At 71.9% G+C, this 44,190-nt stretch carries 35 protein-coding genes (1 of these 35 running past the window's edge); 21 read left to right on the top strand and 14 right to left on the bottom strand.

Features of this window, described 5'->3' with window-relative positions; all coding sequences use genetic code 11:
* Window positions 1-134: 134 nt before the first annotated feature.
* The 4 genes from ACIP94_RS25465 to ACIP94_RS25450 form a co-directional block, all read right to left on the bottom strand.
* Window positions 135-551 carry a PTS-dependent dihydroxyacetone kinase phosphotransferase subunit DhaM gene (locus ACIP94_RS25465; protein WP_402429963.1) on the bottom strand — a complete coding sequence of 139 codons (417 nt, stop codon included), beginning with the start codon at window positions 549-551 and terminating at the stop codon, window positions 135-137.
* Window positions 544-1,143 (bottom strand): dihydroxyacetone kinase subunit DhaL, encoded by a 600-nt coding sequence (gene dhaL / locus ACIP94_RS25460; protein WP_402429960.1) that lies wholly within the window; start codon window positions 1,141-1,143, stop codon window positions 544-546. The genes ACIP94_RS25465 and dhaL overlap by 8 nt, the downstream gene beginning before the upstream one ends.
* Before the next feature lie 67 nt (window positions 1,144-1,210).
* Window positions 1,211-2,203, bottom strand: coding sequence for a dihydroxyacetone kinase subunit DhaK (dhaK, locus tag ACIP94_RS25455; protein WP_402429957.1), 993 nt, complete (start codon window positions 2,201-2,203; stop codon window positions 1,211-1,213).
* 1,326 nt (window positions 2,204-3,529) lie between these two features.
* Complete coding sequence (locus ACIP94_RS25450; protein WP_402429954.1) at window positions 3,530-4,015, bottom strand: hypothetical protein; 486 nt, start codon at window positions 4,013-4,015, stop codon at window positions 3,530-3,532.
* A gap of 796 nt (window positions 4,016-4,811) precedes the next feature.
* On the opposite strand from ACIP94_RS25450, the gene ACIP94_RS25445 reads away from it, so the two are divergent.
* Complete coding sequence (locus ACIP94_RS25445) at window positions 4,812-6,167, top strand: NAD(P)/FAD-dependent oxidoreductase (RefSeq protein ID WP_402429951.1); 1,356 nt, start codon at window positions 4,812-4,814, stop codon at window positions 6,165-6,167.
* A gap of 126 nt (window positions 6,168-6,293) precedes the next feature.
* Here the strand turns inward: ACIP94_RS25445 and ACIP94_RS25440 are convergent, their stop codons facing one another.
* Complete coding sequence (locus ACIP94_RS25440; RefSeq protein WP_402429948.1) at window positions 6,294-6,635, bottom strand: DUF6479 family protein; 342 nt, start codon at window positions 6,633-6,635, stop codon at window positions 6,294-6,296.
* Window positions 6,636-6,732: 97 nt separating this feature from the next.
* Between ACIP94_RS25440 and ACIP94_RS25435 the strand changes: the two genes are divergently transcribed.
* The 7 genes from ACIP94_RS25435 (at window position 6,733) to ACIP94_RS25405 (ending at window position 15,627) form a co-directional block, all read left to right on the top strand.
* Complete coding sequence (locus ACIP94_RS25435; RefSeq protein WP_402430262.1) at window positions 6,733-7,098, top strand: ferredoxin; 366 nt, start codon at window positions 6,733-6,735, stop codon at window positions 7,096-7,098.
* Between the two features lie 309 nt (window positions 7,099-7,407).
* Window positions 7,408-8,595 carry an acyl-CoA dehydrogenase family protein gene (locus tag ACIP94_RS25430; protein WP_402429945.1) on the top strand — a complete coding sequence of 396 codons (1,188 nt, stop codon included), beginning with the start codon at window positions 7,408-7,410 and terminating at the stop codon, window positions 8,593-8,595.
* Window positions 8,596-8,711: 116 nt separating this feature from the next.
* A complete protein-coding gene (locus tag ACIP94_RS25425) occupies window positions 8,712-9,608 on the top strand; it encodes an oxygenase MpaB family protein (RefSeq protein WP_402429942.1) in 897 nt (298 codons plus the stop codon).
* A gap of 88 nt (window positions 9,609-9,696) precedes the next feature.
* Window positions 9,697-11,262, top strand: a complete 1,566-nt coding sequence (locus tag ACIP94_RS25420) for a phytoene desaturase family protein (protein WP_402429939.1) — start codon at window positions 9,697-9,699, stop codon at window positions 11,260-11,262.
* 54 nt (window positions 11,263-11,316) lie between these two features.
* A complete protein-coding gene (locus tag ACIP94_RS25415) occupies window positions 11,317-12,426 on the top strand; it encodes a nitronate monooxygenase (RefSeq protein WP_402429936.1) in 1,110 nt (369 codons plus the stop codon).
* Entirely contained in the window at window positions 12,423-13,973 is a 1,551-nt protein-coding gene (locus ACIP94_RS25410) for an acyl-CoA synthetase (RefSeq protein WP_402429933.1), read from the top strand. The genes ACIP94_RS25415 and ACIP94_RS25410 overlap by 4 nt, the downstream gene beginning before the upstream one ends.
* Window positions 13,974-14,127: 154 nt before the next feature.
* Window positions 14,128-15,627 (top strand): acyl-CoA synthetase, encoded by a 1,500-nt coding sequence (locus ACIP94_RS25405; protein ID WP_402429930.1) that lies wholly within the window; start codon window positions 14,128-14,130, stop codon window positions 15,625-15,627.
* A gap of 39 nt (window positions 15,628-15,666) precedes the next feature.
* Here ACIP94_RS25405 and paaK read toward each other — a convergent pair whose 3' ends face one another.
* A complete protein-coding gene (paaK, locus tag ACIP94_RS25400) occupies window positions 15,667-16,962 on the bottom strand; it encodes a phenylacetate--CoA ligase PaaK (RefSeq protein WP_402429927.1) in 1,296 nt (431 codons plus the stop codon).
* 194 nt (window positions 16,963-17,156) lie between these two features.
* On the opposite strand from paaK, the gene ACIP94_RS25395 reads away from it, so the two are divergent.
* Entirely contained in the window at window positions 17,157-17,990 is an 834-nt protein-coding gene (locus ACIP94_RS25395) for an alpha/beta fold hydrolase (protein WP_402429924.1), read from the top strand.
* A gap of 150 nt (window positions 17,991-18,140) precedes the next feature.
* On the opposite strand, the gene ACIP94_RS25390 is transcribed toward ACIP94_RS25395, so the two are convergent.
* Entirely contained in the window at window positions 18,141-19,757 is a 1,617-nt protein-coding gene (locus ACIP94_RS25390) for an acyl-CoA synthetase (protein ID WP_402429921.1), read from the bottom strand.
* 186 nt (window positions 19,758-19,943) lie between these two features.
* On the opposite strand from ACIP94_RS25390, the gene ACIP94_RS25385 reads away from it, so the two are divergent.
* The 7 genes from ACIP94_RS25385 to ACIP94_RS25355 all read left to right on the top strand — a co-directional run bounded on the left by ACIP94_RS25385 (window position 19,944) and on the right by ACIP94_RS25355 (window position 26,083).
* The gene (locus ACIP94_RS25385) at window positions 19,944-20,744 is read left to right on the top strand and encodes a crotonase/enoyl-CoA hydratase family protein (protein ID WP_402429918.1); all 801 of its coding nucleotides are present in this window, start codon (window positions 19,944-19,946) and stop codon (window positions 20,742-20,744) included.
* Between the two features lie 42 nt (window positions 20,745-20,786).
* Entirely contained in the window at window positions 20,787-21,728 is a 942-nt protein-coding gene (locus tag ACIP94_RS25380) for a Zn-ribbon domain-containing OB-fold protein (RefSeq protein ID WP_402429915.1), read from the top strand.
* A complete protein-coding gene (locus ACIP94_RS25375; RefSeq protein ID WP_402429912.1) occupies window positions 21,725-22,795 on the top strand; it encodes a thiolase domain-containing protein in 1,071 nt (356 codons plus the stop codon). Before ACIP94_RS25380 ends, ACIP94_RS25375 begins: the two co-directional genes overlap by 4 nt.
* A complete protein-coding gene (locus ACIP94_RS25370) occupies window positions 22,792-23,958 on the top strand; it encodes a thiolase domain-containing protein (RefSeq protein WP_402429909.1) in 1,167 nt (388 codons plus the stop codon). Before ACIP94_RS25375 ends, ACIP94_RS25370 begins: the two co-directional genes overlap by 4 nt.
* An 81-nt stretch (window positions 23,959-24,039) precedes the next feature.
* Complete coding sequence (locus ACIP94_RS25365; RefSeq protein WP_402429906.1) at window positions 24,040-24,282, top strand: DUF397 domain-containing protein; 243 nt, start codon at window positions 24,040-24,042, stop codon at window positions 24,280-24,282.
* Window positions 24,283-24,414: 132 nt separating this feature from the next.
* Window positions 24,415-25,332: a universal stress protein gene (locus ACIP94_RS25360; RefSeq protein ID WP_402429903.1), complete on the top strand. Its 918-nt coding sequence runs from the start codon at window positions 24,415-24,417 to the stop codon at window positions 25,330-25,332.
* A gap of 253 nt (window positions 25,333-25,585) precedes the next feature.
* Complete coding sequence (locus ACIP94_RS25355; protein ID WP_402429899.1) at window positions 25,586-26,083, top strand: hypothetical protein; 498 nt, start codon at window positions 25,586-25,588, stop codon at window positions 26,081-26,083.
* 70 nt (window positions 26,084-26,153) lie between these two features.
* Here ACIP94_RS25355 and ACIP94_RS25350 read toward each other — a convergent pair whose 3' ends face one another.
* Both ACIP94_RS25350 and ACIP94_RS25345 read right to left on the bottom strand, forming a co-directional pair.
* Complete coding sequence (locus ACIP94_RS25350) at window positions 26,154-28,127, bottom strand: N-acetylmuramoyl-L-alanine amidase (RefSeq protein ID WP_402429896.1); 1,974 nt, start codon at window positions 28,125-28,127, stop codon at window positions 26,154-26,156.
* Between the two features lie 288 nt (window positions 28,128-28,415).
* Window positions 28,416-29,555 (bottom strand): aminoglycoside phosphotransferase family protein, encoded by a 1,140-nt coding sequence (locus tag ACIP94_RS25345; RefSeq protein ID WP_402429893.1) that lies wholly within the window; start codon window positions 29,553-29,555, stop codon window positions 28,416-28,418.
* Window positions 29,556-29,788: 233 nt separating this feature from the next.
* Here ACIP94_RS25345 and ACIP94_RS25340 point away from each other — a divergent pair, with 233 nt between their 5' ends.
* On the top strand, window positions 29,789-31,288 hold the full coding sequence (locus tag ACIP94_RS25340; RefSeq protein WP_402429890.1) for a hypothetical protein: 1,500 nt from the start codon (window positions 29,789-29,791) through the stop codon (window positions 31,286-31,288).
* Window positions 31,289-31,397: 109 nt separating this feature from the next.
* On the opposite strand, the gene ACIP94_RS25335 is transcribed toward ACIP94_RS25340, so the two are convergent.
* From ACIP94_RS25335 to ACIP94_RS25325, 3 genes are all read right to left on the bottom strand, one after another.
* Window positions 31,398-32,828: a PP2C family protein-serine/threonine phosphatase gene (locus tag ACIP94_RS25335; protein WP_402429887.1), complete on the bottom strand. Its 1,431-nt coding sequence runs from the start codon at window positions 32,826-32,828 to the stop codon at window positions 31,398-31,400.
* Window positions 32,829-33,117: 289 nt separating this feature from the next.
* Complete coding sequence (locus tag ACIP94_RS25330) at window positions 33,118-34,152, bottom strand: Gfo/Idh/MocA family protein (protein WP_402429884.1); 1,035 nt, start codon at window positions 34,150-34,152, stop codon at window positions 33,118-33,120.
* A gap of 75 nt (window positions 34,153-34,227) precedes the next feature.
* The gene (locus ACIP94_RS25325) at window positions 34,228-35,322 is read right to left on the bottom strand and encodes a chemotaxis protein (protein ID WP_402429881.1); all 1,095 of its coding nucleotides are present in this window, start codon (window positions 35,320-35,322) and stop codon (window positions 34,228-34,230) included.
* Window positions 35,323-35,753: 431 nt separating this feature from the next.
* Between ACIP94_RS25325 and asnB the strand changes: the two genes are divergently transcribed.
* The 3 genes from asnB (at window position 35,754) to ACIP94_RS25310 (ending at window position 39,585) form a co-directional block, all read left to right on the top strand.
* On the top strand, window positions 35,754-37,595 hold the full coding sequence (asnB, locus tag ACIP94_RS25320) for an asparagine synthase (glutamine-hydrolyzing) (RefSeq protein WP_402429879.1): 1,842 nt from the start codon (window positions 35,754-35,756) through the stop codon (window positions 37,593-37,595).
* A 153-nt stretch (window positions 37,596-37,748) separates the two neighbouring features.
* Window positions 37,749-38,384, top strand: a complete 636-nt coding sequence (locus ACIP94_RS25315; protein ID WP_402429876.1) for a chaplin — start codon at window positions 37,749-37,751, stop codon at window positions 38,382-38,384.
* A gap of 346 nt (window positions 38,385-38,730) precedes the next feature.
* Window positions 38,731-39,585 carry a GNAT family N-acetyltransferase gene (locus ACIP94_RS25310; protein ID WP_402429873.1) on the top strand — a complete coding sequence of 285 codons (855 nt, stop codon included), beginning with the start codon at window positions 38,731-38,733 and terminating at the stop codon, window positions 39,583-39,585.
* Window positions 39,586-39,983: 398 nt separating this feature from the next.
* On the opposite strand, the gene ACIP94_RS25305 is transcribed toward ACIP94_RS25310, so the two are convergent.
* On the bottom strand, window positions 39,984-40,247 hold the full coding sequence (locus ACIP94_RS25305) for a GlsB/YeaQ/YmgE family stress response membrane protein (RefSeq protein WP_402429870.1): 264 nt from the start codon (window positions 40,245-40,247) through the stop codon (window positions 39,984-39,986).
* 318 nt (window positions 40,248-40,565) lie between these two features.
* Between ACIP94_RS25305 and ACIP94_RS25300 the strand changes: the two genes are divergently transcribed.
* On the top strand, window positions 40,566-42,032 hold the full coding sequence (locus ACIP94_RS25300; RefSeq protein ID WP_402429867.1) for a hydrolase: 1,467 nt from the start codon (window positions 40,566-40,568) through the stop codon (window positions 42,030-42,032).
* 48 nt (window positions 42,033-42,080) lie between these two features.
* Here ACIP94_RS25300 and ACIP94_RS25295 read toward each other — a convergent pair whose 3' ends face one another.
* Window positions 42,081-44,190, bottom strand: the 3' portion of a protein-coding gene (locus ACIP94_RS25295; RefSeq protein WP_402430259.1) for a glycosyl hydrolase 2 galactose-binding domain-containing protein. Its footprint extends 557 nt past the window's final position; only the last 2,110 of its 2,667 coding nucleotides appear in the window; its start codon lies beyond the right edge, outside the window; the stop codon is at window positions 42,081-42,083.

Raw genomic sequence — 44,190 nt, 5'->3', positions numbered from 1 at the left:
GTGCCGAACCGCGGCCCGCACCGCCCCCCCGGCGGCCTGCGGCCGCCCGCGGCCGGCCCGCGGGGCTCGGGCGGGGGGCGGCGGCGGCCCCCCCCCCGCCCCCCCCCCCCCCCCCCCCCCCCACGGCCGTCGTGTCACTCCTTCCGGTACCCGTACGCCTCCGTGGCCGCCGCCTCCACCGCCGCCAGGTCCGCGCCCGCCGAGGCCGTGACGACCGCGGCGACCGCGCCCTCGACAAAGGGGGCGTCCACCAGCCGGGTATTCTCGGGGAGTTCGTCGCCCTCGGCCAGCAGCGCCTTCACGGTGAGCACGGCACTGCCGAGGTCCGCGAGCACGGCGACCCCGGCCCCCCGGTCCACGGCGGCGGCCGCCGCGGAGACCAGTTCGGAACTGGTGCCGAGCCCCCCGTCGACCGTGCCGCCCGCCGGGGCGACGGGCACCGCGGTGGCGCCGCCCGCCAGCCCCTTGGCCAGGTCCGCGACGGACTCGGCGACGGCGGCACTGTGCGAGACGAGCACGACGCCGACCAGCTTGTCCGAGGTGTCACTCACCGGCGGCCTCCACGAGCGCGGCGATCAGCAGGGCCGAGGAGGTGGCACCCGGGTCCTGGTGCCCGATGCTGCGCGCGCCCAGATAGCTCGCCCGGCCCTTGCGGGCCTGCAACGGCGTCGTCGCGACGGCGCCCTCCTCGGCGGCCGCTCCCGCCGCCTCGAACGAGGTGCCCAGCGCGTCCACCGCGGGGACCAGGGCGTCGATCATGGTCTTGTCGCCGGGCGCGGCGCCGCCCAGTGCCATCACCCCGTCCACGCCCGCCCGCAGCGCCTGTGCCAGCTGCTCCTCGGTGACCTCCTCAACGTCCCCGAGCGCCTTGCCGGCGCGGCGCAGCAGGGTGCCGTACAGCGGACCCGAGGCGCCGCCCACCGTCGAGATCAGCTGCTTGCCGGCGAGCTGGAGCACCGCGCCCGGTGTGGCCGGCTCCTCCTTGTCCAGGGCGGCGGCGACCGCGCGGAAGCCGCGTTGCAGATTGGTGCCGTGGTCGGCGTCGCCGATCGGCGAGTCGAGCGCGGTCAGTCGCTCCGCCTCACGGTCGACGGAAGCGGCGGTCGCCGTCATCCAACGGCGGAAGAAGTCGGCGTCGAGCACAGGATCTCCTTGCGTGATACGGACGTTGACCTCACTCACGGTCCCGGGGCAGCCGTGTGCCCGAGGCTCACCTGCCCCAGCGCAGGCCCGGCGTGCTGACCGGCGCGTCCCACAGTCGCAGCAACTCCTCGCTGATCTGGCACAGGGTGACCGACGCGCCGGCCATGTCGAGCGAGGTGACGTAGTTGCCGACGAGGGTGCGGGCGACGGCGACGTCGCGCTCGGCCAGCGCCCGCTGCACCTCGGCGTTGTAGCCGTACAGCTCCAGCAGCGGGGTGGCGCCCATCCCGTTGACCAGGACCAGAACGGGATTGCGCGGCCGCATGTCCTCGACGATGGCGTTCACGGAGAAGTCGGCGATCTCGCGCGCGGTCATCATGGCGCGCCGCTCACGCCCCGGCTCGCCATGGATGCCGATGCCCAACTCCAGCTCGCCCGGCGGGAGGTCGAAGGTCGGGGTGCCCTTCGCGGGCGTGGTGCAGGCGCTGAGGGCGACACCGAAGCTGCGCGCGTTCTCGTTGACCTGCCGGGCGATGGACGCCACGCGCTCCAGCGGCTGCCCCTCGTCCGCCGCCGCCCCCGCGATCTTCTCCACGAACAGGGTGGCACCGGTGCCGCGCCGGCCCGCCGTGTAGAGGCTGTCGGTCACGGCGACGTCATCGTTGACCAGCACTTTCGCGATCTGGATGCCCTCGTCCTCGGCCAGTTCGGCGGCCATGTCGAAGTTGAGCACGTCACCGGTGTAGTTCTTGACGATGAACAGCACGCCGGCGCCGCTGTCGACGGCCGCCGCGGCGCGCACCATCTGATCGGGCACCGGGGAGGTGAACACCTCGCCGGGACACGCGGCCGAGAGCATGCCCGGGCCCACAAAACCGCCGTGCAGCGGCTCGTGCCCCGAGCCGCCACCGGAGACCAGCGCGACCTTCCCCGCGACCGGGGCGTCCCGCCGTACGATCACCCGGTTCTCCACGTCGACGGTCAGTTCGGGATGCGCGGCCGCCATGCCCCGCAGCGCGTCCGAGACCACCGTCTCCGGGACGTTGATCAGCATCTTCATGGGAGCCTCCTGACGTGCCTGGCAGTCTTCGGTCTCGGTGGCCGTGAGCGGTGCGCGGTGAGCCACTGTCGGCAGTATCCGTGTTCGAGGGGCACTGGTCACGTGCGTGGACGTTCTCGGGCGTGTACGGGGGTGGCGCACCCCGACACGACCTGGAACGGCCTGTGGTGGCTGACGCCCGCCCGACCGAGGAGGGACCCCGACCGGGGCCGTCGTACGGCGTACCGACGCCGGGGCGCAAAGGGCGACGCGTGGGTTCCGGTCGCCGTGGCCGGGACGTCACACCCCGGCTCAGCCGGATCAGCGCCGCCCCATGGTCGCGGCCGACGTCGGCCCGGCCGTCCCCTGTCAGGAGGAGGACTCCATGCAGGTTTCCCCCCGCTCGACGTCTGCTCCGCCGCCGGCCGCCGCTTCGGCGGCGGCCGGCCCGGGAACTGTCGAAGAGATCGCTGCACGGGTCGCCGGGCTGTACGGCCCGGACGCGGTGCGGACGGCGCCGTGTCCGCCCTGGACGGACCCGCCGCCCGGTCGCGCCGGGCCGGCTGATCGCGCTCAACGCCGTGCCGCCGGCCAAGGCGTTGGCCGACGCGGGCAGGGACGTCGCCGTGGGGCCCCACGAGCAGCACGTGGGCGACCGGCAGGCGGTCCTGGCCGGGCCGGCTCATCACCCGGGCGTCACGCCCCGTCCGACACGCCCCCGTCCGACACACCCCCGTCCGACACACCCCAGTCGATTCTCCCGGCAGCGCACACAGAGTGCCGGATCCGACGTTCGTCACCACCACCGGCGGCGGCAAGGACGAACCGCTCGCCGAAGTCGACCCTGCCGCGGCGGACCTGGTGCGTGGGAACGTGGCCGCCACGGCGGCCGGCGCCCGGACGTTCCTGGACGAGCAGGTCGCGGCAACCGCGGCCGAGCGGCCGGCCGGTGACGGCCGGGAGGGGGTGTGCAAGTCCGCCGTCCGTCGCCGGACGCCCGCACGGACTCAGGTATCCGAAGGGCCTGTTCCGTGGGCGGCCCGCCAACACAGCGCACTGGGTGAACCGGTCGGCGCTCCCGCCCCCATACCGGGGTGCGGCAGCCCCGGAGTCACAGACTCCGGGACTCTGTCGGTTCCGGGCCGCGCCGCCGCCTGGCGTGGCCGGGGCCGAGGGCATGGCACTGTCGGCGCAGTGTCATGCGCGCACATGCGGTGACGCCGGCGGTCTCGTCGTGAGACCCGGGCACAGGCTCGTGGGCCGCACAGAGGCAGATCCCTGGAACTCATGAGACTGTCCGGGCACATGCGCCCACACGAGACATGAGGTGTGCGGTGTAGCCGGGGACTAGAAGTAGATGATGTCCCAGTGGCTGCTTTCGTCGCAGTAAAGGTCGCCTGACGGGGACTTCCACAGCGGGAAGCCATCGCCACGGAGGCCGACGTACTGGAAGGTGTTCTTGATGTAGCCGTTGAGAGCCGGGCTGGGCCGGAGGTCGATCTTGTAGCCGTTGGCGTGGGTGTACTTCTCGCCTTCCCCGTGGCCGACCTCGGTGCCGCCCATGACGACGAGGCTCGTGACGCCGCTGGCCTTCTTGAGGTTGATCACCCCGTCCACCGTGCTGCTGAGGATCCCCTCGTAGGAGACGCAGCTCGGGTTGTTCTTGTCGGTACAGCCCCCGGGGGATGTGGCCGTGATGCCGTTGGGGATCAGTCGCACCTCCGCCTCGGCCTGGGTCAACGGCATGCCGGAAGCCGAAGCAACCCCGGCGGTGAACAGCAGAGCGGCCCCGATCCCGGTGACAGTGACTGTCAGCTGGGGCAGTACGCGCATGGTGCCTCCTGAAGGTTGGGGGTCTGACGCCTACCGTGCGTCACGTACAACGACCGTTCTCCGCACTGGTCCGCCGCGGCTGGAGCACTCGGAGACGCAGCCGCAGACCCCCGCAGTCGGCGCACTTCATGCGGTCGCACGCCGGGCACGGGGCGTCTTGCGGGGGCGGAGTGGGAAAACACTCGCGGCGGCTCAAGCCGGCACAGTGCCCGCAGGTCGTCTTCACCTCCCCAGACTCATCCCGCCGGTCGGGTTCGCGACGCCGCGACACGCCCCGGTCACTCCGCCGCAGCGCCCCGGCTCCCAGTCGGGTGAATCGGCGCACCGCGCGGGCCGGTGAAGACAAGGCAGTGACGAGGAGGACCAAGTCCGGCGCCGGCATGTTCCCGGCCGCCGCTGCGAGCGGTGATGGATTCCCCGCCTCGGTTTCAACCTCGTCTCGGCCGCAACAAAGCAACGGGGGCCGCGTACGGGGGCGGGCCGGACGCGCGTACGAGGGCAGGCGGCCGTCGGCGCGCTGCCCCGGCCCCCGCCCCCGGTGCCGATGGCATCCGACCGGGGCCCCACCGGGCGGACCTCGCGATCCCGACGCGTACGGCCCGATCGCCGCGGCCACCGCCGGCCCCCGCACGGACGACCTGCCGCCGCAGAGCAGCCTCCGCGGAGCGCGGCGCACCGAGGACGACCTCGTCCACCCCGGGCCCCGGGACCCGCGGGCATCGACGGCGCGGTGGCGGTACGGGCCCGGGTTACCTAGCGTGGCAGGCGTCGATGTCTCCGCCTGGAGGGACCTGTGATGACCGTGCCCCGGATCCTGATCGTCGGTGGCGGATTCGCCGGGATGGAGACCGCACGCAAACTGGAGCGCATCCTCAAGCCCACCGAGGCCGCGCTCAAGCTTGTCACGCCGTACGACCACCAGCTCTATCTGCCGCTGCTTCCGCATGTCGCCGCCGGCATCCTCACCCCGCAGTCGGTCGCGGTCAGCCTGCGCCGGCTGCTGCGCCGTACCGTCATCGTCCCCGGCGGCGCCGTCGGCATCGATCCGGCAGCCAAGGCCGTCGTGGTGCGGAAGATCAACGGCGAGACGACCGTCGAGCACTACGACTATCTGGTGCTGGCACCGGGCAGCGTGACGCGGCAGTTCAACATCCCCGGAGTCGAACAGCACGCGGTGGGCATGAAGACGCTCGCCGAGGCGGCCTGGGTTCGTGACCATGTCATCTCCCAGCTCGACCTCGCCGCCGCGAGCTCCGACCCGGCGGAGCGCGAGACCCGGCTGCGGTTCGTGGTCGTCGGCGGCGGCTACGCCGGCACCGAGACCGCCGCCTACCTGCACCACCTCACCACCGCCGCCGTCAGGCGCTACCGGGGCCTCGATCCGGCGCTCATCAAATGGCACCTCATCGACATCGCGCCCAAGCTCATGCCGGAACTCGGCGACCGGCTGGGCCGACGGGCCCTCGCCATCCTCAGGCGGCGCGGCCTCGACATCTCCCTCGGGGTCTCGGTCGCGAAGGTCACGCGGGACACCGTCACCTTCACCGACGGCCGCACACTGCCGTGCCACACCCTGATCTGGACCGCGGGGGTGGCGCCCAGCCCGCTGATCGCCACCCTGGACACCGAGACCAACCGCGGCCGGCTGGTCGTCCGCCCCGACCTGACCGTGCCGGGCCTCGACGGTGTCTTCGCTCTGGGGGACGCCGCCGCGGTGCCCGACCTGTACAAGGGGGCCGACGCGCTCTGCCCGCCGACCGCCCAGCACGCCATGCGCCAGGGCTGGATGGCCGCGAAGAACGTGGCGGCGACGCTGCACGGCGCACCACGCGCCGCCTACCGTCATCGGGACATGGGCCTCGTCGTCGACCTCGGCGGCCTCCAGGCCGTCTCCAAGCCGCTCGGCGTGGAGCTCACCGGGCCGCCCGCGGAGTTCGTCGCACGCGGCTACCATCTCGCGGCCCTGCGCACGATTCCGGCCCGTATGCGCACCTTGACCAACTGGACGCTCAACGCGCTGACGGGCTACGACTTCGTCCGCACCGGCTTCCAGGCCGGCCGCCCCGCCACGCTCGCGGACTTCGAGCGGACCGATGCCTACCTCACGCCGGACCTGATCACCTCCCACACGGCGCCCAAGTCGTCCGGCTGAGCGCCGGGCCCAAGCCGTCCGGCCGAACCTGGGGTGCGACCGCCGTCCGGCCGAACCTGAACCTGGGGTGCGACCGCCGTCCCGGCGGACGGTAGCCCGAGGGCGGTCGTCCGGCCCGCCGCTGCCTCAGGCGTCGCTGCCGCCCCGGTCCCAGCGGGGACGCCCGGTCGACGCGCTCGTCCGTGACCCGAGATTGCCGTGCGCCTTCAGCTCGTGCGGCGTGAGACGGCGCCGGCCCCTGGGCACCTCGTCGGGTTCACGGTTCTCCATGACCACGCCCACCGCACCCGCTTCGGGCAGCCCCGGCTGCTCCTCCGGGCGTGGCGGGGCGGGCTCGCGGCGCCGGACGCGTGCGCCCAGCCAGAAGGCGCCGAGCAGGAGCGCCACCACGACCAGACCCACGAGAAAGGGCCCGAGGCCGATCTGCAGGCCATGGGCCACGGCGATGTCCATCGACACGGTACTCATGGCGCGTGGGTACCCCTGGTCCCCGCGGTGAACCCACTCGGCGTACGGACACGGGAGTTTGACGGGGCCGCCACCGGCTACCCGCTCCGCCGTGACGATGACATCCCAACAGGAGGTCTACCGCTTCCTGGAGGATCGCTTCGCCTGCGCGCTGGCCTGCACCGAGTGCGCGCGGGTGTGCGCTCTACGCGCGAGCCTCGCGGAGACGGAAGGCCCCGAGGACCAGGAGTCCCTGCGGCGGAGGGGAATCACGTGCGCGGAGGTCTGCGACGCGACCTGCCGGATGCTGTCCGACCAGGCAGCCCAGGACGAGGCCCGCCTCCGCAGCGAGGTGGAGCGGTGCCGGGCCGTCTGCCTCGAGGGCGCGCACGTCTTCGACGCCGACCCCCGCGGCGAGGAGGCCGCCCGGGCGTGCCGGGCGTGCGCCCTGGCCTGCTCCGCCTTCCTGGCGACACTCGGCTGACGGACCGGCTGGACCTACCGGACCCGCTGGAACCACCGGATCTACCGGACCCGCTGGATCTACCGGACCCGCTGGACCTACCGGATCTACCGGACCCGCTGGAACTACCGGACCCGCTGGGACTACCGGACCTACCGGATCCACTGGAGCTACCGGAGGACTACCGGACCGTTGGGCGGACCGCTGGGCCGGCCGGACGAGACAGACCCGTCCTCCAGTCGCGAGCCGGTGCACCGGCATTCCCAATTTCTGGAACACGTTCTACGGTGTGCGCCGTCAGAACCCGGCCTTGGGGAGCCAGGAGGCGCCGTGCACCTCGACTACACGCCCGAGCAGCAGCGCTTGCGCACGGAACTACGCGGCTACTTCGCCGAACTCGTCCCGCACAACGCCTACGCCCGCCACGGCGACCCGGCGGCCCAGAAGCGGTTCTACCGTGACACCATCCGCCGCCTGGGCCGCGACGGCTGGCTCGGCGTCGGCTGGCCGAAGGAGTACGGCGGGCGCGGGCTGGGCGCCATGGAGCAGTTCATCTTCTTCGACGAGGCGGCGCAGGCAGGCGTACCGCTTCCGCTGATGGCGCTCAACACGGTCGGCCCCACCCTCATGCGGTTCGGCACGGAGGAACAGAAGGCCCGCTTCCTGCCGGCGATCCTCTCCGGCGAGATCGACTTCGCGATCGGCTACAGCGAACCGGACGCGGGCACCGACCTGGCGTCCCTCAGGACGCGCGCGGTACGGGAGGACGGGAACGGGGGAGAGTACGTCGTCAACGGCCAGAAGATCTGGACCACCAACGGCGACACGGCGGACTGGGTGTGGCTCGCCGTGCGCACCGACCCCGACGCTCCGCCGCACAAGGGCATCACCATGCTGCTCGTGCCGACCACCGACCCCGGCTACTCCTGCACCCTCATCCGCACCCTCGCCTCCCACGACACCACCGCGAGCCACTACGAGAACGTCCGCGTCCCCGTCTCCCATCGTGTCGGCGAGGAGAACCAGGGCTGGCGGCTCATCACCAACCAGCTCAACCACGAGCGAGTCACCCTCGCCGCGCACGGCACCATGGCGATCCGCGCCCTGCACGACGTACAGCGCTGGGCCATGGAGACCAAGCTCGCCGACGGGCGGCGGGTCGTCGACCTGCCCTGGGTCCGGCGACTGCTCGCCCGGACCCACACCAGACTGGACGCGATGAAGCTGCTCAACTGGCGGATGGTGAGCGCCGTCGAGGACGGCACGCTCACCCCGCAGGACGCCTCCGCCGTCAAGGTCTACGGCTCCGAGGCCCGCCGCGACGCCTATGCCTGGCTCATGGAGATCGTCGCCGCCGCGGGCGCGCTGAAGGAGGGATCGGCGGGCGCCGTGCTCCACGGCGAACTGGAACGCGGCTACCGCTCGGCCGTGATCTTCACCTTCGGCGGCGGCAACAACGAGATCCAGCGCGAGATCATCTCCTGGATCGGCTTGGGGATGCCGCGCGTGCGCCGCTAGCCCGGCCGGGTTCGCGCCCGATCCGGGGAAGCGTGTCTCGGCCGATGCCGGCGACCTTCGCGAGGCGCGAGAATAGCGGGGGAGCGGCAGGTTCGCAGGGGGTCGCGGAGGTGCTGGTGGGGTTGCGGGCCCGGATCGCGGACGAGCTCAAGGCGACCGTGCACGGCGGGGACCTCAAACTGGAGCGGTACGAGGGACCGGCGGGTGACCCCGGGCTGCTCGGGATCACCCCGGGCGATCCCGCCTGGCGGGTGCACGGGCATCCGACCGGCATGCTGACCGGCGGGTTCGCGGCGCTGATGCTCCAGTCACTGCACCCTCTGGCCATGGCCGGGGTCCACCAGCACTCGGACTTCCGGTCCGACCCGGTCGGCCGGCTCATCGGCACCGCCCGGTTCGTCACCACGACGACCTTCGGGTCCGCGGCGGCGGCGCACGAGGCGATCGCTGTCGTCCGCCGGATCCACACCCGGGTGCGCGGCACCGCCCCGGACGGCCGGCCCTACCGCGCGGACGACCCCGAACTGCTGACCTGGGTGCACACCGCGGAGGTGCGCAGCTTCCTGGAGGGCTACCAGACGTACGCGCCGGGGGCGTCCCGGCTCACGCCCGCCGAATGCGACGCGTACTACCGCCAGGTCGCCCCGGTCGCCGAGGCGCTGGGCGCCGAGAAAGTGCCCGGCAGCGTGCGGGAGGTCGAGCGCTATCTCACCCGGATCCGCCCGCACCTCCGCGCCACCCCGGCCGCGCTGGACTCCGTGCGGTTTCTGCGCGGCTTCGGCCGCACCGGACAAGAGCGGCTGGTCGTGCGGGTGCTGATGAATGCCTCGGTCGGGCTCCTTCCCGACTGGGCGCGGGCCGAACTCGGCATGCGTCGTCCGGCGGCGGTGCGCTTGCGCTGGGACCGGCCGTCGGCCACCGTGGTCGGCCGCACGCTCGAGTGGGCGCGCGGTCCGTCCGAGATCCTCGCCGCCGCGCAGCGCCGTACGGCCTCGCCGCCGGTGGACGACTGACCAGGCGGCGGATGCCTCGTCGTACCGGCGGTCAGGGAGCGGCGGCCCGGCTCTGGCCGGGCCGGATCACGGCGTGCTACGAAGAGACATGCCTGTACACGAGGGACACGAGGAATACGACGCAGTGATCGTCGGCGGGGGGCACAACGGGCTGGTCGCCGCCGCCTATCTCGCCCGGGCCGGACGTTCCGTGCTGGTGCTCGAGCGGCTGGACCACACCGGGGGCGCCGCCGTGTCCACCCGGCCGTTCGCCGGGGTCGACGCGCGGCTGTCGCGCTACTCGTACCTGGTCAGCCTGTTGCCGCGGAAGATCGTCCGGGAGCTGGAGCTGGACTTCCGGGTGCGCGGGCGCACCGTGTCCTCGTACACCCCCGTCGAGCGCGGCGGGCGCCCCACCGGCCTGCTCGTCGGCGGCGGCGAGGGGCGCACCCGGGAGGCCTTCGCCCGGCTCACCGGATCCGACCGCGAGTACGAGGCCTGGCAGCGCTTCTACGGGATGACCGGGCAGGTCGCCGAGCGGGTGTTCCCGACGCTCACCGAGCCGCTGCCCACCCGGGACGAACTGCGCCGCCGCGTCGACGACGAGGAGGCGTGGCGGGTGCTGTTCGAGGAGCCCATCGGCGCCGCCGTCGAGAGGTACTTCGCCGACGACCTCGTTCGCGGGGTCGTGCTGACCGACGCGCTCATCGGCACCTTCGCCGACGCCCACGACCCCTCGCTGCGGCAGAACCGCTGCTTCGTCTATCACGTGATCGGCGGTGGTACGGGCGCCTGGGACGTCCCCGTCGGCGGCATGGGCGCGCTGACCGACGCGCTGGCGACGGCCGCGCGGGCCGCCGGCGCGGTGATCGCCACCGGGCACGAGGTGGTCGGCATCGAGAGCGACGGGCGCACCGCGGAGGTCGCGTTCCGCACCGAGGACGGCGACGGTACGGTCATCGCCCGGCATGTCCTCGTGAACGCATCGCCGCAGGAGCTGGCCCGGCTCACCGGCGACACCCCGCCCGCCCCGGCCGAGGGCGCCCAGCTCAAGGTGAACATGCTGCTCGAACGGCTGCCCGCGCTGCGCGACCCCGGGGCCGATCCGCGCGAGGCCTTCTCGGGGACCTTCCACATCGCGGAGGGATACGAGCAACTGGCCACCGCGCACGCCCAGGCGGCCGCGGGCACGTTGCCCACCGCACCGCCCTCCGAGATCTACTGCCACTCGCTCACCGACCCGACCATCCTCGGCCCCGACCTCGTCGAGCGGGGCTACCAGACCCTCACCCTCTTCGGCCTGCACACCCCCGCGCGGCTCTTCGAGCGCGACAACGACGGTGTGCGGGAGGAGCTGCTGAAGTCCACGCTGGCCCAACTGGACGCCCATCTCGCCGAGCCCCTGGAGGACTGTCTGGCCCGGGACGAGGACGGGCGCCCCTGCATCGAGGCGAAGACCCCGCTTGACCTGGAACGGGATCTGCGCCTGCCCGGCGGCAACATCTTCCACCGCGAGCTGGCCTGGCCGTACGCCCAGGAGGGCACCGGACGCTGGGGCGTCGAGACCCGCCATGCCAACGTCCTGCTGTGCGGCGCGGGCGCGGTGCGCGGCGGCGGGGTGAGCGGGGTGCCGGGGCACAACGCGGCGATGGCGGTTCTCGAAGAGGAGATCTGACGGAGTATCAGAAACAGTCTTCCCTCCTCCCGGTGGCTGCGGCATCCTGCGCCCATGCAGACGGAGCTGAGCAAGCAACTGGGAGTCGAGCACGCCCTCTTCGGCTTCACACCGTTCCCCGCCGTCGCCGCGGCCATCAGCAGGGCGGGCGGTTTCGGGGTGCTCGGCGCGGTCCGCTACACCGCCCCCGGCGAACTCGAGCGTGACCTCGACTGGATCGATGCGCATGTGGACGGCAGGCCCTATGGCCTCGACGTCGTCATGCCCGCGAAGAAGGTCGAAGGCGTCACGGAGGCCGATGTCGAGGCGATGATCCCGCAAGGGCACCGCCAGTTCGTCGAGAACACCCTCGCCGCGTACGGGGTCCCCGAACTCGGCGAGGGCGAGGCGTCCGGGTGGCGGATCACCGGCTGGATGGAGCAGGTGGCCCGCACCCAGCTCGAAGTCGCCTTCGACTACCCGATCAAGCTGCTCGCCAACGCCCTCGGCTCCCCGCCCGCCGACGTCGTCGCCCGCGCCCACGGCGAGGGCGTGCTGGTCGCCGCCCTCGCCGGCAGCGCCCGGCACGCCCGCAAGCACCGGGACGCGGGCATCGACATCGTCGTCGCCCAGGGATATGAGGCGGGCGGCCACACCGGGGAGATCGCCACCATGGTGCTCACTCCCGAAGTCGTCGAGGCCGTCCACCCGTTGCCGGTGCTGGCAGCCGGCGGCATCGGCAGTGGAGAGCAGGCGGCCGCCGCGCTCGCCCTCGGCGCGCAGGGGGTCTGGCTGGGCTCGGTCTGGCTGACGGCCACGGAGGCCGAACTCCCCTCGCCCGTCCTCGTTCGAAAGCTGCTCGCCGCCGGATCCGGCGACACGGTCCGCTCACGAGCGCTGACCGGCAAGCCGGCCCGGCAGCTGCGTACCGCGTGGACCGACGTCTGGGACGCCCCGGAGGGGCCCGGCGCCCTGCCCATGCCGTTGCAGGGGCTGCTCGTCGCCGAGGCGGTCACCCGTATCCAGAAGTACGAGGTGGAGCCCCTGCTCGGCGCACCGGTCGGCCAGATCGTGGGCCGGATGACCAGCGAACGCAGTGTCCAGGCCGTCGTCGACGACCTGACCCGCGGATTCGAGCGGGCCGTCGACCGTATCAACCGGATCGCCGGAAGGAGCCAGCAGTGAGCCGGCCCGCCAACGGTTTCTGGGCCCAGGCGGCGGCGGACCCCGGGCGCATGGTCCTCGTCGCCCCCGACGGGGAGGAGTGGACCGCCGGGCGGCTGCTCGCCGCGGCACACCGGCTGGTGCACGGACTGCGCGCCGCGGGACTCGAACGCGGTGACTCCTTCGCCGTGGTGCTGCCCAATGGCGTCGAGTTCCTCACCGCCTATCTGGCCGCCACCGAGGCCGGCCTGTATCTGGTGCCCGTCAACCACCACCTCGTCGGGCCCGAGATCGCCTGGATCGTCGCCGACTCCGGCGCCAAGGTGCTGATCGCGCACCAACGGTTCGCCGACGCGGCCCGGAGCGCCGCCGACCAGGCGGAGCTGCCGGCCGGCCGCCGGTACGCGGTCGGCGAGGCGGAGGGCTTCCGGCCGTATGGCCGACTCCTCGCCGGACAGCCCGAGTCGGCGCCGGAGGGGCGCACCCTCGGCTGGGTCATGAACTACACCTCGGGCACCACGGGCCGCCCGCGTGGCATCCGCCGTCCGCTGCCCGGAAAACCCCCCGAGGAGGCCTACCTCGGCGGCTTCCTCGGCATCTTCGGCATCAGGCCCTACGACGACAACGTCCATCTCGTCTGCTCGCCGCTCTACCACACGGCCGTGCTCCAGTTCGCGGGCGCGTCCCTGCACCTCGGGCACCGGCTGGTCCTGATGGACGGATGGGCACCGGAGGAGATGCTCCGCCTCATCGACGCCCATGCGTGCACCCACACGCATATGGTGCCCACCCAGTTCCATCGCCTCCTCGCCCTCCCCGAGGCGGTGAGGGCGCGCTACGACGTCTCCTCCATGCGGCATGCGATCCACGGCGCCGCGCCCTGCCCCGACCATGTGAAGCGGGCGATGATCGAGTGGTGGGGCGACTGTGTCGAGGAGTACTACGCGGCGAGCGAGGGGGGCGGCGCCTTCGCGACCGCCGAGGACTGGCTCAAGAAGCCCGGCACGGTCGGCAAGGCCTGGCCCATCAGCGAGCTGGCGATCTTCGACGACGACGGCAACCGGCTGCCGCCCGGTGAACTCGGCACCGTCTACATGAGGATGAGCACCGGCGCGTTCTCGTACCACAAGGACGAGGCCAAGACGAGGAAGAACCGCATCGGTGACTTCTTCACGGTCGGCGACCTCGGCTGTCTCGACGAGGACGGCTATCTCTTCCTGCGCGACCGCAAGATCGACCTGATCATCTCCGGCGGCGTCAACATCTATCCGGCCGAGATCGAGGCCGCCCTGCTGGGGCACGCCGCCGTGGCCGACGCCGCCGCCTTCGGGATCCCGCACGACGACTGGGGCGAGGAGGTGAAGGCGGTCGTCGAACCGGTTCCCGGCCATGAGCCCGGCCCCGCCCTCGCCGCGGAGATCCTCGCTCACTGCGCCCGGCAACTCGCCGGCTACAAGCGCCCCAGGAGCGTCGACTTCATCGAGTCGATGCCCCGCGACCCCAATGGCAAGCTGTACAAGCGCCGGCTGCGCGCCCCCTACTGGGAGGGCCGCACCCGCCCGCTGTGAGCCGGGCTCAGGCCCCGGGGGCCGCGACGATGCGCCACTGACCGACCTGCCGGTAGTCCGAGTCGCCGCCCCCTGAAGCCGCGACGGGCTTGACCTGCCTCGCGTGGCGCCACGAGGATCGCGGCAGGAGCAAGGGCGGACGAAGGGGCGGTTCATGACGGCGGGACGAAGCGTCACGGTCGACGGCACACTGCGGCGCAGCGCCCGGCGCACCCCGGAGCGGGTCGCGATCCACTACGGCGACCGGTCGTGGACCTACGCGGAACTCGACGACGCCGTGTCCCGGGCCGCCCGCGTCCTGCGCGAGAGCGGACTCGCCCCCGGTGACCGCGTCGGCGCCTACGGCCACAACTCCGACGCCTATCTGATCGGCTTCCTGGCCTGCGCCCGCGCCGGGCTGGTGCATGTGCCGGTCAACCAGAACCTGACCGGCGACGACCTCACGTACCTCGTCGAGCAGTCGGGCTGCGCACTCGTCCTCGCCGATCCGGTCCTCGCCGGGAACCTTCCCGAGGGCGTACGCGTACGGCCGCTGCGGGACGCGGACGACTCCCTGCTCGCTCGTCTCGCGGTGACCGAGCCGTACGACGGCGAGGAACCGTGCGGCGAGGATCTGGTGCAACTGCTCTACACATCCGGCACGACCGCGCTGCCCAAGGGCGCGATGATGACGCACCGGGCGCTGGTGCACGAGTACCTCAGCGCGATCACCGCACTCGATCTGAGCGCGGGCGACCGGCCCGTGCACGCGCTGCCGCTGTATCACTCGGCGCAGATGCACGTCTTCCTGCTGCCGTATCTCGCCGTCGGCGCGACGAACATCATCCTGGACGCGCCCGACGGTGACCGGCTCTTCGACCTCATCGAGACGGACCGCGCGGACAGCCTGTTCGCCCCGCCCACCGTGTGGATCGGTCTCGCGGGCCGCCCGGACTTCGCCACGCGTGATCTGAGCGGGCTGCGCAAGGCGTACTACGGCGCCTCGATCATGCCCGTCCCCGTCCTGGAGCGTCTGAGGGAGCGGCTGCCGAAGCTCGCGTTCTACAACTGCTTCGGGCAGAGCGAGATCGGCCCGCTGGCCATGGTCCTCGGGCCCCAGGAGCACAAGGGGCGCATGGACTCCTGCGGGCGCCCGGTGCTGTTCGTGGAGGCGAAGCTGGTCGACGAGTGCGGCAAGGACGTGCCCGACGGGGAGCGGGGCGAGATCGTCTACCGGTCACCGCAGTTGTGCGAGGGGTACTGGGACAAGCCCCAGGAGAGCGCCGAGGCCTTCCGTGACGGCTGGTTCCACTCCGGCGATCTCGCCGTGCGTGACACGCACGGCTATTTCACGATCGTCGACCGGGTCAAGGATGTCATCAACTCCGGTGGCGTGCTGGTCGCCTCGCGGCAGGTCGAGGACGCGCTGTACACCCATGAGCGGGTCGCCGAGGTCGCGGTGATCGGCCTGCCCCACGAGCGGTGGATCGAGGCGGTCACCGCGGTCGTCGTGGCCCGGGGAGAGGTGACCGAGAGCGAGCTTCTCGCGCACGCGCGCGAGAAGCTCGCCCACTTCAAGGCTCCCAAGCGGGTGCTGTTCGTGGACGAGCTTCCCCGCAATGCGAGCGGGAAGATCCTCAAGCGGGCGCTGCGGGACCGCTTCGCCGAGGCCTGAGAGGGTCAGCGCGGCCGCGTCGCCGAGGCCTGAGAGGGGTCAGCGCGGCCGCAGATCCACGATCCGCCGGATCTTGCCCACCGAGCGCTCCAGCGACTCCGGCTCGACGATCTCCACGCCGACCGAGAGGCCGATCCCGTCCTTCACGGCAGCGGCGATGGTGAGCGCCGCCGCGTCGCGCTGTTCGGGAGTGGCGCCGGCCCGGGCCTCGGCCCGCACCGTCAGCGCGTCGAGCCGCCCCTCGCGGCTGAGCCGGAGCTGGAAGTGCGGTGCCACCCCGGGGGTGCGCAGCACGATCTCCTCGATCTGGGTGGGGAAGAGGTTGACGCCCCGCAGGATCACCATGTCGTCGCTGCGGCCGGTGATCTTCTCGATCCGCCGGAAGACCCGGGCCGTGCCGGGCAGCAGGCGGGTGAGGTCCCGGGTCCGGTAGCGGATGACGGGCATGGCCTCCTTGGTGAGGGAGGTGAACACCAGCTCGCCCTCCTGGCCGTCGGGCAGCACCTCACCCGTGAGGGGGTCGACGATCTCGGGGTAGAAGTGGTCCTCCCACACATGCAGGCCGTCCTTGGTCTCGACGCACTCCTGCGCCACGCCCGGACCGATCACCTCCGACAGCCCGTAGATGTCGACGGCGTCGATCGCGAACCGCTCCTCGATCTCGCGCCGCATCTCCTCGGTCCACGGCTCGGCGCCGAAGATCCCGACGCGCAGGGAGGTGGTGCGCGGGTCGACGCCCTGGCGCTCGAACTCGTCGAGGAGGGTCAGCATGTACGACGGGGTGACCATGATGACGCCCGGCTTCAGGTCCTGGATCAGCCGCACCTGGCGTGCGGTCATGCCGCCGGAGGCGGGGATCACCGTACAGCCGAGGCGTTCGGCGCCGTAGTGGGCGCCGAGGCCGCCGGTGAACAGGCCGTAGCCGTAGGCCACGTGCACCGTGTCGCCGGGGCGGCCGCCCGCCGCGCGGATCGACCGGGCCACCATGTCCGCCCACAGCGACAGGTCGCCTTCGGTGTACCCGACGACGGTGGGGCGCCCGGTGGTGCCGCTGGAGGCGTGGAGGCGCCGGATCCGCTCGCGGGGCACGGCGAACATCCCGTACGGGTAGTGATCCCGCAGATCGGCCTTCACGGTGAACGGGAACCGGGCGAGATCGGCGAGCGTCCGGCAGTCGTCCGGGTGGACCCCCGCCTTGTCGAAGGCGTCCCGGTAGAAGGGCACGTGCGCGTACGCGTGCCGCAGCGAGGCCCGCAACCGCTCCAGTTGCAGCTCCCGCAGCGCCTCGGGATCGAGCCGTTCCCCCGCGTCCAGCAGGTCGTGCGCGTTCGCCATGAGGGCGTCTCCCTCGTCAATCACATCATTCCGGGCGACCGATCATTCGGTCGGATCTTGTGGGGATCAGTAATCCAGGTCGTCCGCTCGAAGGCAAGAGGCTGGTTTCAACTTTCCGGCGCCCGTCCCGGCCCCGGCGGCCGGGTCCGGATACCGCGTTGCCCCCCGGCCCACCCTGCCGTGAAGATCGGGACATGCCAAGCTTCGACGCATACGACGGGACCCGACTCACCTACCACCCGCGGGGAGAGGGCGAGCCGCTCGTCGTGCTGCCCGGTGGACCCATGCGGGCGTCCGCCTATGTCGGGGACCTCGGCGGACTCACCGCGCGGCGCCGGCTGGTGCCGCTCGATCTGCGAGGGACCGGGGACTCCGCGCCGGCGGATCCCGCAACCTACCGGTGCGACCGGCTCGTCGACGATGTGGAGGCGCTCCGCGCGCATCTCGGGCTGGAGCGCATGGACCTGCTCGGGCACTCGGCGGGCGGGAGCCTCGCCCTGCTCTACGCGGCCCGGTATCCCGAGCGCGTCTCCAGGCTGGCCCTGATCACCGCGATCCCGTGGGCCCTGGGGATGCGCGCCACCCCCGAGGAGCGGCTCGAGGCGGCCCGGCTGCGCAAGGACGAGCCCTGGTTCGCGGACGCCTTCCCGGCGTTCGAGGCCTGGCTGAGGGGAGAGGGCGCATACGACCCCGCCTTCGTGCCGTTCTTCTACGGGCGCTGGGACGCGGTGGCCCAGGCCCACGCGGCGGCCGACGAGGAGCAGACCAACGAGGCCGCGGCCGACGTCTATCACTCCGAGGGCGCCTACGACCCGCCCGCGACCCGCGCGGCGCTCGCCGGCCTGACCGCGCCGGTCCTCGTCTACGCGGGCGAGCTCGACGGCGGCCCTGTTCCCGAACTGGCCGGCCGTGTGGCGCACGTCGTCCCGGAAGCCGAGGTCTTCGTCCAGCCGTCCGCGGGCCACTACCCCTGGCTGGACGACCCGGAGCGGTTCAGCGCACGCGTCGGCGACTTCTTCGCCGGGTGACCGGTACGGGTTCCTCGGGGGCGCCTGGCTTGCGTTCCCCGGGGCCTCCCGGGATTCGTGTCGGCCTCCCGTGCGCGGCAGCCTGATGTCCTCCTACGTGTCGCGGAGCAACCTCGCCCGGGGCCCTGTGCGCCACGCCGTGCGGGTCGCTCAGCGGGCGCCCGACGCCACCTCCTTCGCCCAGCGGTAGTCCGCCTTTCCGCTGGGCGAACGGCGGACGGCTTCGGTGATCACCAACTGGCGGGGGACCTTGTAGCCCGCCAGACGCGACCGGCAGTGGGCCTGGATGTCCTCCAGGGACGGCCGGGGCGCGCCCTCGCACAGTTGCACCACCGCCGCCACACGGTTGCCCCAGATCGCGTCCGGCACCCCCGCGACCAGGGCGTCGTACACGTCGGGATGCGCCTTGAGGGCCTGTTCGACCTCCTCCGGGTACACCTTCTCCCCGCCGGTGTTGATGCACTGCGAGCCGCGGCCGAGGACCGTGACGACGCCCTCCTCGTCGACCGTCGCCATGTCACCGAGCAGCACCCACCGCTCGCCGTCCTTGCGGAAGAACGTCTCCGCGGTCTTCGCCGGGTCGTTGTAGTAGCCGAGGGGCACATGTCCCCGCTGGGCGATGCGGCCCGGCTGCCCGGCCGCGACCGGCTCGTGGGTGACCGGATCCACCACACGCGTACGGGAGTTGACCCGGATCCGAAAGCCCCGCTCGGGTCCCGAGTCACCGGTCGCGGTGCCGTTGAAGCCCGACTCCGAGGAGCCGAAGTTGTTCAGCAGGAGCGCGTTCGGCACGAGTTCCCGGAACCGCGCGCGCACGGTGTCCGACATGATCGCCCCGGACGACGACACGCTGAACAGGGACGAGCAGTCCGTCCCCTTCATGGGGCCGCTCAGCGCGTCGATCAGCGGCCGCAGCATCGCGTCCCCCACCAGCGACATGCTGCTGACCTTCTCCTTCTCCACGGTCCGCAGGACCTCCGCCGGGACGAACCTACGGTGCAGCACCACCCGCTGGCCGAAGTTGAATCCGATGAACGCCGTGAGCGTGGAGGTGCCGTGCATCAGCGGGGCAGCCGGAAAGAAGGTGATGCCCTCCCCGCCGGCCGCGACCCGCTCGGCCAGCTCCGCCGGTGACCGCACCGGCTCCCCGGTCGGAGCGCCGCCACCGAGCCCGGAGAAGAACAGGTCCTCCTGCCGCCACATCACCCCCTTCGGCATCCCCGTCGTGCCGCCGGTGTAGATGATGAACTGGTCGTCTCCCGAACGGGCCGGGAACCCGCGCTCCGGTGATCCGGCGGCCTCGGCGCCGGTGAAGTCCAGGGCGGGCAGTGGGGCGGCGCCCGGCGCCGGAACCCCCACCCGCAGCACCCGCCGCACCCCGGGGACCTGGGGCAGCGCCGCCGCCACCCGGTCGGTGAACTCCGCGTCGAGGACCAGGGCCACCAGGTCGGCGTCCCGGTAGAGATAGACCAGCTCCTCTTCCACATAACGGTAGTTGACATTGACCGGCACGATGCGCGCCTTCAGGCAGCCCAGAACCGTCTGCAGATACTCCACCCCGTTGTACAGATGCAGCCCGAGGTGCTCCCCTGCCCGTATCCCGGCATCGAGCAGATGGTGTCCGATGCGGTTGGCCGCCGCGTCCAGGTCCGCGTAGGTGAGGCGGCGCTCCGCTCCCGTGCCCGGGTGGTCGACGTAGACGAGCGCCTCACGGTGCGGGACCACGTCGACGACCGACTCGAACAGGTCGGCAAGGTTGTACTCCACCGCTCCTCCTGTCCCCGGTGACGCCCGGCGAGGTGGGCCGGGTCCGTCGGTTCGCCGGTCATCAGAGCAAAGGCGGGCGCATGTGTGAAGGCCCATGGCCAAGAAATCTGACTGGGTGTCAGAAAACCCTTGTCCTGACCGCACGCCTCCTGCAACCTGTTCTCGTTCCGGAGACGGGAGGAAGCGATGAGCGGGACGGAACACCTCACCGTGCAGCGCGAAGGTGCCACACTCGTGCTCACGCTCAACAGGCCGGAGGCCAAGAACGCGCTCTCGTTGCCGATGCTCGTGGGGCTCTACGACGGCTGGATCGAGGCCGACCAGGACGACCGGGTCCGCTCGATCGTGCTCACGGGTGCCGACGGCTGCTTCTGCGCCGGAATGGACCTCAAGGCCATGGCCGGCCGGGGGATGGAGGGGCAGCGCTACCGGCACCGGCTCACCGCCGACCCGGATCTGCACTGGAAGGCGATGCTGCGTCACCACCGCCCCCGCAAACCGGTCGTCGCCGCCGTCGAGGGGCCCTGCGTCGCGGGCGGCACCGAGATCCTCCAGGGGACCGACATCCGGGTGGCCGGCGAGTCCGCGACCTTCGGGCTCTTCGAGGTCAGACGCGGGCTGTTCCCCATCGGCGGCTCCACGGTCCGCCTGCCCCGCCAGATCCCCCGCACCCACGCGCTGGAGATGCTGCTCACCGGACGTCCGTACACGGCATCCGAGGCGGCCGCCATCGGGCTGGTCGGCCATGTCGTGCCCGACGGCGGCGCCCTCGAGAGGGCTCTGGAGATCGCCGAACGCATCAACGCCTGCGGACCCCTCGCCGTAGAGGCCGTCAAGGCGTCCGTCTACGAGACCGCCGAGATGACGGAGAGCGACGGTCTCGCCGCCGAACTCAAGCGCGGATGGCCTCTCTTCGACACCGAGGACGCCAAGGAGGGCGCCCGCGCCTTCGCGGAGAAACGCCCGCCCGTCTACAAGCGCGCCTGACCGGCCGCGGACCCCAGCGGCAGACCGAAGGAGACACCCCGGATGCCCCCCGTCCTCAAAGCCCCCCTCGTCGTCGAGTTCCCCTTCACCCGCTCCCTCGGCCCGGTGCAGAGCGCCTTCCTCACCGGCCTGCGGGAACGCGTCGTGCTCGGAGTGAGGACCGGCGACGGCCGCACCCTGGTACCGCCGGTCGAGTACGACCCCGTGACCGCCGCGGAACTCCGTGACCTCGTCGAGGTCGCCCCGACCGGAACGGTCACCACCTGGGCCTGGAACCACGCGCCACGCCGCGGCCAGCCCCTCGACACCCCCTTCGCCTGGGTGCTGGTCCGGCTCGACGGGGCCGACACCGCCCTCCTGCACACGCTGGACGCCCCCGGGCCCGACGCCGTGCGCACCGGAATGCGGGTCCGTGTCCGCTGGGCCGCCGAACGCCACGGCGCCATCACGGACATCGCCTGCTTCGAGCCGTACGACGGTGATCCCGCAGAACCGGCCGGTCACCGGGGCGCGTTCGAGAACCCCGTGACCGGCATCGTCGCCCCCGCCCGCCTCGACTACACCTACTCGCCCGGCCGCGCCCAGTCCGCCTACATCGACGCCCTGTCCGGGCGGCGCACCGTCGGCGAGCGCTGCCCCTCCTGCCGCAAGGTGTACGTCCCGCCGAGGGGGGCCTGTCCCACCTGCGGGGTCGCCACCTCCGAACAGGTAGAAGTCGGGCCCCGCGGCACCGTCACCACCTTCTGCATCGTCAACATCAAGGCGAAGAACCTCGACATCGACGTTCCCTATGTCTACGCCCACATCGCGCTCGACGGCGCCGACCTCGCACTGCACGGACGGATCGCCGGCATCCCCTACGACCAGGTGCGCATGGGCCTGCGCGTCGAGCCCGTATGGACCGAAGGGGCCCGCTACCCCGACCACTACCGGCCGACCGGCGAACCCGACGCGGACTACGACACCTACAAGGAGCTGCTGTGACACGCGAGGCCACCCCCGCAGCGCGGGAGATCGCCGTGGTCGCCTTCGCGCAGACCGGCCACCGGCGCAACAGCGACGAGCTCTCCGAGGTGGAGATGCTCATGCCGGTCCTGCACGCCGTCCTCGACCGGACCGGTCTGAAGACCACCGGCATCGACTTCACCTGCTCGGGCTCCAGCGACTATCTCGCGGGCCGCGCCTTCTCCTTCACGCTCGCCCTGGACGCAGTGGGCGCCTGGCCGCCGATCTCCGAGTCACATGTCGAGATGGACGGCGCATGGGCGCTGTACGAGGCCTGGACCAAGCTGCTCACGGGCGATGCGGACACCGCGCTGGTCTACGCGTACGGCAAGTCGTCACCCGGATCCGTACGCGATGTCCTCACCCGCCAGCTCGACCCCTACTACCTCGCACCACTGTGGCCTGACTCGGTGGCGCTCGCCGCCCTGCAGGCCCAGGCGCTCATCGACGCGGGCGAGACCGACGAGACCGCGCTCGCCGGGATCGCGGCCCGCGACCGCGCGGCCGCCACCGCCAACCCGCACGCCCAGTTGAGGGGGGCGGTTCCGCACGGGGACTATGTCGTACGGCCCCTGCGCACCGGAGACTGCCCCCCGATCGGCGACGGCGCCGCCGCCGTGATCCTCGCCGCAGGCGAACGGGCCCGCGAGCTGTGCGCACGGCCCGCCTGGATCCGGGGCATCGACCACCGAGTCGAGGCCCATGCGCCCGGGGCGCGGGATCTGACCGACGCGCCGTCCGCACGGCTCACCGCCGAGCGGGCCGGGGCCTTCGAACGGCCGGTGGACACCGCCGAGTTGCACGCGCCGTTCACCGCGCAGCAGGTGATCCTGCGCAAGGCGCTGCGGCTCGGGCCTGACGTCAGGGTCAACCCCTCGGGGGGAGCCCTCGCCGCCAACCCGATCATGGCCGCCGGACTGATCCGCATCGGCGAGGCCGCCGCCCGCATCCACCGTGGCGACTCCGACCGCGCACTCGCCCACGCCACATCCGGGCCCTGCCTGCAACAGAACCTGGTCGCCGTCCTCGAAGGAGACCCGCGATGAGCAAGGAGCCCGTGGCCGTCACCGGCATAGGCCAGACCCGGCATGTCGCGGCACGCCGGGACGTCTCGATCGCCGGGCTCGTCCGGGAGGCGGCCCGGCGGGCCCTGGACGACGCCGAGTTGGCCTGGACCGACATCGACGCCGTGGTCATCGGGAAGGCTCCCGACTTCTTCGAGGGCGTCATGATGCCGGAGCTGTATCTCGCCGACGCCCTCGGCGCGGTCGGCAAGCCCATCCTCCGTGTGCACACGGCCGGCTCGGTCGGCGGCTCCACCGCGCTCGTCGCGGCGAACCTCGTCGCGGCCCGTGTGCATGGCACCGTGCTGACCCTCGCCTACGAGAAGCAGTCCGAGTCCAACGCCATGTGGGGCCTGTCCCTGCCGATCCCCTTCCAACAGCCGCTGCTGGCCGGCGCCGGCGGCTTCTTCGCGCCCCATGTGCGCGCGTACATGCGGCGCAGCGGTGCCCCCGACACCATCGGCTCCCTGGTCGCCTACAAGGACCGGCGCAACGCGCTGAAGAACCCCTACGCGCACCTCCACGAGCACGACATCACCCTGGAGAAGGTGCAGTCCTCACCCATGCTGTGGGACCCGATCCGCTACTCGGAGACCTGCCCGTCCTCCGACGGCGCCTGCGCCATGGTGCTCACCGACCGTGCGGGAGCGGCCCGTTCGACCCGGCCCCCTGCCTGGATGCTCGGCGGCGCCATGCGCAGCGAGCCGACCCTCTTCGCGGGCAAGGACTTCGTCTCACCACAGGCCGGCAAGGACTGCGCCGCCGACGTCTACCGGCAGGCGGGCATCGCCGACCCCCGCCGGGACATCGACGCGGTGGAGATGTACGTGCCGTTCTCCTGGTACGAGCCGATGTGGCTGGAGAACCTCGGTTTCGCCGAGGAGGGCGAGGGCTGGAAGCTCACCGAGTCGGGAGTCACCGACCTCGACGGGGACCTGCCCGTCAACATGTCCGGCGGGGTCCTCTCCTCGAATCCCATCGGCGCCTCCGGCATGATCCGCTTCGCCGAGGCGGCCCTCCAGGTGCGGCGCCAGGCCGGAGAACACCAGGTGGAGGGGGCGCGCCGGGTGCTCGGGCACGCCTACGGCGGTGGGTCGCAGTTCTTCTCCATGTGGCTGGTCGGCCACCGGCCGCCCACCTCCTGAGGGCATCCGTCCACACGCCCTGTCGGCGGGGCAACACGATCGCTAGGCTGGCCGCGGACGACGAATCGGGAGGAGCAGGACGTGGCCGAGAGCACCATCCAGCAGCAGCCGCTCGCGGGCTGGGACAAGCCGGAGCTGGACCTGACCAACGCCGACTGGCACTCCAGCAGCCGTGGGCTCGGAGATGTCCAGATCGCCTTCGTCGAGGGCTTCATCGCGATGCGCAACAGTGGCCGTCCCGAGAGCCCTTCCCTGATCTTCACCCCGGCGGAGTGGGGTGCGTTCGTGTCGGGGGCGCGGGAGGGAGAGTTCGACCTCACCTGAGTGCCGCCACCGAGGGCAGCTCCCGCCCGGTCCTGAATTTACGGACACGCGGCCGTGGCGACCGTCCCGGGGCCGCCGCCTGCGCCAGTCTGGCCCGGAACGATCACCGCTGTGTGCCGGAGGCGAGATCCCATGAGCACCCTGCCGGTCGTCGCGGCCGTCGACGGGTCGGACGACAGCCTTCGCGCCCTGGAGTGGGCGCTGACCGCGGCCCGGCTGCGCGAGGCGCCGCTGCGCGTGGTTCATGTACGGCAGTACGCGCCCTGGGGGCAGCCCGATGTGCTGGTGGCGGGCCCCCCTGAGCCGGCCCGGGACCCCGTGCTCGACCAGGCGCGGAGCCTCGTCGAGAGCCGAGCCGAGCGGACGGTCGTGGAGTACACGGCACCGGAGGGCCTTCCGGCCGCGGTCCTGCCCGAGCTCGGCTCCGACGCCCAGTTGATGGTGCTCGGCTCGCGCGGCCGCGGAGGCTTCGGCAGCCTGCTGCTCGGCTCCAACAGCCTGGCCGCGGCCCGCGACGCTCCCTGTCCGGTGGTCGTCGTACCGCGCCCGGGACGCGAGGTGCACGAGAGCACGCCCGCCGCACCGGGGCCACGGGTCGTCGTAGGCCTGCACATCGACAGTCCCGCCGAGGCCACCCTCGCCTTCGCCTTCGCCGAGGCTGACCGCCGGAGCGCGCGGCTCCAGGTGATCGCCGTCTACCCGTGGCCTCCGGTGCAGCTCTGGCCGGCACCCGGTGAACTCATGCCCCCGGCCGTCGACGAGAACGCCGTCGAGGACGAGATCCGCACCCACGCCGCGAGTCTTCTCGCCCTCCACCGCGAACGGCACCCGGACGTCCATGTCGATCTGTCCACCCCGCCCGGGGACGCGGCGGGACATCTCGTCGCGGCCTCCAGGGACGCGGAACTCGTCGCCGTGGGCCGCCACCGCCGCCGCCTGCCGGCGCCCGCCCGCATGATCGGCTCGGTGACCCAGGCGGTCCTGCTGCACGCGGCGAGCCCGGTCGCGGTGATCCCGCCGGCGGCGGACGCCGCCCACACCGGTGGCTGAGCGCACGACCCGCCCCATGCGCGTCGAGCCCTTGTCGGCAATACCAAGCCCACGTCGGCAAAAACGAAGAACTTGCGAGAATGGCGTGCGCTCGGCGGGATTCTCGGACCATCACCCCGTACATGACGACGGAGCCCGGGATTTTCCGAACGCCGGCCGACCCCTCACCCGACCGTCACCGCGCGAGGTCACCGGCTCTCCCGCGCGACGTACCCAGGGCCCGGCTCTTCGCACCGGCACGTACCATGGCGGCATGTCCTTCCTCCGCCGCCGCAGCGCCACCCCCGCCGGGCCCGACTTCGACGTACTGGCCATGGATCCGGGGGACTGGCCGGGCAACCTCGGTGCCGGCCTGCTGCCCGCCCCCGACGGCAGCTGCCAGGGCGTCTTCCTGCGGTACGACCTGTTCGGCGGCCGTGGCACCGCGATGATCATCGGCAATCTGCCGGAGGGCTCCCCGGCCCGCGACGTCGCCGAGGGCGAGATCCCCTTCGAGGTCGCCCAGCTCCTGATCGCGCTGGGGAACGACGAGGAGGTCACCGTCGTCGGGACCGAGGACCTCCCGGTGATGCAGGGCGACAACCTCCTCATCGTGCGCCGCCTCAAGCTCTCCGAGAGCCGGATCTCCTGTGTCCAGTTCGACCGCAGCGACCATGTCCTGGTGACCATCGCGGCCTGGGACCGCCCGATCACCGACGACCTGTACGCGCTGCTGAAGCCGCTTCCCGCGGAGCTGTTCCAGCAAGGCTGAGCGACGCGCGAAGGGCCGGATCCGCGGGTGGCGGACCCGGCCCTTCGGCGTTCGACGGCCGTGCGAGCGGCTATGCGCTCGACCGCTCCACCTGGACGTCCGCCGCCCGGACGAACTCCACCCGGTGGCCGAACTGGATCTCGTAGTACAGGTCCTTGCCGACCACGACCCGGTGGGAGTCCGGGGTGAAGGTGACCGCGTAGTAGTACTCGCCCGGCACCCGGTCGCCGATCACATAGCGTTGGCCCGCCGGCAGGCGATAGGGCAGCGGTGACACCGACTGCACGGGCACCCCGTCCGGGTACGCCTCCTTCTCCGGGTACGCCCGGCCGTACACCGGGATGTCCGTGAGGCCGGCCCTGGGCGTCACCACGAGACCGGAGGCGTTCACCGCGGTCCGTCGGCCCTTCGGGTTGTGGAACCAGGCCTTCTGGCCCAGGTACCAGATCGCCGTCCAGTCCCCGTCACGGTCGGCGACCGCGTACCGCTGGCCGGTGGAGGCCCGTGAGGCCACGTCGTTCACATCGATCGTCGAGTCGTTCCCCTTGGGATACAGCCCGATGTCCTTGATCAGCGGCGAGTTCTCGTCCGGTGCGCTGTACAGGCGCACTTCGCTGGAACCGTGCGCCGCGCACGGCGCGCCCGGGGTGGTGCAGCCCGTGTAGACGGGCTGGTTCGCGGAGTAGTCCGGCAGGATCGTCACCAGACCGCCCCGGGGCCCCGCCGTGGTGTGGAACGGCCTGCCGAGCAGCTCGAAGTAGTGCCGCCAGTCCCAGTAGGGGCCGGGGTCCGTGTGCATCCCCGGGATCGTCGAGGTCGTCGGGCCCGGAACGTTGTCGTGCCCGAGGATGTGCTGCCGGTCCAGCGGGATGTCGTACTTCTCGGCGAGATACCGCACCAGCCGGGCCGACGCCCGGTACATCGCCTCCGTGTACCAGGCGTCCGGGGCGGCGAGGAAGCCCTCGTGCTCGATGCCGATCGCCGTGGCGTTGACGTACCAGTTGCCCGCGTGCCAGGCCACGTCCTCCGCCTTCACATGCTGGGCGATCAACCCGTCCGTGGACCGCACGGTGTAGTTCCAGGACACATAGGTGGGGTCCTGGATCAGGTTCAGCACACCATCCCACTGGCCTTCGGTGTCATGGATGACGATGTACCTGATGCTCTGGGACGCCGGCCGGTCACCCAGGTCGTGGTTGCCGTAGTCGTTGTCGCCGAACTGCTCGTACGGCGCCGGGATCCACTCGCAGGACACGTGCTTCGGGCACTCGGTCCCGTCGGTGTCGGCCGTGTGCAGCCCGGTCCGGGCCAGTTGCCCGGTGTCGGGTACCAGGCCCGGCCGCGCGGCGAGCGTGACGCTCTGGCCCGTGTCCGTCGTGCGCCGTTCACCCGTGCGCAGCACGGAGAAGACGTCGTCCGCGTACGCCGCCGCAGTGGCCTGGTCGTCCGCGGACGAGAACTCGGCGATCGCGCCGTACCAGTCCGCCGGGTCGTCGCTCAGCGGCTCGCCCAACCGCTTCTGCGCCGCGGCCAGCAGCGCGGCACCGCCCGCGATGTTCGCGGCCGGGTCGGTGCGCAGCCGGGCCGCCGGGATGCCGGTGAGCGCGGCCGCCCTGGGGAGGGTCTTGAGCCGGGCCGGCAGCTCGGCGTTCCCGGGCACCTTCGTCGTCGGCAGCAGCGCGGCGCGGGCCTGGTCGCCCCGGGCGTCCTCCGTGCCCTCGCTGTGGTGTCCGGCCTGGGCGATGGCGCTGCGGGCGTCGGTGAGGTGCATCGGGCCGTAGCCGCCCGAGACGCTGGGCGCGCCGCCGTGTGTGTCCCAGCGGGACTGCAGATACGAGACGCCGAGCAGCACGCTCTGCGGTACGTGGTAGGTGTCGGCCGCGACGGCGAACGCGCCCTGCAGTCCGGTCGGGGCGCCGGGTGCGGGGGCCGGGGCGGCGCCCAGCAGCGGCAGCAGCAGCGCCGCCGAGGCGACGGCGCCCGCCGTTCGCAGGGCGCGTCTGTGCCAGGCGGGACAGTGGCGGTCGGTGGCGGAACCTCGCAATGCAGCCTCCTGGGACGGTCGGGCGCTCTGGGGCGTGCGGGGGCCGAGCGTGCGTCAGTGGTACCGGCTCTCCGACGATCCGTCAATCACGCTCGGGCGACGACGATTTCCCATGTCAGCGGCGGTGGCGAGAGGTTTCCTCGGGGCGGTGACGCGGCCTGCGGGGCGTCAGTGGAGTGGACCAATGGCCCAACCGGTGCGGACCTCGGAGGAGGCCGGGCGGTCCGGCAACGACGACGGTCCGCGATACGGCGCTGTCGCGCGCGTATCGCGGACCGTCATCCCCCTTCAGCGAGTGCCGACCGCCGCGCGTACGGCCCGTCGGGCCAACTGGCAGTCGTCGTGCAGCCGCCGCAGCAGCAGCCGCTGCTCCTCGCCGGACGGCGCGGCAGCCGGGGGGGCCACTCCCGGTGCCGCCGGGGCCGTGTCGTGCATCGAACGCTGCACGGCCGTCTCGTAGGTACGGATCTCCCGGGTCAGGACCAGCATCAGGTTCACCAGGAAGGCGTCACGCGAGGCCGGGCCCGCCGCCTGCGCGATCTGGCTGATCTGGCGCCGGGCCACGGGCGCGTCACCGAGGACCGCCCACAGCGTCGCCAGGTCGTACCCGGGCAGGTACCAGCCCGCGTGCTCCCAGTCCACCAGCACGGGGCCCGCCGGTGAGAGCAGCATGTTCGACAGCAGCGCGTCGCCGTGACAGAACTGGCCCATGCCCTGCCGGCCCGCCGCGTGGGCGATGTCGTGCAGCAGCTTCTGGAGGTCGCCCATGTCCCGGTCCGTGAGCAGCCCCAGCTCATGGAAGCGTGCGATGCGCTCCGGGTAGTCCAGCGGCGCGTCGAACGTGCCGGCCGGAGGACGCCATGCGTTCAGCCGGCAGATCGCGCCGAGCGCGGTGCGGATGTCCGCGCGCGGCGGCGCCTCCACGGGATGCCGTTGCAGCGCCGCCACCCGGCCCGGCATCCGCTCGATCACCAGGGTGCAGTTGTCCGGGTCCGCTGCGATCAGCCGGGGCACTCGTACCGGCGGCCGGTGCCGGACGAACGACCGGTATGACGCTATCTCGTGCCGGATGCGCTCGGACCAGATGGGTGAGTGGTCCAGTAAGCACTTGGCGACCGCCGTACTGCGCCCGGTCGTGCCGACGAGGAGCACGGACCGCCCGCTTCGGCGCAGCACCTGGACCGGAGTGAACTCCGGGCAGATGCGGTGCACCGAAGCGATCGCCGTGCGCAGCTGCGCCCCCTGCGGGCCGGACAAGTCGATTCTGCCGCTGAGCGGCTGGGCGCCGACGCCCGGAACGCGGCGCGAACGGCCGGCACCGAGCACCGGGGCCGCCGGCCGCGCGGGTTCGAGATAGGGGCCGCCGCTGCCCGGACGGGGGCGCAGCGACCGGGGCGGGGCGGACACGGAGGACGATGCTGCGTACATGGGTGATACAGATCCCTTCGTGTGCCTGCGAATTCCGCGCCACCCGGCTCGGCCGTCGTGGATGCACCCTGGGGAATGCCCGTGCGGCGACCGGGTCGGGGTGGCGCGTTCCTACCTGACACCCGTCGCCCGGTGGCACACCATCTGGCGCACCCTGGCGAACCCTGGCGAATAGTCCACAAGCAACTGACGGCGGGCTACTGTCAACTCAGCCGAGAACCTGGGGGCTTGACGTGAGCGGACAACCCAACACCCGCCTCTCGGACCTGTTCGGCCTGGCCGGCTGGTCCAAGGGCGAACTCGCGAGGATGGTCAACCGACAGGCGGCGGCCATGGGCCACCCCCAGCTGGCGACCGACACCTCACGGGTGCGGCGTTGGATCGACATGGGAGAGATCCCGCGCGATCCGGTTCCGCGGGTGCTGGCGGCGCTGTTCACCGAGCGACTCGGCCGTGTCGTGACCATCGAGGACCTCGGTCTGGTCCGGCACGGGCGCGTGGGGAGACGGCGTGACGACGGGCATGCGCAGCACCCCGACGGAGTTCCGTGGGCGCCCGAGCGGACTGCCGCGGTCCTCACCGAATTCACGGGAATGGACCTCATGCTCAACCGACGCGGCTTGGTGGGCGCGGGCGCCGCGCTCGCCGCAGGATCCGCACTCAGCAGTGCCATGCACGACTGGCTGCACACCGATCCGGCCCTCGCGGCCGACGCTCCCCGCTACGACGATCCCCTGCACGCCGACCCCGCTGGGTTCGACCGCTACGAGGCCGCCCCCATCGGATCCCAGGAGATCGAGGAGCTGGAGCGCTCGGTCGAGGTGTTCCGGGCCTGGGACGCGGCCCGCGGTGGCGGGCTGCAGCGCAAGGCTGTCGTGGGACAGCTCAACGAGGTGGGCGGCATGCTCGCCTACCACCACCCCGACCATCTGCAACGGCGCCTGTGGGGCGTCGCCGCCAACCTCGCTGTCCTCGCGGGCTGGATGTCACACGACATCGGCCTGGAGCCCACGGCGCAGAAGTACTTCGTCATCGCCGCTCACGCGGCCCGTGAGGGCGGCGACCGGCCGCGCGCCGGGGAGGCGCTCTCGCGCGCCGCCCGCCAGATGGTGCACCTCGGCCGGCCCGACGACGCGCTGGACCTGATGCAGCTCGCCAAGTCCGGCTCCGGCGACGAGGTGCTGCCGCGCACCCAGGCCATGCTCTGCACCATCGAGGCCTGGGCACAGGCGTCCATGGGCAAGGGGCAGGCCATGCGGCGCACCCTCGGCGAGGCGGAGGACCTGTTCGTCTCGGACAAGGGGGACGTGCCCCCGCCGAGCTGGATGCAGATGTTCGACGAGGCGGATCTGCACGGGATGCAGGCCCTGGCCTACCGCACCCTCGCCGAACACGAACCGGGCGCGGCCCTGATCGCCCAGCGGCACGCCAAAGAGGCGCTGGAGCTGCGGGGGGCGGGCCGGGAGCGGTCGAAGATCTTCGACCATATCTCGCTCGCGTCGGCCTGCTTCATCGCCGACGACCCGGAACAGGCCGATCGCTACGCACGCCTGGCCCTGACGTCGATGGGGGCGAACTCCTCCTTGCGTACCTGGGACCGGCTGCGCGAGATGTACCGGCTCACGGCGCAGTACGGCAGCTACCCGAAGATCCAGGACCTGCGTGAGGAGATCGAACGGGCGCTTCCGAAGGGGCTGTCCAGGCCCAGGGGCGGCTACAGCGCATCGGTGTGAGGCGGCCGGTGCCGGCTCTGATCACCCGCACGCCTCGGCTGCCGTCGTACGTCGGCACCCTGACAGGGGAGCCCGTTGGCCAGGGGCCCGCTGGTGACGAACTCCTGCGTCAGGACACGACCCTGGCGACCAGCAGGCAGGCGTCGTCCGCGCGTTCGCTCTCGCCGAGTTCCTCCACGACCGTCCGTACGCAGTCCTGGGCGGTACGGGCTCCACCGAGGCGCGGGGCCAGGTCGAGCAGCCTCCGCACGGCAACCGGGCCGCTGTGCCGCGGGACCAGTCCGTCGGTGTGCAGGAGCAGCAGGTCGCCTTTCCGCAGGGTCACTTCGGCCTGCCCGTAGGCGGCTGACGCGGTCGCCCCGAGCAGCACGCCGTCCGGTGCCGCGAGCACGCGCCCCGTCCCGTCGCGGTACAGCAGCGGGGCGGGGTGTCCTGCCTGTGCCCAGCTCAGGGTGCGGGTGGTGGGACGGTAGCGGCAGCAGACCGCGCTGCCCAGGGCCGGCTGGACGGAGGCGTCGAGCAACTGGTTGAGCCAGCCCATCAGCGGGCCGGGCTCGGCGCCCGCGACGGCCATCCCGCGCAGGGCACCGATCAGTGTCGCCATGCCGGAGGCCACGGTCACCCCGTGTCCGGTGAGGCCGCCGATGCCGAGCAGGGTGTCCCCGTCGGGCAGTTCCAGCGCGTCGTACCATTCGCCGCCGATCAAGCCGCTCGCGGGGGACGGCAGATGGCGGGCGGCCAGGTCGAGTGTGCCGGGTCCCTGACGCGGGAGCCGCAGGGGGCCGCGCCAGGGCGGCAGCACGGCCTCCTGCAACTCGACCGCGAGCCGGTGCTCGGTGTGCGCGTGCTGCCGGTGGCGCTCCAGCGAGTCACGGGTCTCGTGCACGGTACGCCGACTGCGGCGCAGCGCGCTGACGTCCCGCAGCACGGCCCACATCGAGGCGGTGCTGCCGTCGGCGTCGAGCACGGGCTCGCCCATCATGTGCACGGTGCGGGCCTCGCCGTCGGGGCGTACGATCCGGAACTCCCCGTCGATGGGCTTGCCGTCGATCAGGCAGTCCGTGACCATCGCCGTCAGCCGCGGCCGGTCCTCGTCGCACACCAGCGAGGGCAGTTCGTCGAGGGTCAGCGCGGGGGCCGTGGGGTCGCGGCCGAGGATTCCGTAGAGCTCGCGGGACCAACTCGCCTCGTCGGTCAGAAGGTTCCACTCCGCGCTGCCGACCCGGCTCAGCAGCGAGCCCTCCGGGTCGGCGGTCGGGGCCGTCGGACCGGTGTCCGTGGCGCGGTGCTCGCCGGGCACGGCCGGGGGGCCGTCCCGCAGTTGCCCCAAGTGGTCGTCGACGTCCTTGAGCTGGTGCAGCGCGAGGTCGCACAGTGCGCGCTGCCACCGGCCCTCGGGATCCGAACCGTCCTCGGGCGCTTCCCGCCGTACGGCGTCGACCTCTCCGCGCAGCTGCCGTGTCCGCGAGATGAGCGCGTCCACCGTGCCGTGCCGGGAGGGCCGGGCGGCGGGGCGGTCCGCGGAGAGATGGGGTGGCATGACGCGCTCCGATGCGGGACGGTTCGACCAAGGACTACGGAAGGACCGTTACGACTGTTGCACAGCCCGCGACGCCCTGTAAGGGATTTGGCAAGACACGATACGGTGGTGCTTCTGGCATATGCCAGCGGCCCGGTGGAGCGCCCGGGCGGGCGGGCCTGCTCCGCCTCCTCGACCGGCCAAGTCACCAGTGATGTAAGGGACTTGAGGGGGCGCAGGGGCGGGCGTGCCGTCGTTCACGTGTACGTTCGAGGGGCATATGTGCGAGCGCTGCGGGCGGTGCCTGCGACTACTGCGGGCGGGTGCCGCCCTCCTCGTACAGCCCCGGCCGCGGGGCGAGGTCCACGGCCTGCCGCACACCGTCCCGCAGCGCCCGGACCCCCGCCTCGGCGACCGCCGACGACGCGTAGCCGTCCCACACGGAGGGCCCCAGGACGCGTCCCCGCCGGGTGGCGTCGACCCAGGCCTGCACCTCCCGGTCGTAGGCGTCCGCGAACCGCACGAGGTAGTCCCGCGCGACCTCCTCGTGCGCCGTCCCCCCACGCGTCACGACCATCGTGTGTCCGTCGCCGATCCGGGCGGTGCCGTCCTCGCAGACCGCCTCGCAGCGCACCTGGTATCCGAAGCCGCAGTTGACGAAGACCTCCACATCGACGAGGGCGCCGCCCGAGGTCTCGAACACGACGAACTGGGGGTCGAGCAGGTCCTCCGGGGCGTTCCCGGACGGCCGCGGACGCAGCACCGACACCGCGGTCAGCTCCTGGCCCAGCAGCCAGCGGGCCGCGTCGATCTCGTGCGAGACGGAACTGTTGATCAGCATGGGCGTGGTGAAGTGCGGGGGTGAGGACACGTTGCGGTGCGTGCAGTGCAGCATCAGGGTCCGGCCCAGCCGCCGGCTGTCCAGCAGGGACTTCAGGCGCGCATACTCGGCGTCGTACCGCCGCATGAACCCCACCTGCGCGAGCCGTCGCCCGAGCCGGGCCTCCGCATCCACCACGCGCAGCGCCCCGGCCGCGTCCGGCACCAGCGGTTTCTCGCACAGCACCGGCAGCTCGCGCGCGAAGGCCGCGAGCAGCGCCTCCTCGTGCGCCGCTCCGGGCGAGGCGATCAGCACGGCCTCCACACCGGGCGCGTCGAGCGCCGCCTCCGGCTCGGAGTGCACCCGTACGCCGTCGATGCCGCCCGTGGCATCCTTGGCGCGGTCCGTGTCGGGATCCGCCACGGACACCACCCTGGCCCCGCTCACGACATGGCCCAGCCGGCGTATGTGGTCGGCACCCATGTGTCCCGCACCCAGTACCGCCACGCCCAGCAGGTCGCCCATGTGCCGTCCTCCCCTCCCGTGGATCATCCCCGGGCAGGGTAGACCTCGGCAGGGTGGATCCCGGAAGGGACGGCCTCAGTAGCGCAGTACCCCCGCGATGCCCTGTGCGTCACCGAGGGCGCCGTCGGGCACGAAGCGGACCTCGGCGCCCGTGTCCAGGCAGCGCTCGACGATCTCGTCCACGATGTCCTCGCGGGCGTCGAGGTCCCCGCTCTCGGCCGGCACGAGGTGGTCACCGGCGTCGTCACGGACGGTCACACGGTAGTTCTCCTCGACGGCGAGCAGCCGGATACGGCCGTCCACCGCGTTCTGCCAGACCTCGTCCACACCGGCGGCGAACGCCTTGTGGCCGCGCGCCGACTCCAGTTCCCGGCCGACCGTCTCGACGTTCCTGCGGTCCTCGGCGGCGATGACCGGCTGGATCGCCTGCCACACGGCCTCGGGGGTGCTGTGCGCGAGGCCGCCGTGCGGAACGTGGACCGCCTCCCTGGCGACGCCGCCGGCCTCGTCGAGCGCGGACAGTGCCGCCTGCTCGCCGGTGAGGTACAGCCGCCGCGGGTTCTGCCGCAGGATCCGGCCCATGGCGGTGTCGGCCTCACGGAGGAAATGCAGGGTGTCCTCGTCGCGGAAGGTGCTCGGGATGTCACCGATCCGCATCCGGCGTTCGGTGTCGAAGTTCTCCCGGCCCCTGGTCAGGGGGAAGCCGCCGATCCGGGCCTCGGTGACATGACCGGAGCCGCCGCTCCACAGCGTCACCCGGTCCGAGGAGACCGCCAGTACCCAGAACGGTCGCTGCGCCGCCTGTGCGGCCACCAGATTGCGGGTGAGGAAGGTGTCGGAGAGCATCACCCGCTCGGGCACCGAACGGGGCAGCGACCACACCTGGTGCTCACCCGGTGCCGCGAAGATCACGACTCCGTCCTCGGTGTAGGTCAGGTCGATCTCGCCGAGCGCCTCGTCGAGCTGGGTCTCGACGTCGATGCGACGTTCACGCGTGACCGCGGGATCGGACTCCAACTGCTTCTTCGCGTCGGCCAGCGCATTGCGCAGCCGCACGCGGTCCTGGGCGTTGTCCGGCTCACGGCGGTGCGTCGGCGCGAGAACCGACACCGCGGGGTACGGCCGTGGCCGGCGCAGTTCCGCGAGGGTCGAGGGACTTAGCGCTTCCATATCAGCACCTTAGGACCGATTCGCCTGTAGGGCATTCGGGGCAACGGGGTCACCGGGTCGCTGGCGGGTCGCACGGCCTCCGGCGGCTCGTGGGCCTCGCCCCGAGACCCCGGCGTGCCGCCGCCCGGGGCGGCCGGCGCCCGGTCGTGTGCGGGTGGGGAAAGTCTTGGCCCACGGCCGGGGCCTGACGGCTCCGGCCCGGTACGACACCGATCCGCGGGGTACGCGCACGGCAAAACCCGGCCGAACCGGCCGAAACGGTCGGGTGGCCGGCAGAGGTCGGGTAGCGGACAAGTTGACCGCCCCCGGTGCGTGACGGACGCTCGACATATAGGTGCTCTATACATCTGGTTTGCCCGGGAGTGGCCGGGGTCTGAGGAAATCGCAGGTGAACGGGCTGGTCCCGGGGAACAGGACGCGGGAGGTCACGTATGTGCGGCATTACCGGCTGGGTCTCCTACGACCGTGACCTGCGCGCCGAGGGCCCGACCCTGGACGCGATGACGGAGACGATGGCCTGCCGCGGTCCCGATGCCCGCGGCACCTGGACCGAGGGCCACGCGGCCCTGGGACACCGCAGGCTCGCGATCATCGACCTGCCCGGCGGACGACAGCCCATGACCGCCGAGACCCCGGGCGGCACGGTCGCGCTTGTCTACTCGGGGGAGGCCTACAACTTCACCGAGCTGCGCCGCGAACTGTCCGCGCGGGGACACGACTTCGCCACCGACTCCGACACCGAGGTGGTCCTGCGCGGCTACCTCGAATGGGGAGACACCGTCGCCGAACGCCTCAACGGCATGTACGCCTTCGCCGTGTGGGACGGCCGCGGCGACACCCTCGTGATGATCCGCGACCGCATGGGCATCAAGCCGCTCTACTACCACCCGACCCCCGACGGCGTCCTCTTCGGCTCGGAGCCCAAGGCGATCCTCGCCAACCCGCTCGCCCCCGCCCGCGTCCGCCTCGACGGGCTCCGGGAGCTGTTCACCATGGTCAAGACGCCCGGGCACGCCGTCTGGGACGGCATGCGCGAGGTCGAGCCCGGCACCGTCGTGACCGTCGACCGGCACGGCCCCCGGCGGCGCGTGTACTGGCGGCTGGAGACCCGGCCGCACACCGACGACCGCGCGGCCTCCGTCGCCACCGTCCGCTCGCTGCTCGAGGACATCGTGCGCCGCCAGCTGGTCGCCGACGTGCCCCGGTGCACCCTGCTGTCGGGAGGTCTCGACTCCTCCGCGATGACCGTACTGGCCGCACGGCAGTTGGCCGAGCACGGCGAGAAGGTGCGCAGCTTCGCGGTGGACTTCGTCGGGCAGGCCGAGCACTTCGTCGCCGACGAGCTGCGCCGCACGCCCGACACGCCCTTCGTGCACGACGTGGCACACGCCTGCGGCACCGACCACCAGGACATCGTCCTGGACGCGGACGCCCTCGCCGACCTCGACGCGCGCGCCGCGGTCATCCGCGCCCGGGACCTCCCGACGGGGTTCGGCGACATGGACACCTCGCTCCTGCTGCTGTTCCGGGCGATCCGCGAGCACTCCACGGTCGCGCTGTCGGGGGAGTCCGCCGACGAGGTCTTCGGCGGCTACCTCCAGTTCTTCGACGAGGAGGCCCGCGCCGCCGAGACCTTCCCCTGGCTCGTGCCCTCCGCGCTGCGCCTCGGCAGGGACGAGGACATCCTGCGGCCCGATGTGACCGAGGCCCTGAACCTGGACTCCTACATCGCGGACGGATACCGCACGGCGGTCTCGGGCATCACGCGTCTCGACGGCGAGAGCGACTTCGAGTACCGGATGCGGCGGATCTGCCATCTCCATCTGACCCGCTTCGTGCGGATCCTGCTCGACCGCAAGGACCGCACGAGCATGGCGGTCGGCCTGGAGGTACGCGTGCCGTACTGCGACCACCGGCTCGTGGAGTACGTGTACAACGCCCCCTGGGCGCTGAAGTCGTTCGACGGCAGGGAGAAGAGCCTGCTCCGGGAGGCGACCCGGGACCTGCTCCCCAAGTCCGTCTACGACCGGGTCAAGAGCCCCTACCCGTCCACCCAGGACCCTCGCTACGCGGTCGCCCTCCAGGAACACGCCAAGGCTCTCCTCACCCGCCCCGACCACCCGGTCTTCGACCTGGTCGACCGGGAACGGGTACGGCAGGCCGCCGAACGTCACGCACCGCAGATCACCCAGAGCTCGCGCCGGGGCCTCGAACGCACCCTGGACCTCGCGCTGTGGCTCGACCTCTACACACCCGAGGTGTCCTTGACCTGACGCCGGGGCCGCGCACGGGGGGTGAGTGCTGGGGTTCGAGGCCGGGCCACTCGATGGGGTGAAAGGCAGATAAGCCATAACTCGGATTGGTGCCTCTGCGTTTTATCGGGTGCGAGCGAGTGCTCGCGACCATGTCTGGAAGGCAGAGAACCTATGAAACGGGTTACCCGAAATGGTTTGATCGCCGCGGCCGCCGCCTCGGGGGCGCTGGCCGCGGCGCTGCCGGCGCACGCGGACTCCGCGGCGCACGGCACCGATGCGGGTTCGCCCGGACTGATCTCCGGCAACAGCATTCAGCTCCCGGTGCACGTGCCGGTCAACGTGTGCGGCAACACCGTGAACGTCCTGGGGCTGCTCGATCCGGCCGCGGGCAACACCTGCGTGAACCGGGACACCCACGGGGCAGGCCCGCGCCACGTGACCGGGAGCGCTCCCGGCGCCGCCTCCGCGCACGGCAGGGGGGAGGGATCGGTGGGCCTGCTCGCCGGCAACGAGGTGCAGTTGCCGGTTCACCTCCCGGTGAACATCAGCGGCAACTCGGTGAATGTGGTCGGTCTCGGCAACAAGGCAGCCGGCAACACGTCCGTCAACTCCTCGCCCGGCCGGCCCCACCCCGCCCCGCGGCCGGCGTACACGCCCGCACCCGTGGCCCGTCCCGTCCCACAGCAGACGGCGATGCTCGCCCACACGGGCGCGGAGGCGCCTCTGCCCGGGCTCGCGGGAGGCGCGGTCCTCGTGCTCGGCGGAACGATCCTCTACCGCCGTTTCCGGGCGGAAGTGACCCGCTGAGCCGGCCTCCGCGCGCCGACGAGGGGCCCCGCGGAACGAGCGATCCGCGGGGCCCTCGTCCGTGTCGGCGTCAGGGCGCCGCGCGGGAGGCCCACCCGGCCGAACCGCCCCCCGTGCCCCACCGGTTGGCGCACGGCGTCGCCCCCGCGGTGCCCCCTCGCACCCCATCACGAGGAGGGCAACAGGCCTGACGGACCGTCAGATAGCGGGCCGATGCGGGTAGATGGTTCTCGGCCACAGGGGGAGTCGACATGGCGGACGACTCCGGGATCAGGAAGGATGCTCCGGTGCGGTGCGGCCGATCCCCGCACCGACCGCCACACCCCCGACAGAACGGAGCGCGACGATGACCTCTGCGGGCCCCGAAGCCCTGGCCGTCACCCGGGCCACGCTCGACGACTGGCCGGTGATCAGCGGCTGGGCGGCGGACGAGGGCTGGAACCCCGGACTGTCCGACGGCCCGGCCTTCTTCGCCCAGGACCCCAGGGGCTTCTTCATCGGACGGCTTGGCGAGGAGCCCGTCTCGGCGATCTCCGTTGTCACCTACGGCACCGACTACGCGTTCCTGGGCTGCTACCTCGTACGCCCCGACCTGCGCGGCCGGGGCCTCGGCCTCGCCACCTGGAAGACGGGGCTCGCCCACGCGGGCGGGCGCACGGTCGGCCTGGACGGTGTCGTGGCCCAACAGGACAACTACCGCCGGTCCGGATTCGGGTATGCCCATCGCACCGTGCGGTTCACCGGGTCCGCCCCCACCGGGGAGGCGGCGCCCGGAGTGCGCCCGGCCGAGAAGGCGGACCTCGACGCCGTCACGGCGTACGACGGCGCCTGCTACCCGGCCGACAGGCCCCGCTTCCTGGACCACTGGCTCACCACCTCCGGTCACCGGGTCCTCGTCCGCGGCGACGGGGAGCGGCTGACCGGTTACGCCGTGCTCCGCCCGGCCCGCGACGGCCTGCGCGTCGGTCCGCTGTTCGCCGACACCACCGAGGACGCCGAGGCCCTGTTCGCCGCGCTCGGCGGCGAGGCCGCCGGCCGGGAGATCGCCATCGACGTTCCCGAACCGAACACCGCCGCCGTCGCACTGGCCGAACGCGCCGGCCTCACCCCGTCCTTCGAGACGGCCCGGATGTACACCGGCCCGGTCAGGCCGTTCGCGAGCGAGCGCGTGTATGGGGTGACCACCCTCGAACTCGGCTAGTCCCTGCCCCTGACGTCCGCGTCGGTTGCGGGCGGCCGTGTCCGTGCGCGGTCCGCCCGTCGCGGCTTCCACGAGCCCGTCGCGGTCCATGTCGGCGAGGTCGGCGAGCGGCAGCCGCGCGTACATCGGTGCCGGCATGGCCGGAAGTCCCGAGCAGCCCGAAAGCGACGGGCGCGCCGTCCGTGTCGGAGGCGAGGGGCGCCGGCCGCCGGATCGACGACGCGGTCGCGGGATCGGGCGGCGGGGTGCGCGGGGGCGGGAAGCACTCCGTGGCGGCAGAACGCGGGACGAGGGAAACCCGCGGAGCCCAGCCGCCAGGGCGCGCGACGAGGGAAGCCCGCGGAGTCCAGCCGCCACGGCGCTTCCCCCGCAAAGGAATTCGACGCGACGGAAAAGCGTCAGCGCCGCGCCCGCGCCCGGTCCAGGGCCGCGACGCCCAGGGCCGCCAGGCCGATCTGGATGAGCCACTCGATCCAGTCCACGCCCTTGGTGTTCGCCACGCCGAACGCGGCGGCTATGCCGGAGCCGATGAAGGCCGCCACGATGCCGACGACGATCGTCCACAGGACGCCGATGTGCTGGCGCCCGGGGACGACGAGCCGTCCCAGGACACCGATGACGAGCCCGATGACGATTGCGCTGATGATCCCGGAGATCTCCATCTTCGCCCCTTATCGTGAAGGTCTCTGCACTCCTGCAATGTGCCCGCTGAGCGCGGCAACAGTCCGTTCCGTTTCCATCTCCGGTCAACGTTCAACCTCCGGTCAACGCCGGGTCAATCCTCGCCCTGCCGGAGCGGCAATCTTCTGTTCCGCCTCCACGTTGCCATGTACCGTTCAACAGTCGGTCGCGCGGGCGGCGTAGAAAGGATTTCTACGCGCGCAGACCGCGGCCATGGTTCTACGCGCGAAGACACGGCACTCCACCCTGCTCGTTCCCGAACCCCCAACTCCCCTCGACTCCCCACGGAGGTCTGCCGGATGCTCCGACCCACCAGGTCCCGTCCCAGACTGACCACGGCCCTCGCCGTTTTCGGCCTGCTCGCCACGGGCGCCGCCCTTCAGGCGGCCACGGCCGCCACGCCGGCCCACGCCGCCACCCCGCACCGCGTCCTGTTCGACAACGCGCACGCGGAGACCGCCGGAAACGCCGACTGGATCATCTCCACCAGCCAGCCCGACCCCCTCGGCCAGGACTCCTCCCCGTCCGGCGAGACGGACTGGACCGGCGCCCTCTCGTCATGGGGCGTCGCCCTGCAGAAGACGGGCGACTACAGCCTGAAGACGCTGCCGTCGGGCTCCAGCCTCAGCTACGGCGGTTCGTCCTCGACCGACCTGTCGAACTTCGACACGCTCGTACTGCCGGAGCCGAACACGCTGTTCACGACGGCCGAGAAGACGGCCATCATGAACTTCGTCAAGAACGGCGGGGGACTGTTCATGATCTCCGACCACACCGGCTCCGATCGCAACAACGACGGCGCCGACGCGGTCAAGATCCTGAACGACCTGATGACCAACAACAGCGTCGACTCCACCGACCCGTTCGGCTTCTCCATCGACTCGCTGAACATCGCCTCCGGCTACCCGGCCGCCATCAGCGACAGCACCGACCCGGTCCTGCACGGTTCCTTCGGCACCGTCACCAAGAGCCTCATCGCCAACGGCACCACGGCCACGCTCAAGCCCTCCGACAACTCCTCCGTCAAGGGCCTGGTCTATCGCAGCGGTTACTCCGGCAACACCGGCGCCTTCTTCCTGACCAGCACCTTCGGCAGCGGCCGCGTCGCCTTCTGGGGTGACAGCTCGCCGATCGACGACGGGACCGGCCAGCCCGGCAACACGCTCTACGACGGCTGGAACGACTCCGGCGCCACCAATGCGGCCCTGGCCCTCAACGCGACCGCATGGCTCGCGGGCGGGAGCGGCGGCAGCGGTGGCGGAGGTGGCGGAGGTGGCGGAGGCACCGGCTCCTGCACCGCCGCCCAGCTCCTCGGCAACAACGGCTTCGAGTCCGGCGCCACCACCTGGAGCGCCAGCAGCGGCGTCATCACCGACTCCGGCAGCGAGTCGCCCCGCACGGGCTCGTACTACGCCTGGCTGGACGGCTACGGCTCCGCGCACACCGACACCCTGTCCCAGTCGGTGACCATCCCCTCCGGCTGCACCTCCGCCACCCTCAGCTTCTACCTGCACATCGACACGGCGGAGACCACCCGCAGCACGGCGTACGACACCCTGAAGGTCCAGGTCCTCAACAGTTCCGGGACCGTGCTGGGCACCCTGGCGACGTACTCCAATCTCGATGCCGGCAGCGGCTACACCCAGCGCAGCCTCAACCTGGCGAGCTACGCCGGGCAGAGCGTGACCCTCAAGTTCACCGGCACCGAAGGCTCCAGCCTTCAGACGTCGTTCGTCATCGACGACACGGCGCTCACGGTGAGCTGACCCGCTGAAGAGGGGTGGGCCCGCGGGCCCACCCCTCCCGCTCCCGGCTCACACCGCCGGCACGGTGTGCTCCGGCGTGTTCCAGCCCGAGACGCGCACGCCGGGCGCCGATCCGTGCAGATCGGCCGTCCGACAGGTGGCGGTCAGCGTCACCGATTCGCCCGGCCACAGGCTCACCTCGTTGTCCGACCACCGGACCGGCAGCACGGGCCTGCCCGCCGAGTCCACCAGGTGTGCGTCCGTGAGCAGCGCGGGCGTCCTGCCCGTCCCCGCGTTGCGCAGGGTGACCGTCGTGGTCGAGGTTCCGTCCGCGGTCGTGCGCGTGGACGCCGTGGCCGCGACCGGCACCTGCGCCATCGAGCCCAGTCCCGTCAGATCGGCGTAGCTCGTCGTCGGTGTGTAGTACCAGTCGGTGTGGGCCCAGTCGAGCGTGTCGGGCTTGGCGGACAGCCAGTACACATTGCGGCTGATCTCCTTGCCCGCCGAGTCGGTCAGCAACAGCCGGGCCAGATAGGTGGTCGTCAGGCCGCTCACCGACGAGGGCAGGGTGAGCGCGGTGGAGTGCGCGCCGTCCCCCGCGACGCTCACTCCGGTCACCGTCCGGTCGTACTTCTGTGTGCCGTCCGGGGTGAACAGCGTGACCCGGGCGGTCAGCCCGGACACGGACGCGTGCCGGTGGTTCACCACCACGACCGAGCGGTTGTCGTACGCGTACTGGACATGCAGCGGCTCATCGGCCTTCTTCGCCCCGAAGTAGGCGCCGCCCTGGTCGAGGTAACGGTCCGTCAACTGCCAGTGCAGCGATGTCCAGCCGCTGTTGAACATCCAGTAGATCACGCCCGTGGACGGCTTGGCGGCATCGGTGGCGTTGCGCTCGTACGCCTCGTACTGCGCCCGTACGTTCTCGTACTGCGCGAGCTGCGCCTTGCGTACGTAGTCCGTGAGACCGGTCGGCGGCCCGTACCGTCCGGCGAGCGCGTCGTCGTAGAGCTTGAGCGTGCTGAAGGTGGAGGACGGCGAGCGGTGGTACTGCTGGGCGCTCGCGTCCTTCCAGAGGGTGTCCAGCTCCGCCGGGGTCATCATGCGGCGCAGGGTGTCGAGGGTCGGGATGTCGGGGCCCGCGCTGGTCTCGGAGTTGAAGCCGGTGGCGCCGCCCTCGCGTTTTGCGTACCAGTAGTTCGGCGGGACCCAGTCATAGGGTCCCGTCATCTTCATGCCGGAACCGCCAAGCCGGGGCGAGGAGTTGTCCGAGGCGGCCGCGACCACCGGGTCGGGCCAGTCGGCGGCCTTCAGAGCGTCCAGGTAGTTCTTCTCGATGGTGGCGTCGGGTGCGAAGTCGCTGCCGATGAGGAACGAGACGACGCTCGGGTGGTCGCGCAGCCGGGCGGCCTCGGCGGCCATCGACGCCTTGGCGACCGGATAGTCGGCGGCGGTCCACTTCTCGCCCGGCTCGCCGCCGTTGACGTTGCCCTCCCACTTGTCGCAGCACTCCCAGCCGGGCAGCGTGAGGATGCCGTACCGGTCCGCGAGGTCGAAGAACTCGTCGGGCTCGATGTGCCCTTCGAGACGGATGGTGTTGAGACCCAGATCGAGGGCGTACTTGAGGCGGTCCTCGACATAGGTGCGGTCCCAGCGCAGGAACTCGTCCGGCGACCAGCCGCCGCCCTTGATGAGCAGCCTGCGGCCGTTGATGCTGTACTGCCGTGCGCCGTCGGAGTTCAGCGGCGCCTTCACCTCCCGGACGCCGAAGGTCTCGTGGGCGGTGTCCGAGGTGATGCCGGAGACGGACGCGGTGAGGGCCAGCGTGTACAGGGGCCGGCCGCCCATGCCGGCGGGCCACCACACCTTCGGTGAGGTCAGATGCAGACCGGGGACGTCGGCCGGGGTGAACGTGACCGTCTTCGACTCATGGGCGGCGAGCGGCACGTCCCGGGCGAAGGAGACCGTGCCGACGGTTCCCGAGAGCCGGGCGGTGACCGGGGCGTCCGAGTCGTTGCGGGCCAGTGCCTTGACCGTGACGTCCGCGGAGGCGAGCGAGGGCACATCGAGCCGGGTGACCACGTGCGCGTCGCGCAGCGCGACCGGGCCGCCGCGGCGCACCAGCACATCGCGGACGATGCCCATGTTCCGGTCGGGTGGCGGCTGGAGCCAGTCGATC

It is taken from the genome of Streptomyces sp. NPDC093261, assembly GCF_044753645.1.
GTDB lineage: Bacteria > Actinomycetota > Actinomycetes > Streptomycetales > Streptomycetaceae > Streptomyces.
This window is presented reverse-complemented; position numbering and strand designations above follow the sequence as displayed.

Bases quoted from the DNA above. Each gene is read 5' to 3' on its own strand.
- dhaK (WP_402429957.1), bottom strand. From the start codon at position 2,203: ATGAAGATGCTGATCAACGTCCCGGAGACGGTGGTCTCGGACGCGCTG.
- ACIP94_RS25450 (WP_402429954.1), bottom strand. From the start codon at position 4,015: ATGCGCGTACTGCCCCAGCTGACAGTCACTGTCACCGGGATCGGGGCC.
- ACIP94_RS25445 (WP_402429951.1), top strand. From the start codon at position 4,812: ATGACCGTGCCCCGGATCCTGATCGTCGGTGGCGGATTCGCCGGGATG.
- ACIP94_RS25440 (WP_402429948.1), bottom strand. From the start codon at position 6,635: ATGAGTACCGTGTCGATGGACATCGCCGTGGCCCATGGCCTGCAGATC.
- ACIP94_RS25435 (WP_402430262.1), top strand. From the start codon at position 6,733: ATGACATCCCAACAGGAGGTCTACCGCTTCCTGGAGGATCGCTTCGCC.
- ACIP94_RS25420 (WP_402429939.1), top strand. From the start codon at position 9,697: ATGCCTGTACACGAGGGACACGAGGAATACGACGCAGTGATCGTCGGC.
- ACIP94_RS25415 (WP_402429936.1), top strand. From the start codon at position 11,317: ATGCAGACGGAGCTGAGCAAGCAACTGGGAGTCGAGCACGCCCTCTTC.
- ACIP94_RS25405 (WP_402429930.1), top strand. From the start codon at position 14,128: ATGACGGCGGGACGAAGCGTCACGGTCGACGGCACACTGCGGCGCAGC.
- paaK (WP_402429927.1), bottom strand. From the start codon at position 16,962: ATGGCGAACGCGCACGACCTGCTGGACGCGGGGGAACGGCTCGATCCC.
- ACIP94_RS25395 (WP_402429924.1), top strand. From the start codon at position 17,157: ATGCCAAGCTTCGACGCATACGACGGGACCCGACTCACCTACCACCCG.
- ACIP94_RS25385 (WP_402429918.1), top strand. From the start codon at position 19,944: ATGAGCGGGACGGAACACCTCACCGTGCAGCGCGAAGGTGCCACACTC.
- ACIP94_RS25380 (WP_402429915.1), top strand. From the start codon at position 20,787: ATGCCCCCCGTCCTCAAAGCCCCCCTCGTCGTCGAGTTCCCCTTCACC.
- ACIP94_RS25370 (WP_402429909.1), top strand. From the start codon at position 22,792: ATGAGCAAGGAGCCCGTGGCCGTCACCGGCATAGGCCAGACCCGGCAT.
- ACIP94_RS25360 (WP_402429903.1), top strand. From the start codon at position 24,415: ATGAGCACCCTGCCGGTCGTCGCGGCCGTCGACGGGTCGGACGACAGC.
- ACIP94_RS25355 (WP_402429899.1), top strand. From the start codon at position 25,586: ATGTCCTTCCTCCGCCGCCGCAGCGCCACCCCCGCCGGGCCCGACTTC.
- ACIP94_RS25345 (WP_402429893.1), bottom strand. From the start codon at position 29,555: ATGTACGCAGCATCGTCCTCCGTGTCCGCCCCGCCCCGGTCGCTGCGC.
- ACIP94_RS25335 (WP_402429887.1), bottom strand. From the start codon at position 32,828: ATGCCACCCCATCTCTCCGCGGACCGCCCCGCCGCCCGGCCCTCCCGG.
- ACIP94_RS25330 (WP_402429884.1), bottom strand. From the start codon at position 34,152: ATGGGCGACCTGCTGGGCGTGGCGGTACTGGGTGCGGGACACATGGGT.
- ACIP94_RS25325 (WP_402429881.1), bottom strand. From the start codon at position 35,322: ATGGAAGCGCTAAGTCCCTCGACCCTCGCGGAACTGCGCCGGCCACGG.
- asnB (WP_402429879.1), top strand. From the start codon at position 35,754: ATGTGCGGCATTACCGGCTGGGTCTCCTACGACCGTGACCTGCGCGCC.
- ACIP94_RS25315 (WP_402429876.1), top strand. From the start codon at position 37,749: ATGAAACGGGTTACCCGAAATGGTTTGATCGCCGCGGCCGCCGCCTCG.
- ACIP94_RS25310 (WP_402429873.1), top strand. From the start codon at position 38,731: ATGACCTCTGCGGGCCCCGAAGCCCTGGCCGTCACCCGGGCCACGCTC.
- ACIP94_RS25305 (WP_402429870.1), bottom strand. From the start codon at position 40,247: ATGGAGATCTCCGGGATCATCAGCGCAATCGTCATCGGGCTCGTCATC.
- ACIP94_RS25300 (WP_402429867.1), top strand. From the start codon at position 40,566: ATGCTCCGACCCACCAGGTCCCGTCCCAGACTGACCACGGCCCTCGCC.